50 protein-coding genes (2 of these 50 only partly in view) are annotated in these 56343 nt (G+C 63.0%); 29 read left to right on the top strand and 21 right to left on the bottom strand.

Annotated features, from left to right (window positions below):
* Positions 1-1708, top strand: partial view of a bifunctional isocitrate dehydrogenase kinase/phosphatase gene (gene aceK, locus AC0ZZU_RS14725; protein ID WP_476341652.1) — the 3' portion only. The gene continues 8 nt to the left of window position 1, outside the view; the window shows 1708 of its 1716 coding nt (coding positions 9-1716); its start codon lies off the left edge, out of view; the stop codon is at positions 1706-1708.
* Positions 1709-1725: 17 nt separating this feature from the next.
* On the opposite strand, the gene AC0ZZU_RS14720 is transcribed toward aceK, so the two are convergent.
* Positions 1726-2592 carry a DUF6279 family lipoprotein gene (locus AC0ZZU_RS14720; RefSeq protein ID WP_476341651.1) on the bottom strand — a complete coding sequence of 289 codons (867 nt, stop codon included), beginning with the start codon at positions 2590-2592 and terminating at the stop codon, positions 1726-1728.
* A gap of 129 nt (positions 2593-2721) precedes the next feature.
* On the opposite strand from AC0ZZU_RS14720, the gene AC0ZZU_RS14715 reads away from it, so the two are divergent.
* Positions 2722-3558, top strand: a complete 837-nt coding sequence (locus tag AC0ZZU_RS14715; protein ID WP_476341649.1) for a CvfB family protein — start codon at positions 2722-2724, stop codon at positions 3556-3558.
* Here AC0ZZU_RS14715 and AC0ZZU_RS14710 read toward each other — a convergent pair whose 3' ends face one another.
* Both AC0ZZU_RS14710 and AC0ZZU_RS14705 read right to left on the bottom strand, forming a co-directional pair.
* Positions 3559-3939: a hypothetical protein gene (locus AC0ZZU_RS14710; RefSeq protein WP_476341648.1), complete on the bottom strand. Its 381-nt coding sequence runs from the start codon at positions 3937-3939 to the stop codon at positions 3559-3561.
* A 92-nt stretch (positions 3940-4031) separates the two neighbouring features.
* Entirely contained in the window at positions 4032-5498 is a 1467-nt protein-coding gene (locus AC0ZZU_RS14705; RefSeq protein ID WP_476341647.1) for a right-handed parallel beta-helix repeat-containing protein, read from the bottom strand.
* 226 nt (positions 5499-5724) lie between these two features.
* On the opposite strand from AC0ZZU_RS14705, the gene AC0ZZU_RS14700 reads away from it, so the two are divergent.
* The 3 genes from AC0ZZU_RS14700 (at position 5725) to def (ending at position 7566) form a co-directional block, all read left to right on the top strand.
* The gene (locus AC0ZZU_RS14700; RefSeq protein ID WP_476341646.1) at positions 5725-5904 is read left to right on the top strand and encodes a CsbD family protein; all 180 of its coding nucleotides are present in this window, start codon (positions 5725-5727) and stop codon (positions 5902-5904) included.
* 169 nt (positions 5905-6073) lie between these two features.
* Positions 6074-7033 (top strand): YihY/virulence factor BrkB family protein, encoded by a 960-nt coding sequence (locus AC0ZZU_RS14695; protein WP_476341644.1) that lies wholly within the window; start codon positions 6074-6076, stop codon positions 7031-7033.
* Positions 7030-7566, top strand: coding sequence for a peptide deformylase (gene def / locus AC0ZZU_RS14690; protein ID WP_476341643.1), 537 nt, complete (start codon positions 7030-7032; stop codon positions 7564-7566). Before AC0ZZU_RS14695 ends, def begins: the two co-directional genes overlap by 4 nt.
* Here def and AC0ZZU_RS14685 read toward each other — a convergent pair.
* Entirely contained in the window at positions 7521-7889 is a 369-nt protein-coding gene (locus tag AC0ZZU_RS14685) for a GNAT family N-acetyltransferase (protein WP_476341789.1), read from the bottom strand. The genes def and AC0ZZU_RS14685 overlap by 46 nt on opposite strands.
* A gap of 357 nt (positions 7890-8246) precedes the next feature.
* On the opposite strand from AC0ZZU_RS14685, the gene AC0ZZU_RS14680 reads away from it, so the two are divergent.
* The 5 genes from AC0ZZU_RS14680 to AC0ZZU_RS14660 all read left to right on the top strand — a co-directional run bounded on the left by AC0ZZU_RS14680 (position 8247) and on the right by AC0ZZU_RS14660 (position 11188).
* Positions 8247-8501 carry a DUF2790 domain-containing protein gene (locus AC0ZZU_RS14680; RefSeq protein ID WP_476341642.1) on the top strand — a complete coding sequence of 85 codons (255 nt, stop codon included), beginning with the start codon at positions 8247-8249 and terminating at the stop codon, positions 8499-8501.
* A gap of 110 nt (positions 8502-8611) precedes the next feature.
* Positions 8612-9037: a YybH family protein gene (locus AC0ZZU_RS14675; protein WP_476341640.1), complete on the top strand. Its 426-nt coding sequence runs from the start codon at positions 8612-8614 to the stop codon at positions 9035-9037.
* A gap of 57 nt (positions 9038-9094) precedes the next feature.
* Entirely contained in the window at positions 9095-9439 is a 345-nt protein-coding gene (locus AC0ZZU_RS14670; protein WP_476341638.1) for a YciI family protein, read from the top strand.
* Positions 9440-9458: 19 nt separating this feature from the next.
* Positions 9459-9950, top strand: a complete 492-nt coding sequence (locus AC0ZZU_RS14665; RefSeq protein ID WP_476341637.1) for an SRPBCC family protein — start codon at positions 9459-9461, stop codon at positions 9948-9950.
* On the top strand, positions 9950-11188 hold the full coding sequence (locus tag AC0ZZU_RS14660) for an RNA polymerase sigma factor (protein WP_476341635.1): 1239 nt from the start codon (positions 9950-9952) through the stop codon (positions 11186-11188). The genes AC0ZZU_RS14665 and AC0ZZU_RS14660 overlap by 1 nt, the downstream gene beginning before the upstream one ends.
* Here the strand turns inward: AC0ZZU_RS14660 and AC0ZZU_RS14655 are convergent, their stop codons facing one another.
* Positions 11189-11659 (bottom strand): MaoC family dehydratase, encoded by a 471-nt coding sequence (locus AC0ZZU_RS14655; protein WP_158460190.1) that lies wholly within the window; start codon positions 11657-11659, stop codon positions 11189-11191.
* A 247-nt stretch (positions 11660-11906) separates the two neighbouring features.
* On the opposite strand from AC0ZZU_RS14655, the gene fadD2 reads away from it, so the two are divergent.
* The 4 genes from fadD2 (at position 11907) to AC0ZZU_RS14635 (ending at position 20839) form a co-directional block, all read left to right on the top strand.
* Entirely contained in the window at positions 11907-13595 is a 1689-nt protein-coding gene (gene fadD2, locus AC0ZZU_RS14650) for a long-chain-fatty-acid--CoA ligase FadD2 (RefSeq protein ID WP_476341633.1), read from the top strand.
* Positions 13596-13806: 211 nt separating this feature from the next.
* The gene (fadD1, locus tag AC0ZZU_RS14645) at positions 13807-15504 is read left to right on the top strand and encodes a long-chain-fatty-acid--CoA ligase FadD1 (RefSeq protein WP_476341631.1); all 1698 of its coding nucleotides are present in this window, start codon (positions 13807-13809) and stop codon (positions 15502-15504) included.
* Between the two features lie 171 nt (positions 15505-15675).
* Positions 15676-19581 (top strand): ATP-dependent RNA helicase HrpA, encoded by a 3906-nt coding sequence (hrpA, locus tag AC0ZZU_RS14640; protein ID WP_476341629.1) that lies wholly within the window; start codon positions 15676-15678, stop codon positions 19579-19581.
* Positions 19582-19717: 136 nt separating this feature from the next.
* Positions 19718-20839 (top strand): beta-ketoacyl-ACP synthase III, encoded by a 1122-nt coding sequence (locus tag AC0ZZU_RS14635; RefSeq protein WP_476341628.1) that lies wholly within the window; start codon positions 19718-19720, stop codon positions 20837-20839.
* Between the two features lie 80 nt (positions 20840-20919).
* Here the strand turns inward: AC0ZZU_RS14635 and AC0ZZU_RS14630 are convergent, their stop codons facing one another.
* Positions 20920-22170, bottom strand: a complete 1251-nt coding sequence (locus tag AC0ZZU_RS14630; RefSeq protein WP_476341627.1) for a putative porin — start codon at positions 22168-22170, stop codon at positions 20920-20922.
* Positions 22171-22410: 240 nt separating this feature from the next.
* Here AC0ZZU_RS14630 and AC0ZZU_RS14625 point away from each other — a divergent pair, with 240 nt between their 5' ends.
* A complete protein-coding gene (locus tag AC0ZZU_RS14625; RefSeq protein WP_476341626.1) occupies positions 22411-23538 on the top strand; it encodes a GNAT family N-acetyltransferase in 1128 nt (375 codons plus the stop codon).
* A 12-nt stretch (positions 23539-23550) separates the two neighbouring features.
* Here the strand turns inward: AC0ZZU_RS14625 and AC0ZZU_RS14620 are convergent, their stop codons facing one another.
* From AC0ZZU_RS14620 to AC0ZZU_RS14605, 4 genes are read right to left on the bottom strand one after another with little or no spacing between them, the layout of a single operon-like run.
* The gene (locus tag AC0ZZU_RS14620) at positions 23551-25383 is read right to left on the bottom strand and encodes an ABC transporter ATP-binding protein (protein ID WP_476341625.1); all 1833 of its coding nucleotides are present in this window, start codon (positions 25381-25383) and stop codon (positions 23551-23553) included.
* A 57-nt stretch (positions 25384-25440) separates the two neighbouring features.
* On the bottom strand, positions 25441-25995 hold the full coding sequence (locus AC0ZZU_RS14615; protein ID WP_476341623.1) for a peptidylprolyl isomerase: 555 nt from the start codon (positions 25993-25995) through the stop codon (positions 25441-25443).
* A complete protein-coding gene (locus AC0ZZU_RS14610) occupies positions 25989-26801 on the bottom strand; it encodes an alpha/beta fold hydrolase (RefSeq protein ID WP_476341622.1) in 813 nt (270 codons plus the stop codon). Before AC0ZZU_RS14610 ends, AC0ZZU_RS14615 begins: the two co-directional genes overlap by 7 nt.
* 13 nt (positions 26802-26814) lie before the next feature.
* On the bottom strand, positions 26815-27738 hold the full coding sequence (locus AC0ZZU_RS14605; protein ID WP_476341621.1) for a PA3225 family LysR-type transcriptional regulator: 924 nt from the start codon (positions 27736-27738) through the stop codon (positions 26815-26817).
* A 48-nt stretch (positions 27739-27786) separates the two neighbouring features.
* Between AC0ZZU_RS14605 and AC0ZZU_RS14600 the strand changes: the two genes are divergently transcribed.
* From AC0ZZU_RS14600 to AC0ZZU_RS14590, 3 genes are all read left to right on the top strand, one after another.
* On the top strand, positions 27787-28101 hold the full coding sequence (locus tag AC0ZZU_RS14600) for a 3-phosphoglycerate kinase (RefSeq protein WP_476341619.1): 315 nt from the start codon (positions 27787-27789) through the stop codon (positions 28099-28101).
* A 109-nt stretch (positions 28102-28210) separates the two neighbouring features.
* Positions 28211-28810, top strand: a complete 600-nt coding sequence (locus tag AC0ZZU_RS14595; RefSeq protein ID WP_476341618.1) for an FMN-dependent NADH-azoreductase — start codon at positions 28211-28213, stop codon at positions 28808-28810.
* Between the two features lie 111 nt (positions 28811-28921).
* A complete protein-coding gene (locus tag AC0ZZU_RS14590; protein ID WP_476341616.1) occupies positions 28922-29794 on the top strand; it encodes a carboxylate/amino acid/amine transporter in 873 nt (290 codons plus the stop codon).
* On the opposite strand, the gene AC0ZZU_RS14585 is transcribed toward AC0ZZU_RS14590, so the two are convergent.
* Positions 29775-30518, bottom strand: coding sequence for a YkgJ family cysteine cluster protein (locus tag AC0ZZU_RS14585; RefSeq protein ID WP_476341787.1), 744 nt, complete (start codon positions 30516-30518; stop codon positions 29775-29777). The genes AC0ZZU_RS14590 and AC0ZZU_RS14585 overlap by 20 nt on opposite strands.
* A 104-nt stretch (positions 30519-30622) precedes the next feature.
* Positions 30623-31927, bottom strand: a complete 1305-nt coding sequence (locus AC0ZZU_RS14580) for a mechanosensitive ion channel family protein (protein ID WP_476341615.1) — start codon at positions 31925-31927, stop codon at positions 30623-30625.
* A 143-nt stretch (positions 31928-32070) separates the two neighbouring features.
* Between AC0ZZU_RS14580 and AC0ZZU_RS14575 the strand changes: the two genes are divergently transcribed.
* Positions 32071-33387 (top strand): DEAD/DEAH box helicase, encoded by a 1317-nt coding sequence (locus AC0ZZU_RS14575; RefSeq protein WP_476341614.1) that lies wholly within the window; start codon positions 32071-32073, stop codon positions 33385-33387.
* Between the two features lie 33 nt (positions 33388-33420).
* On the opposite strand, the gene AC0ZZU_RS14570 is transcribed toward AC0ZZU_RS14575, so the two are convergent.
* Positions 33421-33696: a hypothetical protein gene (locus AC0ZZU_RS14570; RefSeq protein WP_476341612.1), complete on the bottom strand. Its 276-nt coding sequence runs from the start codon at positions 33694-33696 to the stop codon at positions 33421-33423.
* Positions 33697-34262: 566 nt separating this feature from the next.
* Between AC0ZZU_RS14570 and AC0ZZU_RS14565 the strand changes: the two genes are divergently transcribed.
* From AC0ZZU_RS14565 to AC0ZZU_RS14545, 5 genes are all read left to right on the top strand, one after another.
* Positions 34263-34682, top strand: a complete 420-nt coding sequence (locus tag AC0ZZU_RS14565) for a hypothetical protein (protein ID WP_476341610.1) — start codon at positions 34263-34265, stop codon at positions 34680-34682.
* Complete coding sequence (locus AC0ZZU_RS14560) at positions 34679-34963, top strand: DUF3077 domain-containing protein (protein WP_476341609.1); 285 nt, start codon at positions 34679-34681, stop codon at positions 34961-34963. The genes AC0ZZU_RS14565 and AC0ZZU_RS14560 overlap by 4 nt, the downstream gene beginning before the upstream one ends.
* A gap of 314 nt (positions 34964-35277) precedes the next feature.
* Positions 35278-35682 carry a transcriptional regulator gene (locus AC0ZZU_RS14555; RefSeq protein ID WP_158462076.1) on the top strand — a complete coding sequence of 135 codons (405 nt, stop codon included), beginning with the start codon at positions 35278-35280 and terminating at the stop codon, positions 35680-35682.
* Between the two features lie 97 nt (positions 35683-35779).
* Positions 35780-36706 carry a DMT family transporter gene (locus AC0ZZU_RS14550; RefSeq protein ID WP_476341608.1) on the top strand — a complete coding sequence of 309 codons (927 nt, stop codon included), beginning with the start codon at positions 35780-35782 and terminating at the stop codon, positions 36704-36706.
* A gap of 191 nt (positions 36707-36897) precedes the next feature.
* On the top strand, positions 36898-37023 hold the full coding sequence (locus AC0ZZU_RS14545; RefSeq protein ID WP_257604619.1) for a PA1414 family protein: 126 nt from the start codon (positions 36898-36900) through the stop codon (positions 37021-37023).
* 53 nt (positions 37024-37076) lie between these two features.
* Here the strand turns inward: AC0ZZU_RS14545 and AC0ZZU_RS14540 are convergent, their stop codons facing one another.
* Positions 37077-38456: a sodium:solute symporter family protein gene (locus AC0ZZU_RS14540; RefSeq protein WP_476341606.1), complete on the bottom strand. Its 1380-nt coding sequence runs from the start codon at positions 38454-38456 to the stop codon at positions 37077-37079.
* A 143-nt stretch (positions 38457-38599) separates the two neighbouring features.
* Entirely contained in the window at positions 38600-39550 is a 951-nt protein-coding gene (gene speB, locus AC0ZZU_RS14535) for an agmatinase (protein WP_476341604.1), read from the bottom strand.
* Between the two features lie 218 nt (positions 39551-39768).
* Here speB and AC0ZZU_RS14530 point away from each other — a divergent pair, with 218 nt between their 5' ends.
* Both AC0ZZU_RS14530 and AC0ZZU_RS14525 read left to right on the top strand, forming a co-directional pair.
* Positions 39769-40662, top strand: a complete 894-nt coding sequence (locus tag AC0ZZU_RS14530; RefSeq protein ID WP_158464976.1) for a LysR family transcriptional regulator — start codon at positions 39769-39771, stop codon at positions 40660-40662.
* A 23-nt stretch (positions 40663-40685) separates the two neighbouring features.
* The gene (locus tag AC0ZZU_RS14525; protein WP_476341603.1) at positions 40686-41291 is read left to right on the top strand and encodes a tRNA-uridine aminocarboxypropyltransferase; all 606 of its coding nucleotides are present in this window, start codon (positions 40686-40688) and stop codon (positions 41289-41291) included.
* Position 41292: 1 nt separating this feature from the next.
* Here AC0ZZU_RS14525 and AC0ZZU_RS14520 read toward each other — a convergent pair whose 3' ends face one another.
* Genes AC0ZZU_RS14520 through AC0ZZU_RS14510 form a run of 3 tightly spaced genes read right to left on the bottom strand, consistent with a single transcriptional unit; the run spans position 41293 to position 46216 of the window.
* Positions 41293-42648: an HlyD family type I secretion periplasmic adaptor subunit gene (locus AC0ZZU_RS14520; RefSeq protein WP_476341602.1), complete on the bottom strand. Its 1356-nt coding sequence runs from the start codon at positions 42646-42648 to the stop codon at positions 41293-41295.
* Positions 42649-42657: 9 nt separating this feature from the next.
* Complete coding sequence (locus tag AC0ZZU_RS14515; protein ID WP_476341786.1) at positions 42658-44805, bottom strand: type I secretion system permease/ATPase; 2148 nt, start codon at positions 44803-44805, stop codon at positions 42658-42660.
* 37 nt (positions 44806-44842) lie between these two features.
* Positions 44843-46216 (bottom strand): TolC family outer membrane protein, encoded by a 1374-nt coding sequence (locus AC0ZZU_RS14510; protein WP_476341600.1) that lies wholly within the window; start codon positions 46214-46216, stop codon positions 44843-44845.
* A gap of 423 nt (positions 46217-46639) precedes the next feature.
* Here AC0ZZU_RS14510 and AC0ZZU_RS14505 point away from each other — a divergent pair, with 423 nt between their 5' ends.
* Positions 46640-51586: a retention module-containing protein gene (locus tag AC0ZZU_RS14505; protein WP_476341598.1), complete on the top strand. Its 4947-nt coding sequence runs from the start codon at positions 46640-46642 to the stop codon at positions 51584-51586.
* Between the two features lie 28 nt (positions 51587-51614).
* On the opposite strand, the gene AC0ZZU_RS14500 is transcribed toward AC0ZZU_RS14505, so the two are convergent.
* Both AC0ZZU_RS14500 and AC0ZZU_RS14495 read right to left on the bottom strand, forming a co-directional pair.
* Complete coding sequence (locus AC0ZZU_RS14500; protein WP_158462145.1) at positions 51615-51980, bottom strand: YbaN family protein; 366 nt, start codon at positions 51978-51980, stop codon at positions 51615-51617.
* Between the two features lie 9 nt (positions 51981-51989).
* A complete protein-coding gene (locus AC0ZZU_RS14495) occupies positions 51990-52577 on the bottom strand; it encodes a UPF0149 family protein (RefSeq protein WP_476341596.1) in 588 nt (195 codons plus the stop codon).
* 245 nt (positions 52578-52822) lie between these two features.
* Here AC0ZZU_RS14495 and recQ point away from each other — a divergent pair, with 245 nt between their 5' ends.
* Positions 52823-54958, top strand: coding sequence for a DNA helicase RecQ (gene recQ / locus AC0ZZU_RS14490; RefSeq protein WP_476341595.1), 2136 nt, complete (start codon positions 52823-52825; stop codon positions 54956-54958).
* Between the two features lie 71 nt (positions 54959-55029).
* Entirely contained in the window at positions 55030-55467 is a 438-nt protein-coding gene (locus AC0ZZU_RS14485; RefSeq protein ID WP_476341594.1) for a MarR family transcriptional regulator, read from the top strand.
* Positions 55468-55470: 3 nt separating this feature from the next.
* On the opposite strand, the gene AC0ZZU_RS14480 is transcribed toward AC0ZZU_RS14485, so the two are convergent.
* Positions 55471-56343: the 3' portion of a patatin-like phospholipase family protein gene (locus AC0ZZU_RS14480; RefSeq protein ID WP_476341592.1), read on the bottom strand. Its footprint extends 1314 nt past the window's final position; only the last 873 of its 2187 coding nucleotides appear in the window; the start codon falls outside the window, past its right edge; its stop codon occupies positions 55471-55473.

Here is a 56343-nt window from a genome sequence, read left to right as displayed (position 1 = left end):
GTCATGGCCGGCGGCCGAGATCGCCCGGATGATCCTCGACGGATTCGATAGCTACCGTGAGCACTTCCGGCAGATCACCATTGGTGCCCGTGAGCGCTTCGAGCAGGCTCGCTGGCAGGACATCCAGCACGCGGCCGCAGCGCGCATCAATCTCTATGAGGAGAAGGTCAGCGAGGTCGGCGGTTGGCTGCGTGGGGGATTCGCCGAACCGGTGCTGCTGGACGTCAGCCAGTGGCCGCTGGTAAAGAACGCGTATATCAACCTGATCGACCCGCGGCTGGACGATGAGCTCTCCGAAACCTGGTACAACTCGATCTTCTGCAGCCTGTTCAGCCACGACCTGATCAGCGATGGCTGCATGTTCATCCATACGACAAGGCCTTCTCCACGCGCCCATCACCGCGCGGCCCAGACGCGTACCTACCGTCCGCAGGGCAAGCTGTCCTGGCTGTTGCAGCAGATATTCAGTGACTATGACTTCAGCATTCCTTATGGCGATCTGGAGGGGGACCTGGCCCGCCTCGAGGCCCAGTTGCGCGAGAGCCTGCCCGACTGGGTATGCAAGGACCCCGACCTGAGCGTCGAGCTGTTCCTGCCGGTGCTCTACCGTAACAAAGGCGCCTATCTGGTCGGTCGGCTGTATACGCTGGACGAGCAGTGGCCGCTGGTGATCCCGCTGCTGCATCGGGAGGGCCATGGGATCGAAATCGATGCATTGATCACCGATGAGGCACAGGTATCGATCATCTTTTCGTTCACACGCTCCTACTTCATGGTCGATGTGCCGGCACCGGCCGAGTTCGTCGGCTTTCTCAAGCGCATCCTGCCCGCCAAGCATATCGCCGAGCTGTACACCTCGATCGGCTTCTACAAGCAGGGCAAGTCGGAGTTCTACCGCGCGCTGATCAATCACCTGGCGGGCACCGACGACCGTTTCGTCATGGCGCCCGGGGTGAGGGGCATGGTCATGACCGTGTTCACGCTGCCGGGCTTCAACACGGTATTCAAGATCATCAAGGACCGTTTCTCACCTTCCAAGACGGTTGATCGGGCGACGGTGATCTTGAAGTACCGGCTGGTGAAGAGTGTCGACCGGGTGGGGAGGATGGCCGATACACAGGAGTTCGCCGATTTCCGCTTTCCGCTCGACAAGTTCGAGCCCGAGTGCCTGGACGAGCTGCTCGAGGTCGCGCCCTCCACCGTCAGTCTCGAGGGCGACACGGTGCTGGTGCGCCACTGCTGGACCGAGCGACGCATGACCCCGCTCAACCTGTACCTGGAGCAGGCAAGCGAAGGCCAGGTGCTCGAGGCGCTGGAGGATTACGGGCTGGCAATCAAGCAGCTGGCGGCGGCGAACATCTTTCCGGGCGACATGCTGCTCAAGAACTTTGGTGTCACCCGTCATGGCCGGGTGGTGTTCTACGACTATGACGAGATCAGTTTCCTGACCGAGGTCAACTTCCGTCATATTCCGCCTGCGCGGTATCCCGAGGATGAGCTTTCGGGCGAGCCCTGGTATTCGATCGGGCCGCACGACGTGTTCCCCGAGGAATTTCCTCCCTTCCTGTTTGCCGATATGGGCCAGCGGCGGCTGTTCAGCCGCTTGCATGGGGAGCTGTATGACGCGGATTACTGGAAGAGCCTCCAGGCAGCGATCCGCGAGGGGAAAGTGATCGATGTGTTCCCGTACCGGCGCAAGCAGCGGTAAGGGCGCAATCCGTCAAATCAGTCCTTGAGGCATTTCATCCCACTGAAATCAGCCCGCACCTTGGTCAGCCGGTCCTGCAGGAACTGACGCTGCGCCGGGCTGCTCTGGCGCATCAGGTCGACCAGCAGGCTACGTGCCTGGGCCTCGGTGTTCTGGAAGGCGGCGCGATATTCGGGGGTCCACAAGCGTTCCTTCTGCTGCAGCAATTGCGCCAGGCGTGGCTCGAAGCTGGCGTCCTGGCGCTGGTCCATGGCCAGGCTCAACTGCTGTTGCCAATGGGCACGGTTGGCGATCCATTGGCGATTCTGCTCGCCCAACGCCTGGGACCAGGCCATGACGCGCACGCGCTGCTCGGCGCTGAGCTCGCCCAGCCAGGGCTTGAGGCGTTTTTCCATGCGCTCGGCGCGTCTCTCGATCTGGCGCACGAGTGGGGTGTCCACGTACTTGGCCTGGCGTTCACGAATATCTTCGCTGAAGGCTTCGCGCATCTCGCGCACTTGCTGGTCATCCATCCCGCGCAGCAGTTCCGCCGCCGAAGGGGTGATCTCTTCGGTGACCCGGCCAATGGCCTCGCGAGCCTCTGCGGTGCGTCGCTGCAACTGCTCGTCGGTGACGTCGTCTTCGGCGACCATCTGGCGGATCTGGTCGAGCCAGGCGAGATAGCCCGGTAGCTGTGTCTGGCAATGCCAGGCCAGGTGCTGCTTGAGGCGCTGGTCGAGCCAGCTCTTCTGCTCGCGGTTCATGTCAAGGTAGTCGGCGAGCGACCAGGGAACCAGCACATCGAGGTTGCGGTAGGCCAGGTCGATGCGGCTGCAGGCCACCATCAGCAGGCTCGCGGCTATCAGCAGCAGGGGACGCAGGGCTTTGGACAGGCTGGGCGACATGTGCGAATCCTTGCAAGGGCTGGCCTGGTTGTAGACGCAGGATGGCAGCGGCGGTTCCGCAAACCTGCAGTCGGGCGATCGAGCCGGTTCGGGTGTAGAATGGCCGCCTTGTGATGAGGATTTCTGGATATGGCTCTAGTCGGGCGTTACAACAGTTTGCAAATCGTGAAACACACGGACTTCGGTCTGTACCTGGACGGTGGGGCCGATGGCGAGATCCTCCTGCCCAATCGCTATATCCCCAAGGACCAGCCGACCGAGGACGAGGACTGGCTGAATGTCTTCGTCTATCTCGACAGTGAAGACAAGCTGATCGCCACTACCGAGAAGTCCAAACTGCAGGTAGGCGAGTTCGCCAGTCTCAAGGTCAAGGACATCAACAGTATCGGTATCTTCCTGGACTGGGGCCTGCCCAAGGACCTGCTGATGCCGTACTCCGAGGAGAAGCATCCGCTCAAGGTCGGTGACTACTGCGTGGTGCACGCCTACCTCGACAAGCGTACCCGGCGCATCACCGCGACGTCCAAGCTCGACCGCTACCTGGACAAGGCGCCGGTGGACTACAAGCCCGGGCAGCCAGTGCAGTTGCTGGTGGCGGGCCAGTCGCCCATGGGTTTCAAGGCGATCATCAACAACCGTCACTGGGGCCTGATCCACAAGAACGAAGTGTTCGGCTTCTTGCGCTCGGGCATGCACGAGACCGGCTACATCAAGGAAGTGCGCAGCGACGGCAAGATCGCCCTGAGCCTGCAGCCGCCGGGTGAAACCCTGGCCACCAGCCTGCCGGAGCAGATCATGGCACGGCTGCTGGCCAACGACGGCGTGCTCCAGGTCAGCGACAAGAGCGACCCGCAGCTGATCAGTGACATGTTCAGCGTCAGCAAGGGCAACTTCAAGAAGGCCATTGGTGCGCTGTACAAGGAAGGCCGGATCGTCATCCTTGACGATCGCATCGAGCGAAAGTGATCAGACCTGCACAAAGGTCTTGAAGTCGAGGTTCTCGCCGCCTGGGCGGATGTCGCGCAGCAGCGAGTCACGGTCGGCGCTCAGGGCCAGGCTGATGGTGGAGCGTCGCTTGCCCGGGTGACGCACTTCCAGCTGCTCCAGATGCGCACTGAGGAAATTGATCGGCACCTTCAGGTGTTGCAGATCATCGGACTCCGGGGTGTGCAGCAAGAGGTTGACCCAGTCGGGCTGGCCCTTGCGCAGCAGCCCTACGGGAACCTCGAACCACCACAGGTTGCGCTTGCGGTCGAGAATGGCGAACAGGGTGTTGTCGCTGGTGAGCACCGGCCTGGCCAGCGAGGCGTTGCGCCGGGCGATGGCGGTGGGTTTGTCGAGTTTCATGCAGATTCCTGCGGTTGACGCGTTAGAGACCCGACATTGTGCGGGGTGTGCATGATGCCGGGCAAGTCGGTTGCTTCCCACAGAGGATGATGTCACCGCCTGATGGGCAGGCTCAGCGCCGAAGTCGCGCCCTCGGCAGTGGTCACTGTGGTGGTGAAGCTGCCCAACCCCATGGCGTCCCCGATCTCGTATCCGAACCGGCCCAGTCCATGGGCATCACTGGTCACCAGCACGGCGCCAAGATACTGCTCCGCCTCATTGCCATCACCCACGTTGCCAAACACCTCGACCCGCAGGCGACTCGAGGGCGGGCCCTGGACCTCACCCATCAGCCGTCCTGCCTCGATGCCGGTCAGCCTGGGCGGCTGCTGGTTCTGATTGGGCAGCGGCTGGCAGCCGCTCGGCGCGCCTTGGGCGTCGCAGATGGCCGCTTGATCCTTGCTGGGCAAATCGGCACCGATCCCCCGTGATCCCACGTACAACGCATGAGCCTGCGCCGGCACGCCCAGGACGATGGCGCCGGTATGCTGGCCAGGCACGCAGGAGCCGCCGGCTTCGCAACGGCGGATATCCAGGCCATTGCCCCAGATGCGATTGGCCGACAGGCGTGTGCGTGTGGTGTTCGGCTCAGGGCGCAGCGCCACGCCGATGCGGTTGCCGTGGATCAGGTTGCCGTCGAGCATGTTGCCGTCGCCCGTGATGCTGACGCCGTTGGAGTTGCCGCTGAAGGTGTTGGCTCCCAGGTAGTTGCGGTGGCCCCAGTTGATCTGCAAGCCGTCCGAGTAGTTCTCGAAGCGATTGCGCACCACGGTATTGTCATTGCCCAGCAGAATCTCGATGCCTTGGGAGGGCTCGGGATTGGCGGGGGTCGAGCGGAACAGGTTGTCGGCGATCAGGTTGAATGCCGCGCCGCGGGTCAGCTCCAGGCCGTCGCCATTGTCGATCAGCTGGTTGCGCAGCACCTTGTTGTTCACGGTGCTGGTGGCGGTCGGATTGCCTTGGCCATCGTCGCCGGTGAGCATGATCCCGGCGCCGCCCTTGTTGGCGATGATGCGGTTGTCCTGGATGACGTTGTGGCTGGCGCGGTTGACCAGGATGCCGATGCAGAAGTTGCGCACCTCGAGGCCGGTCAGCTCCACGCCCTGTGTGTCGCGCAGCACCAGGCCCGGGCCCGTGGTGGTACGTACGTTGGTGCCGTACTGGCCGGGCAGGGCGCCTGGGCAGGCGTGGGCACCTTCGCCCTTGATGTAGGAGGAACCGTCAATGGCTACATACTGGCCATCACGTGCCCAGGGGCTCCCGATGATCTGCACCGGGCCCTTGATGGCGGGCAGCGCGCGGGTAGGGCGGATGACATACGGCGCCTGTCCCACCGCCTGGATCTCGATGCGATAGTGGCCGGGATCGAGGTTGTTGGTATCGATGGCCCAGCGCAGGCTGCCGGGTTGCTCGTCGTCGGCATAGCGATCGACGCTCAACACTTTGATCTCGGTGGATTGAGCGAAGGCGGACAGGGGAAGCAACGGCAGCAGGGCTGCGAGTACGGATGCAAGGCGCATTTTGGGTTTCCGATAGCTGTTGTTCTTATGTGGCAGCACTGCTGCGCTTGGCCGGATTCTAGGGAAACGCCGAGGCTTTGCGCAGGCGTCCTCGAGGATATGGTGCGGTATTCGCACGCTGTTTACCGTTCGACCAGCGCTGAAAAATAAATGAAACTCTGCGCAGCGCACGCAGGTCGATTCTACGTCGGCACGGATCAGTGCCTTACCTTTCAGGAGCATTCCCATGAGTGGTACCAAAGACAAAGCCAAGGGCCTGGCCAATGAAACGGTCGGCAACGTCAAGCAAGGCGTTGGTGAGGTTACCGGTAGTGAGAAACTGAAAACCGAAGGCAAGGCTCAGGAAATCAAGGGCGAAGCCCAGCAAACCGTCGGCAAGGTCAAGGATGCGGTCAAGAAGCCTTGATGCATTGCAAGTGCCCCCTGACGGCTGCCTGCGGGTGGCCGTTTTTATTGCGCGGCTGATGAGTCGTCACGGCAGGATCGTGGTCTATTGGACTGACGCGCGTGCATGCACGCATCACCTGGTATGAAATCCGTACTGACGACAGACAAGCGGCGAAAGGAGACGCTCTATGTTACCCGTTCTGCAAGGCCTGCCCCTGCACCGTGTGCTGATCCGCACGGTCAATGAGTTTCTCGACGACGAGATGTCGACCTACGCCTCGGCGCTGGCCTATCAGATGTTGTTCTCGCTGTTTCCCTTCCTGCTGTTCCTCATCGCCCTGATCGGTTTCCTGCATCTGCCGGACTTCTTCTCCTGGCTGCGCCTGCAATCGGAGCTGGTGCTTCCGCCCCAGGCGCTGGATCTGGTCAACCCCGTCATTGACCAGTTGCAACAGTCCAAGGGCGGTCTGATCTCGGTCGGTATCTTCCTGGCGCTCTGGACTGCCTCGGCAGCGGTGCGCCTGATGATGAGCGCGATGAACGCTGCTTACGATGTGCCCGAGGGCCGCCCGGCCTGGAAGCGGATCCCGCTGTCGGTTCTCTATACTGTCGGTATCGCCGGCATGATGCTGGCGGCGGCGGCGCTGATGGTGCTTGGCCCGCAGGTCATGGAGTGGATCGCCGCGCAGATCGGGGTCCAGGAGTTCATCGTCACCTTGTGGACCATTCTGCGCTGGCCGGTGATCGTCCTGCTGCTGATGGTTGCCGTGGCGCTTATCTACTACGTCATGCCTGATGTGAAGCAGAGTTTCCGTTTCATCACTCCCGGCTCGGTGCTGGCCGTGGTGGTCTGGATCATCGCCTCGTTGGGCTTTGGCTACTACGTGAAGACCTTCGCCGACTACAACGCCATGTATGGCAGTATCGGGGCGATCATCGTGCTACTCCTGTACTTCTATATTTCTGCGGCGGTGCTGTTGCTGGGCGCCGAGATGAATGCGGTGATCGAGCACATGTCTGCCGAGGGCAAGGACAAGGGTGAGAAGGCGCCGGACCAGGGTGCGCCGCCCGAGAAGCACAAGACCGTGCTGGGGCATGACCAGTCGCAGACGGCCAGCCCGCAGCCTCACGAGACCAGTCCGCGATGATCCGCGAAATTCTCAGGATGGGCGATGAGCGCTTGCTGCGCATCGCCCCGCCGGTGCCCGAGCGCCTGGTGGGCAGTCCCGAACTGCAGCAGCTGATCGATGACATGTTCGAGACCATGCGCCATGTCGGGGGTGTCGGCCTCGCCGCGCCGCAGATCGGAGTCGACCTGCAACTGGTGATCTTCGGCTTCGAGCGCAGTGAACGCTACCCGGATGCAGAGGCGGTGCCCCAGACAATCCTGCTCAACCCGCTGATCACGCCTGTGACCAGCGAAATCGAGGACGGCTGGGAAGGCTGCCTGTCCGTGCCTGGCCTGCGAGGTGTGGTGCCGCGCTACCGGAATATCCGCTATGAGGGAATCGACCCACAGGGACAGGCCATCAACCGTCTCGCCGACGGCTTTCATGCACGGGTGGTCCAGCATGAATGCGACCATCTGATCGGGCGGTTGTACCCTTCCCGTATCCGGGATTTCGCCAGGTTCGGCTACACCGAGGTGCTGTTTCCAGGGCTGGAAGTCGCCGATGACTGAGTTCGCACCAGCGCCACCAGACTCTTGGTGCGCTGGTAGCGGGCCAGCCGATCGGCCAGCACGGACGGCAGGGAATTGGTTGGGCTGAAGCACAGACGCTCATAGAACGCCGACAGATCAGGGTGGCAGAACAACCAGACGTCGTCGTTGGTGCTTGCCAGCGCGGTGCTCACCAACTTCGACGCGATCCGTCGGCCACGTTGTTGCGGCTCGACGAACAGCCCGGTCAGCCAGAGTCCGCCGGGTACTTCGCTCAAGCACAGCCCACCGACGATGCCACTGGAGCGGGCAACCCAAAACTTTCCTTCGGCACTGGCCCGCATGCGTGAACGGTGCTGGCGGTAGAAGCGATCGAGCAGTCCGCGCTCGGGTCCGACCAACGGACCGATGTGCAAGTGAGACACGTCGAGATTCCTGCTAGCGCTCTGGATTGCGGCTTTTACAGGGCTCAGGAGGTGTTGTCGAGCGGCAGTCGTCATATTGTTGCAGGCACGGTAAAAGTGAATGGCGGCTTGCGGACTTCCCGTCTGCGGGGCCGGGAGTAGACTGTACCCATCCCCGGCAGTACCCAGCGGGATCGGTACTTCGTGTCATTTCCAGCAGTTGATATGACAACTTCTCCGCGCCACTGTGGCACATGAAGTCAATCGCTCGCTTGATTGCTTTCAAGGCCTCTACCCATGAAACCATTCCTGATGCTTGCACTGCTTGGCGTGTCCTCGTTCGCCCTCGCAGACGAGCCCGCCGTCGCCAGCCAGCCCGTCGTCCAGCAGTACGACTACTCCGTCAACCTCGATATAAAGCGCGTCATCAGCCTCTCGACCATCCCCGATGTCTGCGAAGTGGTCCCGGCCACCATGACCTATGAGGACCATCAGGGCCAGATCCATGTCCTGGAGTACCGTGCGATGGGGCAGGGGTGTGAAGAGGGATGAATAAAGCGGATTCGTCCTGGCCAGTCTGTCGAAATTCGCGCCCGCCATTCGACCACCCATGAATGCGCCGCACCCGCGGCGCACACCATGACAGGTCGGAGGTAGAACCGATGAACACCGCAGCCGAAAGCGAAATCCGTCAACTCATCGAGCACTGGGTACAGGCGGTGCGCGACCGTGACCTGGATGCAATCGCCGCGCCCTACGCCGATGACATCGTTGCGTTCGACGCGATCCAGACACTGCAATTCACGGACAAGGCGTCGTACCGGGCGCACTGGGAAATGTGCATGGGCCATTGCTCCGGCCCGATGGTCTTCGAGGTCGCGCAGCTGTCGGTACAGGCCGAGGGCGACCTGGCGTTTGCACATTGGCTGAACCGCTGCGGGCCGGCTGATGACGAAAGCCAGTGCGGCTTCATGCGCGCCACCGTCGGCTACCGGCGCAGGGGCGGAAAGTGGCAGGTGATCCACGAGCACTGGTCAGCGCCGTTCGATATGGAAACCCAGAAGGCGTTGTTCAACCTCAAGCCTTGAAGTTAAAACTTCTCGGCTTATCGCCAAACGCACTTTCCGCTCGCGCTGGAGACGACCATGAAATACCTGTGCCTGGTCTATTGTGACGAAGAGCTGCTGCACAGCCTGCCCGAGAGCCCCGCCGATGCGGAGTGCAGTGCCTACGCCGAATCGTTGCATGGCGCTGGCCGCATGCTGGCGGCCGAGGCGCTGAAATCCGTGCGCACGGCCACGACGGTGCGCGTGCGGGGTGGGCAGATGAGCTTGACCGACGGCCCCTTCGCCGAAACCAAGGAGCAACTTGCCGGCTTCTACCTGGTCGACGCCCGAGACCTCAATGAAGCCTTGATCATCGCCAAGGGCATCCCGGCAGCGCGTGTCGGCAGTGTGGAGGTGCGTCCAGTGCGCGAGCTGCAACCCTGACAGACGGAGAATCACAACAATGACCTTTGAACAACCAGGCCAGGGAGAGCCTCGACACGAATTATCCATTACCCGCTTGATCGACGCGCCACGCAGCAAGGTGTTCCGCGCCTGGACCGAGCCCAGGTGGCTTCAGCAATGGTGGGGCCCCCACGGCATGACAACCCCAGAATGCGAGATGCAGCTGTGGGTCGGCGGTTTGCTGCGTACGCTGATGCGCGCTCCGGATGGCACCGAATACCCCAACCAGGGTGTGTTCCTGGAAATCATCGCCCCGCGCCGGCTGGTCTTCACCGATGCATTCACCCCTGGCTGGGTACCGTCTGCCCAGGCATTCATGACGGCGGTGATCACCTTCGATGAAGAACTGGGCCGCACCCGCTATACCGCCAGCGCCTGGCACTGGAACGCTACGGACTGCCGGGCCCATGAGGAAATGGGTTTCTATCGGGGCTGGGGCGAGAGCCTGGATCGCCTGGTCGAGGTGGTGACCAACCGGATGCCGGACTGATGGCCTCCGATGCTGCACTGCGAGGCCAGGTCGAGGCGATCTACAAGCGCGAGTCGCGGCGGATCCTGGCCACGCTGATCGGCTTGCTGGGCGATTTCGACCTGGCCGAAGAGGCCATGCACGACGCTTTCTTCATCGCCGTGGAGCGGTGGCAGCGTGACGGCATGCCGGAAAATCCGCGTGCCTGGCTGGTATCCACTGGCCGCTTCAAGGCTATCGATGCACTGCGGCGGCGTGCGCGCTTCGACCGGTCTCAAGCGCAACTGATCTTGATGCTTGATCGGCAGGCCGAAGACCCGAGCGAGGACGAGATGCTGGCCGATGACCGTTTGCGGCTGATCTTCACCTGCTGTCACCCGGCGCTGGCTCCCGATGCCCAGGTGCCGCTCACCCTGCGCGAGGTCTGCGGCCTGACCACCGAGCAGATCGCTCGTGCATTTCTGCAAAGCCCCGCGACCATCGCCCAGCGTATCGTGCGCGCCAAGGCAAAGATCCGTGATGCGGGCATACCTTATCAGGTGCCGGAACTGGCGGCGCTGCCCGAACGTCTGGACAGCGTGCTGCGCGTGATCTACCTGGTGTTCAACGAGGGCTACTCGGCATCTTCCGGCGAAGCCCTCATGCAGCAAGCGCTGAGCGACGAAGCCATTCGCCTGGGTCGGCTGCTGGCGCAACTGCTGCCGGATCCCGAAGTGCTCGGCCTGCTTGCGTTGATGCTGCTGCAGGCCTCGCGGCAAAAAGCGCGCACCGACGCGCTGGGTGAGCTGATCGTGCTGGACGACCAGGACCGCGGCCTTTGGGACCGCGCGCTGATCGATGAAGGCAGCCTGCTGGTCGAGCAGGCACTGCGCAGCCGGAATTTCGGCGCCTATACGCTACAGGCGGCGATTGCCGCGGTGCATGGCGAAGCCGCCAGCGCAGAACAGACGGACTGGGCGCAGATCGTCGGACTTTATGATGTGCTGCAGCGCGGCTGGCCTTCGCCCGTGGTCGAGCTCAATCGGGCGGCGGCGCTGGCGCGAAGGGATGGACCAGAGATGGGGCTCGAGGCCGTCGAAGCGATCCTGGCGCGTGGGCAATTGCCCGATTACCATCTGGTCCATGCCGCGCGTGCCGAGCTGCATCGCCAGCTCGGGCACGTCGAACAGGCCAGGGCCGCCTGGCGGGATGCGCTGACCCTCGCGAGACAGGGGCCGGAGCGGCGATACATCGAACGCCGCCTGCGCGAGCTGGGTTGATCAGCCGGCGACGAAGTTCGGCGGGCTGACCAGTTCGACGGTCTGCTGCTTGCGCGGTGCGAGGATCTCGGCCTCGCCTTCGACCACCAGTTCGTCGTTCTGGTTGTACACATTGGTGGCGATGCGCACCTTGAACTTGGGCAGCTTCTCGAGGATTTCGAGGCGCACGGTGAGCTCGTCGCCGATCTTCACCGGTTTCTGGAAACTCATTTTCTGGCCCAGGTAGATAGTGCCGGGCCCAGGCAGGGTGCAGGCCACGGCTGCGCTGATCAGGGCGCCGCTGAACATGCCATGGGCGATGCGCTCGCGGAACATGCTCTTGGCGGCGAACTCGGCGTCCAGGTGCACGGGATTGTGGTCACCGGACATCGCCGCGAACAGCTGGATGTCACGTTCTTCGACGGACTTGCTGTAGGTGGCGGTCTGGCCGACTTCGAGGGCTTCGTAAGGCGTGTTGGTGACCTGGGTCATCGGGGGGTTCCTTCAGGTTCGGACTGGGTGGCAATCATCCTGTGACGCTTGCCGGTACGGACCGGATCACATCCGCTGTGGATCGCCAGGATTCTCAGGGGCCCCGCACGCTGTGCGCAAGCCTCTGGATCCTGGCATCGGCAGCAATACCATTCAGGATGTTAATGGCGCGCCGAGTCCGGTTGCCACCTCTGGCAGACCTGCTAGTGTCCGGCTACGGACAGCTCAGGCAAGAGGACAACAATAAATGCACGCTGACTTCTGGAATGACAAGCGCCCCGAAGGCGTTCCCTCGCATATCGACATCAAGGCGTACCGCTCTGTAGTGGAGGTCTTCGAGCGCTCCTGCTCGCGCTTCGCCGACCGCCCGGCCTTCAGCAACCTAGGGGTAACCCTGACCTACGCCGACCTTGAGCGTCATTCCGCAGCCTTTGCTGCCTACCTTCAACAACACACGGGCCTGGAGCCGGGCGACCGCATCGCCGTGCAGATGCCCAATGTGCTCCAGTATCCCATCGCCGTGTTCGGCGCCCTGCGCGCCGGTCTTGTCGTGGTGAACACCAACCCCCTCTACACCGAGCGCGAGATGCGCCATCAGTTCAAGGACTCCGGGGCCCGCGCGCTGGTCTACCTGAACCTGTTCGGCCAGCGGGTGCAGCAGGTCCTGCCCGACACCGGCATCGAATACCTCATCGAGGCGAAGATGGGTGATTTCCTGCCAGCGGCCAAGGGGTGGCTGGTCAATACCCTGGTCGACAAGGTAAAGAAAATGGTACCGGCCTTCCACTTGCCGCAGGCCGTGCCGTTCAAGCAGGCGCTGCGCCAGGGACGCGGCCTGGCGCCGGTTCCCGTCAGCCTGGAGCTGGACGATATCGCCGTGCTGCAGTACACCGGCGGCACCACGGGCCTGGCCAAGGGCGCCATGCTGACCCACGGCAACCTGGTGGCCAACATGTTGCAGGTGCTGGCGTGTTTTTCCCAGCACGGCCCGGATGGGCAAAAACTGATCGAGGACGGCCAGGAGGTGATGATCGCCCCGCTGCCGCTGTACCACATCTACGCCTTCACCGCGAATTGCATGTGCATGATGGCCACCGGCAACCACAACGTGCTGATCACCAATCCGCGGGACATTCCCGGTTTCATCAAGGAGCTGAAGAAATGGCGCTTCTCCGCGCTGCTGGGTCTCAACACCCTGTTTGTCGCGCTGATGGATAATCCGCAATTCAGGACGCTCGACTTCTCGGCGCTCAAGGTCACCAACTCTGGCGGCACGGCGCTGGTCACGGCAACCGCCGAGCGATGGGAAGCGCTCACTGGCTGCCGGATCGTCGAAGGCTACGGTCTGACCGAAACGTCACCGGTCGCCAGCACCAATCCCTATGGCGACCAGGCCCGCCTGGGCACCGTGGGTATTCCCGTGGTCGGCACGGCGTTCAAGGTCATCGACGACCATGGCATCGAGCAACCGCTGGGCGAACGTGGCGAGCTCTGCATCAAGGGCCCGCAGGTGATGAAAGGCTACTGGCAGCAGCCAGAGGCGACCGCCGAGGCGCTCGACAGCGAGGGATGGCTGAAGACCGGGGACATCGCGGTAATCGACCCCGACGGCTTTACCCGCATTGTCGACCGCAAGAAAGACATGATCATCGTGTCGGGCTTCAATGTGTATCCCAACGAAATCGAGGAAGTCGTCATGGGTCACCCCCAGGTGGCCAATTGCGCCGCCATCGGCGTGCCGGACGAGCGCTCGGGCGAGGCGGTCAAGCTGTTCGTGGTGCCGCGCGATGGCGGGGTGAGCATCGACGACCTCAAGGCCTACTGCAAGGCCAACTTCACCGGCTACAAGGTGCCCAAGCACATCGTCCTGCGGGACTCGCTGCCAATGACCCCCGTTGGAAAGATCCTGCGGCGGGAACTTCGCGACACCGCCTGAGGCTGTCCGCCATGCTTCAGGTGGTGACCGGATCTGCTGATCTGGTCGTTTTTGTGACTGGATGGCCCGGCCTGGCCCTAGGCGACCCCAGGCAAAGCTGGTACTCTCGGCGCGCTTTTGATGAACGGAATGTTTAAGATCCGTCCTCGCATATCAATAATAATCGCATCGATGCGATGAAGAATTCGCAGTGCGGAAGGAGTGGGCTTCCATGATCGAACATTTTTGGAAGGATAAGTACCCAGCGGGGATTGCGGCACATATCAATCCGGATGAATTTCCGAATATCCTGGCGGTACTGAAAGAATCCTGCCAACGCTTTGCCGACAAACCGGCCTTTAGCAACCTGGGCAAGACCATCACCTATGGCGAGCTGTATGCCCTGTCCGGGGCGTTCGCCGCGTACCTGCAGCAGCATACCGACCTCAGGCCGGGTGATCGTATCGCCGTGCAACTGCCCAACGTCCTGCAGTATCCCGTGGCCGTGTTCGGCGCCATGCGGGCCGGGCTGATCGTGGTCAACACCAACCCGCTGTACACCGCGCGCGAACTGGAGCATCAGTTCAACGATTCCGGAGCCAAGGCCCTGGTGTGCCTGGCGAACATGGCGCACCTGGCCGAGAAGGTGGCGCCCCGGACTCAAGTCAGGCATGTGATCGTCACCGAGGTTGCCGACCTGCTGCCGCCGCTCAAGCGGCTGCTGATCAACAGCGTCATCAAGTATGTGAAGAAGATGGTGCCGGCCTACCACCTGCCCAAGGCCGTGCGTTTCAATGACGCGCTGAGCAAGGGCAAGCACGCGGCCTTGGCCGAAGCCAACCCGCAGGGCGACGACGTGGCCGTGCTGCAGTACACCGGCGGTACCACGGGCGTTGCCAAGGGTGCGATGCTGACCCATCGCAACCTGGTGGCCAACATGCTGCAATGCCGCTCCCTGATGGGCGCGAACCTCCAGGAAGGCTGCGAGATTCTCATCACCCCGCTGCCGCTGTACCACATCTACGCGTTCACCTTCCATTGCATGGCCATGATGCTCATCGGCAACCACAACGTGCTGATCAGCAACCCCCGCGACCTGCCGGCGATGGTCAAGGAACTGTCCAGATGGAAGTTCAGCGGTTTTGTCGGCCTGAACACCCTGTTCGTGGCCCTGTGCAACAACGAAGCCTTCCGCAACCTCGACTTCTCGTCGCTGAAGATCACCCTGTCCGGTGGCATGGCGCTGCAGATGAGCGTGGCCGAGCGTTGGAAGGCCGTGACCGGCTGTGCCATCTGCGAAGGCTACGGCATGACCGAGACAAGCCCGGTGGCGGCGGTCAATCCGGCCGAGCAGAACCAGATCGGCACGATCGGCATCCCGGTGCCGTCGACCTTGTGCAAGATCATCGATGACAGCGGCAACGAGCTCGCCCTGGGCGAAGTCGGCGAGCTGTGCGTCAAGGGCCCGCAGGTGATGAAGGGCTATTGGCAGCGCGCAGACGCCACCGCCGAAATCCTCGACAGCGAGGGCTGGTTGAAGACCGGCGACATTGCCCTGATCCAGCCCGATGGCTACATGCGCATCGTCGATCGCAAGAAGGACATGATCCTGGTGTCGGGTTTCAACGTTTACCCCAACGAGCTGGAGGACGTGCTGGCCGGCCTGCCCGGGGTGGTCCAGTGTGCCGCGATCGGCGTGCCTGACGAGAAGTCGGGCGAGGTGATCAAGTTGTTCATCGTGGTCAAGCCGGGCATGACCCTGACCAAGGAGCAGGTGATGGAGCACATGCGCGCCAATGTCACCGGCTACAAGGTCCCGCGCCATATCGAATTCCGCGATGCGCTGCCGACCACCAACGTGGGCAAGATCCTGCGCCGCGAGTTGCGCGATGAAGAAATGAAGAAGCTTGGCTTGAAGAAAATCGCCTGACAGATCCCTGGGGCCGCCTCGCGGTCCCATCGCGGCGCAAGGCCGCCGCCCCAGCCCTGATCCGCTCTGGCAATGCCGTTGTGTGCCGTACCCCATCAAATCTGCGACAATTGCCCCCCTGTTGATACCGATCATGAAAAAGCAGGCTCACCTGCGCAACCAGAAAGCCCGATGACAGATCACGCGATAGACCAGCTGCTGAAAAACCTCGACCACGCCATGATTGCCGACCGCCATCGCCTGCGCCGGCAACTGCATGAGTTGCGCAAGCGCCCGGACGAGGCGCGCCTGGCCCAGTGGGCCGAAAAGGTCCAGGCCTCCTGCGCCCAGGTTGCCGCGCGCGCCGCCAGCGTGCCGCGCATCCGTTACGACGACAGCCTGCCGATCGCGGCCAAGCGTGAAGAGATCAAGAAGGCCCTGCAGGCGAACCAGGTGCTGGTCATCGCTGGCGAGACCGGCTCGGGCAAGACTACCCAGTTGCCCAAGATCTGCCTGGAACTTGGGCGCGGCCAGCATGGCCTGATTGCCCATACGCAACCTCGGCGGATCGCCGCGCGCAGTGTCGCCAGCCGCGTTGCCGAAGAAGTGGGCACACCCCTGGGGGGGCTGGTCGGTTACCAGGTCCGCTTCGAGGACCAGAGCGACGCCAATACCCTGGTCAAATTGATGACCGACGGCATCCTGCTGGCCGAGACCCAGCATGACCGCCTGCTCGAACGCTACGACACGATCATCGTCGACGAAGCCCACGAGCGCAGTCTCAATATCGATTTCCTGCTGGGCTACCTCAAGACCCTGCTGCACCGCCGGCCTGAGCTCAAGCTGATCATCACTTCGGCCACCATCGACCTGGAGCGTTTCTCCAAGCACTTCGACGACGCGCCGATCATCGAGGTGTCCGGCCGCACCTATCCGGTCGACACCTGGTATCGCCCGCTGGCCAGCGAGCAGGACGAGGAGGGCAACCAGGTCGAGGATGACCTCACCGTCGACCAGGCGATCCTCGCGACGCTGGACGAGATTGCCCACTTCGAGCGCCACGAGGGCAAGGGCCCGGGCGATGTACTGGTGTTCCTGCCGGGTGAGCGGGAGATTCGTGATGCCGCGGAGATCCTGCGCAAGGCCCAGCTGCGCCACACCGAGATCCTGCCCCTGTACGCGCGCTTGTCGCCAGCCGAACAGCAGCGGATCTTCCAGACCCACGCCGGTCGCCGTGTAGTGCTGGCGACCAACGTCGCCGAGACCTCGCTGACCGTGCCAGGCATCCGCTATGTGATCGACAGCGGTACAGCGCGCATCAGCCGCTACAGCTACCGCGCCAAGGTTCAGCGCCTGCCCATCGAGGCTGTTTCCCAGGCCAGCGCCAACCAGCGCAAGGGCCGTTGCGGCCGGGTCGAGCCGGGTATCTGCGTGCGCCTGTACAGCGAGGAAGACTTCAACGCCCGCCCGGCCTTCACCGATCCCGAGATCCTGCGTACCAACCTGGCCGCGGTGATCCTGCAGATGCTGCACCTGCGCCTGGGTGCCATCGATGCGTTCCCGTTCATCGAACCGCCGGATGGCAAGGCCATCAGCGATGGCTTCAACCTGTTGCAGGAGCTCTCGGCGGTCAACCGCGAGAACCAGCTCACCCCGCTGGGCCGCCAGTTGGCGCGCCTGCCGGTCGACCCTCGCCTGGGCCGCATGCTGCTCGAAGGCGCGCGCCTGGGCAGCCTGCAGGAAGTGCTGATCGTCGCCAGTGCATTGTCCGTGCAGGACCCGCGCGAGCGTCCGCCGGAGCGCCAGCAGGCCGCCGACCAGGCTCACGCCCAGTGGAAAGATCCCGACTCGGACTTCGCCGCCCTGGTCAGCCTGTGGCGCGGTTTCGAAGAGCAGCGCCAGGCGCTGACTGCCAGTCCGCTGCGCAACTGGTGCCGCAAGCAGTTTCTCAACTACCTGCGACTGCGCGAATGGCGTGATGCCCACAGGCAGCTCAGCCTGATCTGCCGCGACCTGCAGTTGACGGTCAACAAGGACCCGGCGGACTTTCCACGTCTGCACAAGGCGATTCTCAGCGGTCTGCTCAGCCAGATCGGCCAGAAGACCGAAGAAGGCGATTACCAGGGCGCGCGGCAGCGGCGTTTCTGGGTGCATCCCTCGTCGGGGATCGGGCGCAAGCGTCCGCAATGGGTGATGGCCGCCGAGCTGGTCGAGACCACCAAGCTGTATGCACGCATGGTCGCCAAGATCGAACCTGACTGGATCGAGCCCCTGGCTGGCCACCTGATCAAGAAGAACCACTTCGAGCCGCATTGGGAAAAGAAGCGCGGGCAGGTCGTCGCCTTCGAGCAGATCACGCTGTATGGCCTCATCCTCGTCGGCCGCCGGCCCGTGCACTACGGTCCGATCGATCCGGTGGTGTCCCGCGAGCTGTTTATCCGCGAAGGGCTGGTGGGCGGTGAGATCCAGTCGCGCGCCAAGTGCCTGGCGGCCAACAAGCGCTTGCTCGAACAGCTCGACGAGCTCGAGGCCAAGGCCCGTCGTCGCGATATCCTGGCCGATGAAGAAACGCTCTATGGCTACTACGAGGAACGCCTGCCCGGCGAGATTCACCAGACGGCGACCTTCGACAGCTGGTACCGCACGACCAGCCAGCAGGATCCGCAACTGCTGATCATGCGCGAAGAAGACGTGCTCGCCCGCGAGGCCAGCGAGGTCACGGCTGCCCAGTACCCGGACAGCCTGCGCGTCGGCGAGTTGAGCCTGCCGCTGAGCTACCACTTCGAACCGGGCCACGCGCGTGATGGCGTGACCGTCCGGGTGCCCGCGCCGCTGTTGCCGAGCTTGCCGGGCGAGCGCCTGGAGTGGCTGGTGCCGGGCCTGCTCGAGGCCAAGTGCATTGCCTTGGTGCGCAACTTGCCCAAGGCCCTGCGCAAGAACTTCGTGCCTGTGCCCGACTTCGTCAAGGCAGCCCTGCAGCGCCTCACCTTCGGCAAGGGCGCGTTGCCCCAGGCCCTGGGCCAGGAACTGTTGCGCATGACCGGCGCACGGGTCAGCGACGAGGCCTGGGAAGAATCCACCAATGCAGTGGAAGGCCATCTGCGGATGAACCTTGAAGTGGTCGACGGTCAAGGCAAGTTCCTGGGCGAAGGCCGCGACCTGGCCGAGCTGACCGCGCGCTTCGCCGCTGCGAGCCAGGCCGCCCTGGCCGTGCCACGCGATCACAAGCGTGACCAGCCGGTACAGGCCAAGGCTTTCTCGGAGGTGGCGCAGACCGCCCAGCAGAAGATCGCCGGGCTTTCGCTGACGGTTTATCCGGCGCTGGTCGAGGACAACGGCACGGTCAAGGAAGGGCGGTTCTCGACTCAGGCGGAAGCCGAGTTCCAGCACCGCCGCGCCCTCCAGCGCCTGCTGCTGCAACAGTTGGCCGAACCGGCGAAGTTCTTGCGCACCAGGCTGCCCGGGCTGACCGAACTAGGCTTGTTGTACCGGGAGCTGGGCCGGGTGGAGGCGCTGGTCGAGGACATCCTTCTGGCCAGCCTGGACAGCTGCATCCTCGAAGGCGAAGGCACCTTGCCGCGTGACGGCGCCGGCCTCGCTTCGTTGGCCGAGCGCAAGCGCGGCGGCTGGACCGAGCATGCCGAACGCCTCGCCCGCCTGACCCTTGAGGTGCTCAAGCTCTGGCATGGCCTGCAGAAGCGCTTCAAAGGGAAGATCGACCTGAACCATGCCGTGGCACTGAACGACATCAAGCAGCAATTGGGCAATCTGGTCTATCCCGGCTTTGTCCGGCAGACGCCCGGCGCCTGGTTCAAGGAGCTGCCGCGCTATCTGAAAGCGATCGAACTGCGCCTTGAGAAGTTGGGTTCGCAGGTGCAGAAGGACCGCGTCTGGAGCGGCGAGCTGGGCAACCTCTGGAACCAGTACAAAGCCCGCGCCGACAAGCATGCCCAAGAGGGCAAGCGCGACGAACAGCTCGTCTTGTACCGATGGTTGCTGGAGGAATACCGGGTTTCGCTGTTCGGCCAGCAACTGGGCACCAAGGTCGCGATTTCCGACAAGCGCCTGAGCAAGCAGTGGAGCCAGGTGGAAGGCTAGCTGCACCGATTTGTGGCAAACTTCAAAGCCAATGGGCCGCTCGCGCGGCCCTTCTCTGAATAACAATTGGCACTAAAGTGCCATTATCTTTCCTGGCCCAGCCCAGTGGTGAAGGCCTTAGAACAGAGGAACGACTGTGCATAACGTCGTGATCAGCGGCACCGGCCTGTATACCCCGGCCATGAGTATCTCCAACGAAGAGCTGGTTGAGTCCTTCAATACCTGGGTGCAGCAGTTCAACATCGATAACGCTGCCGCCATCGAGCGGGGCGAGCTGGAACCGCTTGCAGAATCCAGCGCGGCCTTCATCGAAAAGGCCTCGGGGATCAAGAGCCGCTATGTGATGGACAAGGCCGGCATCCTCGACCCGCAACGCATGAAGCCGCGCCTGCCAGAACGCAGCAACGACGAGCCGTCGATTCTCTGTGAGATGGGCGTGGCTGCCGCTCGCCAGGCGCTGGAGCGCGCCGGCCGCACCGCCGCCGATGTCGACGCGGTGATCGTCGCCTGTTCCAACCTGCAGCGGCCCTATCCGGCGATCGCCATCGAAGTGCAGCAAGCCCTTGGCATCCAGGGTTTTGCCTTCGACATGAACGTCGCCTGTTCGTCGGCCACCTTCGGCATCCAGACTGCCAGCAACTGCGTGCAACTGGGCCAGGCCCGTGCCGTGCTGGTGGTCAGCCCGGAAATCTGCACCGGTCACCTCAACTTCCGCGACCGCGACAGTCACTTCATCTTCGGCGACGGCGCTACCGCCGTGCTGGTCGAGCGGGCGGACCTCGCCACCTCCGCGCACCAGTTCGACATTGTCAGCACCAAGCTGCTGACCCAGTTCTCCAACAACATCCGCAACAACTTCGGTTTTCTCAATCGCGCCGGCGAAGAAGGGGCCGAGGCGTCAGACAAGCTGTTCGTCCAGGAAGGGCGCAAGGTGTTCCGCGAAGTCTGCCCCATGGTCGCCGAGCTTATCGCCCAGCACCTGGCGGAAAACCAGATCGACATCGCCGACGTCAAACGCTTCTGGTTGCACCAGGCGAACCTGAGCATGAACCACCTGATCGTCAGGAAACTGCTGGGGCGTGATGCCCTGGAAGAAGAAGCGCCGGTGATTCTGGACCGCTATGCCAACACCAGTTCGGCCGGTTCGGTGATCGCGCTGCACAGCTACCAGGATGATCTGCCCCAAGGTGCGCTGGGGGTGCTCAGCTCATTCGGCGCGGGGTATTCGATCGGCAGCGTGATCCTGCGCAAGCGGTGACCGAAAACGAAGCGGTGGGCAAGACAAGATGGGGGCGCTGATCCAGTCAGCGCCCCCGTGCTTGCTTTCGCTGCATCAACTCAGAACTTGGCTTCCAGGTCCAGCTGGAAGGTGTCGATGTTGGCATCGCTGGTTGGCGGGTTGGAGGCATCCGACTTCGCCATCAGGTAAGCGGCGCCCACCGAGAAGTTCTTGTCGATCTCGTAGCCGACCTTGACCTTGTGGCCACGCGAGGCGGTGAAACCGTTGGCGAAGTCCGAGTCGGTGAAGGCGCCGACCACTGCGTTGCGCTGCACGTCGCGGTAGTTGTAGTCGAGGCTGAAGGCACCCAGCTTGGTCTTCAGGCCGGCCAGCCAGGCCGTGTCCTGGTTGCTGTCGGTCTCGCCGTTGACGACGTACTGGCCGTAGGCCGACAACGGGACCACCAGGCCGGTCAGGTCGATCTGGCCGAAGCCTTCGTACAGGGTGAATTCGTTGGTGGTGTTGCCGTTGACCGCCAGCGCTTCGCTGTCCTTGTCATTGTCGTAGCTGTAGATGCTGCCGCCCAAGGTGACCTTGAGGTTGTCGGTCGGGGCGAAGCGCGCACCCAGCTGGCCGCTGTACAGGCGCAGGTCGTGGCGGAACTGCACGCCGTCGCCGTCGACGTTGTCCTTGAGCACGAAGTAGCCCGCGCTGCCGAACAGCTCGGCGCCGCCCAGGTCGGTCTTGTAGGTGGTGGCGAAGCCTTCGGGGTTGATGTCGCTGTCCCAGATCACATCACCCATGCTGACCCAGGGCTGGTTCATCTTGCCGCCGATCAGGTGCAGGTTGGGCAGGGCAGTGGGGTGGTAGTCGATGTAGGCAAGGTCGAGCCACAGCTGCTTCTTGTCGAAGTAGTTGTCCATGCTCTGGTTGGTCGAGCGCGCATCGCTGCTGCTGCCGGTGGCGACGCGGATACCGGCGTCGACCTGTGGGTTGATCTCGCTGTACAGGCCAAAGCGGGCGCGGATGCGCTGGCGGTCCTGGTCGCGGCTGCTGGAGTTGGTCGGGCCGTCGGCGTCGACGTCCTCGTGGCGCAGGCGCAGGTCACCCTTCATCTGGGTCTTGGCGGCCCATGCCAGTTTTGATTCAAAGGAGCTCAGGCGTTCGGTCTGTGCCTTCTGGGCGGCCTTTTCCTTGGTCTCGTTAGCCAGGTCGGCTTGCAGTTCGCTGTACTGCGCCTGGTTGATCGAGCCATTGGCGCGGAGCATTTCGAGCAGCTTGGCGTCGACCGCAGCACTGGCCGGAGCACTCAGAGCCAGCATCATGCCGGTGCACAGGCTCGCTCCGGTTAGTGTAGAAACAAGACGCATAAGGTTCTCCCTCTTGAAAAAAAATGGGGAGGCTTGCGCCCGCCCCGTGTTGGCATGTCTTCGGGAAAGGCCTGGCTAGACAGGTTCTGGGGTTCCCGAAAACAGGCGCAAGTATTGCGGGGGAGCATTACAGAATAATGTCTATTTGGTGGCACTGATGTTAAGAGGCGCCACGCTCTGCGGTGGGCGTTTCAAGGTTTTTCTGGGACACTGAAACCCCCTACGCGATGAGTCGACACCGTGACTACCTTGCAGAGCATTGCCCACTTGCGCGACCTGCCAGCAGCTTCATGGGATGCCTTGGTGCCCGCAGGCCAGCCTTTTCTACGGCATGCATTTCTAAGCGCCCTGGAAGACAGCGGCAGCCTCGGCCCCGGCACAGGCTGGGCCAGCGAGCATTTGCTGCTGGAGCGGGACGGGCAGTTGCGCGCGGTATTGCCGGGCTATCGCAAGTGGCATTCGTTTGGCGAATACGTGTTCGATCACGGCTGGGCCGACGCCTGCGAGCGCGCCGGTATTCCCTATTACCCCAAGTTGCTGGGCGCCGTACCGTTCAGCCCGGTGACCGGCCCGCGCTTGCTGGCCGTCGACCCGGCCGATGCATTGCTTTTGTTACAAGCCATTCCCGAGTACCTGGTACAAGGCGAACTCTCGGGTGCTCACTTGAATTTCACCGACAGCGTACTCGATGCACAGATCGGGCAACTGCCCGGCTGGATGGAGCGCCTGGGCTGCCAGTTTCACTGGAGCAACCGTGGGTACCGGGATTTCCAGGACTTTCTCGACACACTGAGCTCACGCAAGCGCAAGCAGATCCGCAAGGAACGCGAGCAGGTAGCGGGACATGGGATGGAATTTCGCTGGTATCAGGGTCACGAGCTGAGCGAGGCGCAGTGGGACTTCGTGTATACCTGTTACGCCAACACCTATGCGGTGCGCCGGCGAGCACCTTATCTGACCCGGGAATTCTTCAGCCTGCTGGCCGAGCGCATGCCCGAGTCATTGAGGGTGGTGATGGCGGTGCAGGGCGGCCGCGAGGTCGCCATGGCCCTCAGCCTGGTCGGTGGCGATAGCCTGTATGGCCGCTATTGGGGTTGCCTGGATGAATTCGACCGTCTGCATTTCGAGACGTGCTTCTACCAGGGCATGGACTACGCCATCGCCCAGGGGCTGCAGCGCTTCGACGCCGGCGCCCAGGGCGAGCACAAGTTGATCAGGGGTTTCGAGCCGGTGCTGACGCGCTCCTGGCATTACCTCCTGCACCCCGGCTTGCGCCGGGCGGTGGAGGATTTCCTGCAGCAGGAGCGGGCGGGGGTCAGGGCCTACGCCGAGGAAGCATGGGCAGCATTGCCATACCGCAAGGCGTAGGAACGAGGCAGGTCAATCCACCCCGACGAACCCGCCAGTCTGGTGATGCCACAACCGCGCATACAGACCTTGCCGGGCCAGCAGCTCGCTGTGGCTGCCGGTTTCGGCGATGTGCCCCTTGTCCAATACGACCAAGCGGTCCATGCGGGCGATGGTCGACAGCCGGTGAGCGATCGCGATCACGGTCTTGCCTTGCATCAAGGTCTCGAGGCTCTCCTGGATCGCCGACTCGACCTCTGAGTCGAGCGCCGAGGTGGCCTCGTCCATGATCAGGATCGGTGCGTTCTTGAGCAGCACACGGGCGATCGCGATTCGCTGGCGCTGGCCTCCCGAGAGCTTGATCCCACGCTCGCCGACCTGCGCATCGAAGCCGGTCCGGCCCTGGGCATCAGTCAGCTGCATGATGAAGTCGTCGGCCCGGGCGCCGCACACTGCGTTCCAGACTTCTTCTTCGGTGGCATCGGGACGGCCGTAGAGCAGGTTCTCGCGGATCGAACGGTGCAGCAGCGAGGTGTCCTGGGTAATCATCCCGATCTGCGCACGCAGGCTGGCCTGAGTGACGTCGGCGATGTCCTGGCCGTCGATCAGGATGCGTCCGCCGTCCAGGTCATACAGGCGCAACAGCAGGTTGACCAGGGTCGACTTGCCAGCACCCGAGGGCCCGATCAGGCCAATCTTCTCGCCGGGGCGGATGTCCAGGTTCAGGCCATCGATGACCTTGCGCGTCTTGCCATAGTGAAAGCTGACCGTGTCGAAGCGCACCGCGCCGCGCTCGACCTTGAGCCTTGGAGCGTTCGGCTTGTCGGTGACGGTGACGGGCTGGGCGATGGTCTGCAATCCATCCTGGACCGTGCCGATGTTCTCGAAGATGCCGTTGACCACCCACATGATCCAGCCCGACATGTTGACGATACGGATCACCAGGCCGGTCGCCAGGGCAATGGCACCCACGGTGATCATCGACTGGGTCCACAACCACAGCGCCAGGCCTGTGGTGCCGACGATCAGAAGACCGTTCAGGGTGGTGATGACCACGTCCATGCTGGTGATGACGCGCGATGCCAGCTGGGTCTTCTCGGTCTGCTCGGTGATCGCTTCACGGGCGTACTGCTGTTCGAAATCGGTATGGGCAAACAGCTTGAGCGTGGCGATGTTGGTGTAGCCGTCGACGATCCGTCCCATGAGTTTGGAGCGGGCATCGGACGACACAACCGAACGTTCCTTGACCCGTGGCACGAAGTAGTAGAGTGAAGCGCTGTAGCAGAAAATCCAGACGATCAGTGGCAGCATCAGCCGCCAGTCGGCTTCGGCAAACAGCACCAGGGCGCTGATGGCGTAGACCAGCACATGCCAGAGCGCGTCCATGGCCTGCACCAGCGAATCACGCAGCGAGTTACCGGTCTGCATGATGCGCTGGGCGATGCGCCCGGCGAAATCGCTCTGGAAGAAGTTGAGGCTCTGCTTGAGCACGTAGGTATGGTTCTGCCAGCGGATCATGCTGGTCATGCCCGGGCTGATGGCCTGGTGCACCAGCAGGTCGTGCAAGCCGACGAACACTGGCCGGATCAGCAAGGCCACCACGGCCATCCAGGCCAGCTCGCCGCCATGCTCGCTGAAGAAGTTTTCACCGGAGCCCGCCTGGGCCAGGTCGATGATCCGGCTCAGGTAGCTGAACAGCGCCACCTCGACCAGCGCCACCACGAGCCCCACGACCAGCAGGGCGACAAAGGTCGGCCAGACCTGGCGCAGGTAGTACAGGTAGAAGCGCAGGACACCGCTGGGCGGCGCCTCGGTCGGCGCTTCGCGGAATATGTCGATGAGTTGCTCGAAACGACGGTACAGCATGGAAACTCCTGTTCGGCTCGACTGCGCATCGAGATCACGTCCCTGTGATGCTCATGTTCAGTCGAGGCGCTTGGCGGATTTGATGTAGACAGGGTCGGCCGGGACATCGCGCATGCCCTTCTTGACGGTCGTCGGCGAATTGACGATCTGGTCAACCACCTCCATGCCCTTGGTCACCTTGGCGAACACGGCGTAGCCGGCATCGCGGCCTGGATCGAGGAACGCGTTGTCGGCAACGTTGATGAAGAACTGGCTGGTGGCGGAGTTCGGGTTGGAGGTACGGGCCATGGAGAGGGTGCCGCGGGCGTTGTGCAGGCCGTTGCTCGCTTCGTTGCGGATCGGGTCGCGGGTGTTCTTCTGCACCATCTGGTCGGTGAAGCCGCCACCCTGGACCATGAAGCCCGGGATCACGCGGTGGAAGATGGTGTTGTTGTAGAAGCCGCTGTCGACGTATTCGAGGAAGTTCTTCGTGCTGATCGGCGCCTTGTCCCCGTCGAGCTCGACCTCGATCTGGCCAAAGCTGGTGTCCAGCAGTACGTGGGTCTTTTCAGCGGCCATCAGGCTGGTGGCGAAGGCGACGGAGCAGGCGGCGAGGAGGATTTTCTTCAGCATGGGCTCAATGATCCTTGAGAGGTGGATGCGGCTGCCAGAAACTGCAGCACGGTCTGGTTGAAGACCTGAGGTTGGTCAAGCGGCGTAGCGTGCCGCGAATCCTCGATGACCGCCAGTCGCGCCTGAGGTATCAGGGCCACATAACGTTCCTTCAGTTGTATCGGGGTGTAATCTCGATCCGCACTGATCACCAGCGTAGGACAGCGGATCTGACTGATGCGTTCCGCCACGCCCCAGTCGACGATGGCATCGAAACTGGCCAGGTAGGCGCGTTTGTCGTTGCGCGCCCAGCGCTCGGCCATCTTGCGCCGCAGGTCAGCCTGCTGGGGTTTGGGAAACAGGCGCTGGGCCAGGCCCTTGCCCACGGTCTCGACGCTGAGGATGCGCGCCATGCTCCAGCGCTTGGCCCACCAGACCCAGTCCTGGCGGGTGCGGCGCTTGACCTCCGGGGCACTGTTGACGATGCAGAGGCTGCGCAGCCAGCCGGGATGGTCGACGGCGAACTGGAAGCCGACCATGCCGCCCATGGACAGCCCGATGAAGTGCACAGGCCCGGTCTGCAGATGTTCCAGCAGGGCCAGCAGGTCTTCGCTGAAGGTGGCGATGGTGTAGCCGTCGCGCGGCTTGTCCGAGCGGCCATGACCCCGGATGTCCATGAGGATCAGCCGGTAATGACGGGCAAGCTCGGGTATCTGGAACTCCCAGTCCTGGCAACTGGAGCCCAGGCCATGGAGCAATACCACGGGCTCGCCCTGGCCGTATTCCTCGTAGTGCAGCGAGCAACCTTCGTGTTCGAAAAAGGCCATGGGCGCGGTCCTGTCAGGCTTGGGCGGGAGCAGCGAAAGGCACGTCCAGTGGCGCAGTATCGAAACTGCGCAGCAGCTCGATGAGAATCTGCGTGGCCGGGCCGAGGGTCTTGTCCTTGTTGGAGTAAAGGTAGAACAGCGGGTGACGGCTGCCACCTTTATCCATGGGCAGGGGCTTGAGCACGCCGTCGCGCAGTTCGCGCTCGATCAGGTGGCGTGGCAGCCAGGCAAAGCCCAGGCCGCTGCCGACGAAGGTGGCGGCGGTGGCCAGGCTGCCCACGGTCCAGCGCTGTTCGGCGCCCAGCCAGCCGACATCGCGGGGTTGAGCCCGGCCCGAGTCCCGGATCACCACCTGCAACTGGCTTTCGAGGTCCTGGAAGTTCAGCTCCCGGCCCAGGCGGTGCAAGGGATGCTCGGGGTGGGCGACGGCGACAAATTCGACGGCGCTCAGCTCATTGCCCAGGTAGCCCGGGATACTCACGGCGCTGATCGCAAGGTCGGCGATGCCATCCTGCAAGACCTCCTCGACCCCCGACAGCACCTCTTCGCGCAGGCGCACGCGGCAGCCCCGGCTCTGTGGCATGAACGCGCTCAAGGCGCGCACCAGCCGGGCGCTGGGGTAAGCGGCATCGACCACCAGGCGCACCTCGGCCTCCCATCCCTGTTCCATGTGGTGAGCCAGGTCCTCGAGCTGGCTGGCCTGCTTGACCAGCTGGCGCGAACGGCGCAGCAGCACATTGCCGGCCTCGGTCAGCACCGCCTTGCGCCCGTCGATGCGCAAAAGCGGCACGCCCAGTTGCTCCTGCATGCGCGCCACGGTGTAGCTCACCGACGATTGCGAGCGGTGCAAGGCCTCGGCTGCCTGGGCAAACCCGCCGTGATCGACCACCGCCTGCAAGGTCCTCCACTGGTCCAGGGTAACGCGCGGCGCTTTCATGTACGGCTCCTGTTGTCCTAAGCTGCGCTCTTTCAAGGAGAGCGCCATATGAAGAAGAGTTGTGCGGTACTGCTGTTGCTCCTGCCCCTGAGCGCCGTCGCCTATCCCATCGACGTCGAGAAACAGATCACTGGCGTGAAGATCGACTACACCTCCTACGACACGGACCGGGACATGGGGTCGATCACCCTCGACAACTATGGGCAAGTGCCTGCCCAGTGCCGGGTGACCTTCCGCAACGGGCCCGAGGCGCCGCGCGTGCGCCGGGTCCAGGTGCCTGCCGGCAACAGCGTGGATGTAAATGCCAAGTTCAACCGGCAGATCATCAAGCTGCGGATCGCGCTGGACTGCAAACCGCAATAGAACTGATTGATCGATATGTTCGCCCCACTTTTTACGCTTTTTTATCGATAGGTCAATCGCTAATCTCACCTTCATCGAATCGCAGCCCTTTAAGCCGATGGAGGCAACCATGTCCCGCGTACTGATCATCGAAAGCAGCGCCCGCCAGCAGGATTCCGTTTCTCGCCAACTGACCCGCGATTTCATCCAGCAGTGGCAAGCGGCGCATCCGGCGGACGCGGTCACGGTGCGTGACCTGGCCGTCAACCCGGTGCCGCACCTGGACGCCAACCTGCTTGGCGGCTGGATGAAACCTGAAGACCAGCGTAGCAGCGACGAGCTGCAAGCCTTGGCGCGCTCCAACGAACTCACTGACGAAGTGCTGGAAGCGGATGTACTGGTGCTCGCAGCGCCGATGTACAACTTCGCCATCCCCAGCACCCTCAAGGCCTGGCTGGACCACGTCTTGCGCGCCGGTATCACCTTCAAGTACACCCCGACCGGTCCGCAGGGCCTGCTCACTGGCAAGCGCGCCTATGTGTTGACGGCCCGCGGCGGTATCCACGCCGGCGCCGTCACCGACCACCAGGAACCATACCTGCGCCAGGTCATGGCTTTCATCGGGATTCACGACGTAACCTTCATTCACGCCGAAGGCCTGAACATGAGCGGCGACTTCCACGAGAAAGGCCTGAACCAGGCCAAGGCCCAGCTCGCCGCAGTGGCCTGAGCCGTACCGGCCCTTTCGCTGGCAACCCAGCGAAAGGGCACCGTCGATGCAGCTGTTGCCCAAGCCCACCCAACCCGCTAAGGTCCCCGCCTTGTTTTCCGAGGGCCACCCATGGGCTACCTGATTATCGTCGCGCTGATCCAGGCGTTTTCCTTCAGCCTGATTGGCGAATACCTGGCCGGCCACGTCGACAGCTACTTCGCCGTGCTCGCCCGCGTGGTGCTGGCCGGCCTGGTCTTCCTTCCGCTGACCCGCTGGCGCCAGGTCGAGCCGCGCTTCATGCGCTCCATGCTGCTGATCGGCGCGCTGCAATATGGCATCACCTACGTCTGCCTCTACCTCAGCTTCCGCGTACTGACCGTGCCCGAGGTACTGCTGTTCACCATTCTCACCCCTCTGCACGTGACCCTGATCGAAGACGCCCTCAACCGTCGCTTCAACCCCTGGGCCCTGGTCGCCGCCCTGGTTGCCGTCGCGGGCGCCGCGGTGATCCGCTTCGACAGCATCACCGGCGACTTCTTCATCGGTTTCCTGCTGCTGCAGCTGGCCAACTTCACCTACGCCGCCGGGCAAGTCCTGTACCGCCACCTTATCGCCCGCAACCCCAGCGACCTGCCGCATTACCGGCGTTTTGGCTACTTCTACCTGGGTGCCTTGCTGGTGGTGCTGCCGGCCTTCCTGCTGTTCGGCAACAGCCAGCACCTGCCCAGCACCGACGTGCAATGGCTGGTGCTGCTGTTCCTCGGCCTGTGCCCGACTGCCCTTGGACTCTACTGGTGGAACAAGGGCGCCTGCATGGTCCCCGGTGCGACGCTGGCGGTGATGAACAACCTGCATGTGCCGGTGGGGCTGTTGATCAATCTGTTGATCTGGAACCAGGATGAGCCGCTGGGACGGCTGCTGGTGGGGGGCGGGGTGATTCTGGGGTCGGTGTGGATGAGTCGGCTTGGGCAGCGGCGTTCATCTATAACTGATGGAAGATGAAATCATTCCTGGCCATTTTTTCCAATGCAAACGAACGAAGCTCAAGCGTGTCTTTGAGCGCCGAATCCTCTGCTTTGATCCGCCATGCCTGCTTCGCCTGGCCCTGGGAGCCCAGACCCTCAATGGCGGCCACCATGTTCTCAACCGTAGGCATGTAAATAGTGAAGCCGTTCCCTTTCCACGCCGCTACTGTCATTCCCAAGGCCTCGCACAAGTCAACTTTAAGCTGCGCGTCGTCTCGATCCGCTTGGCGTGATTGCAGAATCTGATTCGTCAGCTCACGGTCTGATCCAAGCAAATTACCCTGATCCCAGCTCTCCGGAGGACAGTCCTTTGAAGTAGGAGAGAGCGCAATGAACGGGTTGATCTCCATGGGGTAGATACGGCAAACCAACGGTCTTTCGGAATAGATGGTGCATAGATCATCCTCCCCCAGATTAGGGCATTGAGGAATCACGTTTCCCGCTAAAATCACCGTCACTCGCAATGAGGCTTCCCCGCATTGCACAGCAGCTGATCGACGTTTGTGATAGTCATATTCGGGTGCGTCCAACGGCCATGCCGACTCATCGAAGGCCTCTACCAGCACAGCCACGGAGTGACCGCGACCAAGCCACTGAATGGCTTCGGCCACGGTAAGTGGGACGAATCTTCCTCTGCAGCAGGCGCCACATCCTACGCAGCCGAAGCGAGTGTCGTTGTCAGGATTGCTAAGTGGAGTCAATGCTTGCTCGCGATAGAAATGGATCTGAATTCTAAACTCAGGTGCGCGCTGATTCAAAAGCTGCTTTAGACGATTGATGTCTGGATTCGCCGAGTGAAATCAGTTCAGTACGACCCAGCCGTCTCGACAACAGCTGAGTCCCGCACCTTGGGCAAGCTCCCAGGCAGCAGCCCCGCCCGCAGATCATTACCACTCGGCTGCTGGTACACACTCAACCCAAACTCCGGCATCACCGCCAGCAGGTAATCGAACACATCTCCCTGGATTCGCTCGTACTCGGCCCACACCGTGGTGCGGGTGAAGCAGTAGATCTCCAGCGGGATGCCCTGGGCGGTGGTCTGCATCTGGCGGACCATGCAGGTCATGTGCGGCTGGATGTCCGGGTGGTTTTTCAGGTACGCCAGGGCGTAGGCGCGGAAGGTGCCGAGGTTGGTGAGGCGGCGGCGGTTGGCCGAGAGCTCTGCCACCTGGCCCTGGGCTTCGTTCCACTTGAGCAGTTCGCTGCGCTTGGTGGTCAGGTAGTCGCCCAGCAGGTGTACCTGGCTCAGGCGCTGCTCTTCGTCCGGGGTGAGGAAGCGTACGCCGGCGGCGTCGATGAACAGGCTGCGCTTGATGCGTCGACCACCCGATTGCTGCATGCCGCGCCAGTTGCGGAACGACTCGCTCATCAGGCGCCAAGTGGGGATGGAAACGATGGTCTTGTCGAAGTTCTGCACCTTGACGGTGTGCAGGGTGATGTCCACCACATCGCCATCGGCGCCTACCTGGGGCATCTCGATCCAGTCGCCGACGCGCAGCATGTCGTTGCTGGTCAGCTGCACGCTGGCCACGAACGAGAGCAAGGTGTCCTTGTAGACCAGAATGATCACCGCGGACATGGCACCCAGGCCGGAGAGCAGCAGCAGCGGCGATCGGTCGATCAAGGTGGCGACGATGACGATGGCGCTGAACACGAACAGGACCATCTTGGCCAGTTGCACATAGCCTTTGATCGAGCGGGTACGGGCGTGTTCGGTGCGGGCGTAGATGTCGAGCAGGGCGTCGAGCAGGCAGGACAGCGCCAGGGTCAGGAAGAGCAGCGTGAACGCGAAGGCGATGTTGCCCAGGAAGTGCTGGCTGTCGGCACTGAGCTCCGGGACCAGCTTGAGCCCGAACTGCACCACCAGTGACGGGGTGGTCTGGGCCAGGCGATGGAAGACCTTGTTGTGGCGCAGGTCGTCGAGCCAGGCGAGGGCCTGCTGGCGGGCCAGCAAGCGGGTTGCATGCAGTACCAGGAAGCGTGCGAGGCGGCCCATGACCAGGGCGACGGCCAGCAGCACCGCCAGGCCGATGCCGGCATGCAGCACCGGATGTTGGTCGAGGGAGCCCCAGAGGTCGAGGGTGTCGTGCCAGAGTCTTTGAATATCCATGCGTCGTCGAGAAGGTCTGTATAGCGAAAAGAAGGGGTATTAGAGCCCAGACGGGCAAGACGTTACCAAAAGAAATTCGGCGCCAGCGTTGGAAAACGTTACCCTATGCAACTGAATTTCTGCACTTGCCCGAGGTACGCCCCTTGTTTTCCCAATTCGCCCTGCACGAACGCCTGCTTAAAGCCGTGGCCGAGCTGAACTTTGTCGAGCCGACCCCGGTGCAGGCGGCGGCCATTCCCCTGGCCTTGCAAGGGCGTGACCTGCGCGTGACCGCGCAGACCGGTAGCGGCAAGACCGCGGCGTTCGTGCTGCCGATGCTCAACCGTCTAGTCGACCTGAAGGGCGGTCGCGTGGAGATCCGTGCCGTGGTTTTGCTGCCGACCCGCGAACTGGCCCAGCAGACCCTCAAGGAAGTCCAGCGTTTCGCCCAGTTCACCTACATCAAGGCTGGCCTGGTGACCGGCGGTGAAGACTTCAAGGAACAGGCCGCCATGCTGCGCAAGGTGCCGGACGTGCTGATCGGCACCCCGGGCCGCCTGCTGGAGCAGCTCAACGCGGGCAACCTGAAGCTCGAGCACGTGCAGGTGATGGTGCTGGACGAAGCCGACCGCATGCTCGACATGGGCTTTGCCGAAGACGTCGAGCGCCTGTGCGGCGAGTGCGGCAACCGTGAGCAGACCATGCTGTTCTCCGCCACCACCGGCGGTGTTGGCCTGCGCGAGATGATCACCAAGGTGCTGAAGGATCCTGAGCACCTGATGCTCAACAGCGTCAGCCAGCTGGCCGAGGGTACTCGCCAGCAGATCATCACGGCCGACCATGACCAGCACAAGGAGAAGATCATCCAGTGGCTGCTGGCCAACGAGACCTTCGACAAGGCGATCATCTTCACCAATACCCGCGTTGCGGCCGATCGTATCTACGGTCACCTGGTGGCGCAGGACGTGAAGGCGTTCGTGCTGCACGGCGAGAAGGACCAGAAGGACCGCAAGCTGGCCATCGAGCGCTTCAAGCAGGGTAGCTCGAAGGTGCTGGTTGCAACCGACGTGGCGGCCCGTGGCCTGGACATCGACGGCCTGGACCTGGTGATCAACTTCGACATGCCGCGCAGCGGCGACGAGTATGTGCACCGCATCGGGCGTACTGGCCGTGCCGGTGGTGAAGGCCTGGCGATCTCACTGATCTGCCACAACGACTGGAACCTGATGTCGAGCATCGAGCGCTACCTCAAGCAGCAGTTCGATCGCCGTGTCATCAAGGAAGTCAAAGGCACCTACGGTGGACCGAAGAAGGTCAAGGCGTCTGGCAAGGCTGTAGGCACCAAGAAGAAAAAGGGCGAGAAGAAGGGCGAGAAGAAGCCGCTGACCAAGCGCAAGACCGGTCCCCGCGCCAACAAGGCTCCATTGGCCAGCGCCGATGGCATGGCCCCGCTGAAGAAACGTACTCCAGCGGCTGAGTAAGCCCTGGGCGGCCAGCTCCCCCGGGAGCTGGCTTCAGGTTTTCTTCTCTGCTTCCTTCAGCTCCTGCAACCTGCGGTCTATCAGCTGGCATTTGTCCGGCAAGTCCTTGCTCGCGCTGTCGAGCTTCATCCCCTGTAGTTCCTCGTTTATTTCCTTCGCCTTCTGCGGGTTCTGCTCTGTAAGCTGCGTGACCAGCTTGGCCAGCTCTTCGCGTTTCTGCGTGGCCTCTTCAAGCGTGCAGGCCCAGGCGGGCAGGGCGCTGAACAGGCTGGCGGTGAGGGCGAGGGTCAGGGGCAGCAGGGGTTTCATGGGCTAGGCCTCGATGAGATGGTAGACGGTGGATGCCTGCTAACGGTGGTTGGTTCATCTGAAACGACACGGTGTGGACTGCAGGCTTGTCCCGCGAAGCGCCGCGCGGGCGGCGCTCGATCTGTGCGGCGCCACAAGGCCCAAGCGCACGCCCCGCGCGGCGCATCGCGGGCAAGTCGGGACGTCGAACCGCCGCTCAGTGTGGTTGTGCTGAGAAGTAATCATCGGGGTCAGGAAGGCCGTGGCTGATCTGTCCATTCAATAGGAAAACTTCAGACTTTCCCTATTCCTTGTAGTCCATTTCCCAAAGATACTGTTACAGCCCTTAAGTCGTTGCAATGGTCCGTTTCGCGTCCTAGTCTCGACCAGTCGTTGCTCATCAACGACCGGTTTTGACAGACCGATTCCTGATTTTCGGACCATATGTGCGTCGTTTCCTGGCGGCCGTACGTGGGGCACTTCGGTGCGCCGAGTTCCGATATCCTCGGTCTGTCAACCCGCGTATGGCTGCCACCATTTGTTTGACAGCATGACGTGGTAGCTCCCATCGATATCGGAGTCACGCAATGTTAAAGATCGTCCCCGACCCACCGCACCACGAAAACCACTCCCTGGAAGACATCCTCATCCAGACCTCCGAGTACCTGGCCTGCGCCTCGACCGTCGCCCATCAGACGATGGTGGTCAGTCCCCAGCCCCCTGGGCAACTTCTGATCCTGGCAACGATGCACCAGATCGACCGCGCGCATGTGCTGGTTGAAATGGCGTTGAGCAAGTGCAGTCACGGCACTAGCACATCAGTAGTGGCAACAGCACAAACCTTTGTGGGAGCGGCCTTGTGCCGCGATCGGGCGCGGAGCGGCCGTACTTCAAGCGATGCGCTAGAGCTGGCGAACCGAGCCAGTCGTTCTGCGGCCGCTTCGCGCCCGATCGCGGCACAAGGCCGCTCCCACAGGGTCATCCCTACGGGCTGGAGAAATGTATGACTGGAAAAACCAACCACTATAAGACCACCGGCGTAGGCACCTTCGGCGAAGGCATTGGCGGCTGCATCAGCGACCGCCTGTTCAAGGTCGCCCCAGGCCACGACGCCGAATATGCCCTCGAACAGGCCTCGGTCCTGCTGGACTGCGTCTACCGGATGACCCTGCAAGCCGGGGTCGAGCGGGACGATATCCTGGTCTGGGGCGCTCATTACCTGAGCGGCATGGCGAAAGCGCTGGTCGAGGATGTCACGCACGGGATGATGACGGGGCCTGTGCGCTAGACAAGTCCAGAAGATGCGTGGATGCCTGAAACACTCAAAGCGCTCCACGCATTTACTCACCTGCGACATATCCAGGACACCGCGCTATGCCAAACGCTACAAACACTCAGTGGGGCCGCCTCGCCAGTCAGGAAGACCATGACATCGATATGTCCGACATCCCTGAACTGGATGACAACTTCTTTCAACATGCTGAACTCCGTATGCCGGTGTTCAAGGTAACGGAAGTCGAGCATGATCCGCCGGAACGCTTTCCCCCTCCCACCAGTCCCACCTGTGTAGTCCCCATCCGATCACAGCAGGAGCCCATCTCCATGAGCCACTACGACTGGGACCTGATCGAACGCTTGCTGCACGAAGTGCAGAACGGCGCCGGTCACAGCTTCACCCCGCGCCCCTATGCCGAGCAGCACGCCGCCGCGCAAGCGGCGCAGGGCGAGCCGGTTGGCGATCTGGACCACCTGAAGTCCCAAGCCTGCGACTACGAGAAACTGCTGTTCGAGCGCGGCTTCATCGAAACCCGTCCTGAACAGGACGGCGGCAATGGTGAAAACTTCGTGCTGACCCAGCGCGGCTCGCGGCTGTTGAGCCTGATCGACAGCAGCATCCCGGGTGAAGCACATCCACGCCAGGTGCTCGATGACCAGGAAGATGCCCTGGATGAGGCAACCTTCGACCGGGTCTCGGCCAAGCCGCAGATTGCCCACGGGGCAATTTAGGCTGGCAAGGGCAGGGCGCGGAACGGGATAATCGGCGCTGGATCCATTTTCACTGCCGAGCCTTGCCCATGCCTTCGATGACACAAGGGGCACGCCCATGAGCGTGACCCGCAAGAATACCGACGCCTTTGCCTTGCAAGTGATGCTGTTGCTGTGCCTGATCTGGGGCAGTCAGCAGGTAATGATCAAGTGGGCCGCGGTGGACATCGCGCCAGTGATGCAGGCGGCATTGCGCTCCGGCATCGCCGCGGTGCTCGTGGGAGTGCTCATCTGCTGGCGCGGCGGTTGGGATCAGGTGGGTAACACATGGCGGGGCGGATTGCTGGCAGGCGCGTTGTTCGGCCTGGAGTTCCTGTTCATAGCCGAGGGCCTGAAGCTGACCTCGGCGGCGCACATGTCCGTGTTTCTCTATACCGCGCCGGTATTCACTGCGCTCGGCCTGCACTTCATGCTGCCCAGCGAACGGCTGCGGACGTTGCAGTGGCTAGGGATCCTGCTGGCCTTCATCGGCATTGCGCTGGCGTTTGCCGGGGGACTGTCGCTGGACCACCTGGACGGCCGGACCCTCCTCGGCGATGCATTCGGCGTTCTGGCGGGCCTTGCCTGGGGTGCGACGACCGTAGTGGTACGCGGCTCGCGGCTTTCGGAAGCACCGGCAACGCTGACCTTGTTCTACCAGTTGATGGTCGGTTTCGTCGGCCTGCTGCTGATTGCACTGCTCACGGGGCAGATCGGGATGGTCACCCTGACGACATTGTCGATCAGCAGCGTGCTGTTCCAGGGCCTGGTTGTGTCGTTCTTCAGCTACCTCACCTGGTTCTGGCTGCTGCGCCAGTACCTGGCCTCGAACCTGGCAGTCTTCTCCTTCATCACTCCGTTGTTCGGGGTGACCTTTGGCGTGTTGCTGCTCGGTGAACCGTTGAGCTGGAACTTTGTATTCGGCGCGGTCCTTGTGCTGTTGGGGGTGATCATGGTCAGCGCAGAACCATGGGTGCGGCAGCGGCTGCGCAAGGTGCTGGGCTGATTATCGATCAGCCTGGCAACAAGGTGAAACAGTAAACCAACCGTCGGAAGTCCCCTAAACGGATTGAAACGCGGCAAACTCGCACACATCTGTAGGAATAGTGGCATGCGCAATACAGGACATCGGTCTATGATCTGTATGAAGCATCGCCGGATTGATTTGCCGTGAGGCTGACCCGTAAAGGGGGCACTATGAAAAACGACATGTACAACTGGCTCCACGACCTCGCCGTCGCGCTGGGCTTGATCCCGCCACCGTTGCAGCCGGTGCCGATCCCCACCGACGAAGAGCGTAAACGTCAACCACGACGCCGCTGAATGTAACAAAGCCGCCGCACCCTTTCGGATGCAGCGGCCTTTTTGTGCAGGCCTCAGGCCAGGTTCACGGCGCCCACTGGGCGGCGCGAGCACAGGCTTACCAATACAAAGCTCACCAGACCGGCTGACAGGCTGTAGTAGATCGGCGTGTTGGCCTCGAGCCCATCCTTGAGCATGAAGAACAGCACCGTTACAAAGCCCAGGCTCATGCTGGTGATCGCCCCTGCCGTGGTAGCGCGTTTCCAGAAGATGGCCCCGATCAGCGGGACCAGCATGCCGCCGACCAGCAGGTTATAGGCCAGGGTCAGCGCACTGATCACATCATTCACCGCCAGGGCGATGCCCAATACCACCAGGCCCGTCAGCAAGGTGAACAGGCGATTGATGCCCAGGCTCGACTGCTTGCCGCCGCGCAGCTTGGGCAACAGGTCTTCGGTCAGCGTGGTGGACGCCGCAAGCAGCCCGGCACTGGCGGTCGACATCATCGCCGCCAGCGCGGCCGCCATCAGCAGCCCACGGATGCCATCCGGCAAGGTGCTCTTGATCATTTCGGCGAAGGCATTGTTCGGGTTGGCAAGATCAGGCATCAGCACATGCGCAGCCATGCCGATCAAGGCACAGGCCAGGCCGTAGAACACGCAGTAGATGCCCGCGGTGGTGCCGGCGCGCTGGGCGACTTTCTCGTCCCGCGCGGTGAACACCCGCTGCCAGATGTCCTGGCCGATCAGGATGCCGAAGAAGTAGATCAGGAAGTACGTGATGATGGTGTCCCAGCCGATGGTGGTCAGCTGGAAGCTCGACTCGGGCAGCTTGGCGACCAGTTGGTCCCAGCCGCCGACCTTGTAGAGGCACACCGGCAGCAGGATGAACATCAGGCCGACGGTCTTGATCACGAACTGGACAATGTCGGTGAGGGTCAGCGACCACATGCCGCCGATGGTCGAGTAGATCACCACCACGCCGCCGCCAAGCACCAGCGACAGCCAGAAGGGCAGGTCGAGCAGGACCTGCAGCACGGTGCCCATGGCCAGGGTCGAGGTCACCCCGATCATCAACGCGTAGGCCAGCATGATCGCTGCACTAGCTTGGCGCGCCATGGGGTTGTAGCGACGTTCCAGCACCTGGGTCACTGTGAAGATGCGCAGGCGCAGCAGGGGCTTGGCCAGGAACAGGTTGAGCGCGATGATGCCCAGGCCCAGCGCGGCGCACAGCCAGAAACCCGAAATCCCATGGACGTAGCCCAGGCGCACGGTACCGACGGTAGAGGCACCGCCCAGCACGGTGGTGGCCATGGTGCCCATGTACAGGGTCGGGCCGAGGTTGCGGCCGGCCACCAGGTAGTCTTCATGGGTCTTTGCGCGGCGCATGCCGTACCAGCCGAGGCCGAGCATGCCTGCGGCGTAGATCAGTACTACGAATATGTCCAAGGCCATGGGGTGTCTCCGCTTTATCTTTATTATGTGAGATCGACCATCCGGACAGTCACCGCTGCCCGTCGGTCTGGTAGGTCTGGCGGGTCGTCACCGCGACCCTGCCTGAAGGCTCCTGCCTGGATTACCGCTCCTGAACCCTAGGGTCAGCGATGCGCAACGCCCGGCAGCACGCAGAGCATCTCGAACAGCAGGTTGGCGCCCAGCAGCGAAGTGTTGCCGGTGGTGTCGTAGGGGGGCGAGACTTCGACCAGGTCGCAACCGATCAGGTCGAGGCCCTGGCAGCCGCGGATGATCTCCATGGCCTGGATGGTGGTCAAGCCGCCGATTTCCGGAGTGCCGGTGCCCGGTGCCCAGGCCGGGTCGATGCCGTCGATGTCGAACGACAGGTACACCGGGCCACCGCCGACCTTCTCGCGCACTTCGGCCATCAACGGCGTCAGCGATTTGTGCCAGCAATCTTCGGCCTGGACCACGCGGAAGCCCTGGCGGCGGCTCCAGTTGAAGTCGTCCGCGGTGTAGCCCTGGGCGCGCAGGCCGATCTGCACCACCCTGTCGCAGTCCAGCAGGCCTTCTTCCACGGCGCGGCGGAAGGTGGTGCCGTGGGCGATCTTCTCACCGAACATGTGATCGTTGACGTCGGCATGGGCGTCGATGTGGACCAGGCCGATCTTGCCATGCTTCTTGTGCAGCGCGCGCAGGATGGGCAGGGTGATGGTGTGGTCGCCGCCCAGGGTCAGCGGGATGACGTTGTGCTCGACGATCTCGTCGTAGGCCTCCTCGATGATGCGCACGGCGTCCAGCAGGTTGAAGGTGTTGATTGCCACGTCGCCGATATCGGCGATCGACAGCGAGTCGAACGGCGCGGCGCCCGTGGCCATGTTGTAGGGGCGGATCATCACCGACTCGGCGCGGATCTGCCGCGGGCCGAAGCGGGTGCCGGAGCGCAGCGAGGTGCCGATGTCCAGTGGCACGCCGATGAAGGCGGCGTCCAGGCCTTCGGCGCTTTGCAGGTGTGGCAGGCGCAGCATGGTGGCGATGCCGCCGAAACGCGGCATTTCGTTGCCGCCCAGTGGTTGGTGAAGAATCTTGTCCACGGTGGGCCTCATCAGTCGATTGTTCTGGTTGTTCGAACCTGTGCCTGGGTGCGCTTCGCTGGCGCACGCTGGCGGCGGACAGGGTCATTGCGGCCAAGTCTGCAAAAGGTAGTGCCCGGGAGGAATCGCTGCCGGCAAATACTTACTTCAGGTTTTTCTGAACTAATGCCCGGGTGCGGTTAGAATCCGGCCACTTGCATCCACTGGAACCGTTGTCCATGGCCTCTGCCTTGCCCGACCTGAAACTGCTGCGCATCTTCGTCAGCGTGGTGCGCCACCAGGGGTTCGCCAATGCCCAGCGCGAGCTCAACCTGTCGACCTCGGCCATCAGCACCTACATGAGCCAGCTCGAAGCGGCGCTCGGCATCGTGCTGTGCCACCGCGGGCGGGGTGGTTTCAGCCTGACCAGCAAGGGCGAGCTGTTCCATCAGGAAACCCTGCGCCTGCTGGCAGAGATGGATGGCTTCGAGCAATATGCCGCGGCGCTCAAGGGCGAGTTGCGCGGCACGCTGAATCTTGGGGTGATCGATTCCACCGTAGGTGACCGGGCCTTGCCGCTGGCCGAGGCGATCGGTGCCTACAGCCTCGAACACCCGGCGGTGCACCTGCACCTGTCGGTTTCCAGTCCCTACGAGCTGCAGCTGGGTGTGCAGGACAACCGCCTGGACCTGGCCATCGGCGCGTTCTCGACGCGCATGAGCGGGCTGGTCTACCAGCCGTTGTACCGCGAGCAGCACTGGCTGTACTGCAGTTCGCGCCACCCGCTGTTCGCCGAGCGGCGTATCCCGGAGCAGGTCATCACCCAGCAGCGCATGGTCGGCCGGGGATATTGGAGCCAGGCGGAGCTTGCGCGACATGGTTTCAAGCACAGCGCCGCGACGGTCGAGAGCATGGAGGCGCAGTTGATCCTGGTGCTGTCTGGCGCCTACATCGGCTACTTGCCCGAGCATTACGCCCACGCCTGGGTCGACAAGGGCGACTTGAGGGTGCTGTCACCGGCGACGTTTGGCTATCAAGCGCCATTTTCCATGATCATCCGCCGTGGACGCAGCCGCGAGCCGTTGATCCAGACTTTCCGTGACCTGCTCAAGACGCAGCTCAATGGCGCCTGAGCGGCGCCGATCAGGAGACCATCATGTCCAGAGCCCGTTGCGAGCGCTGCCAGCGCCCGCAAGACCATTGCCTTTGCCCGCTGATTCCCCAGCTCGACAGCCGCACGCGCGTGGTGCTGTTGCAGCATCCCAGCGAAACCGGGCATGCCCTCAATACCGCGCGTCTGGCGGCCCTTGGGCTGGTGAATGCCGAGCTGCGGGTTGGCGAGCTGTTTGAAGACTTGCCGGAGCTGCTGGCGACGCCCGGATACCGGCCGGCGCTGTTGTTTCCTGGAGAAGAGGCGCAGGCCTTGGAGCCCTACGGCCCCAGCGAGCCATTGCCGTTGTTGCTGATTGTCCCCGACGGCACCTGGCGCAAGGCGCGCAAGCTGCTCTACCTCAATCCGCCGCTCCAGGCCTTGCCGCGCGTCTCGCTCGGTCAGGTCCGGCCCTCGCGCTACCGACTGCGCAAGGCGCCGGAGGAGGGGGCCCTGTCGACGCTGGAAGCGGTCGTGCAGGCGTTGAATGTGCTCGAAGCCCCGGCCCCGTTCGATGAGCTCCTGAGGCCGTTCGATGCGTTGATCGAAGGGCAGATCAAAGCCATGGGCCGAGAAACGTTCGAGCGTAATCACACGGGCGCTCCGCGTTGAATCACCGCTCGCGCATCGCCTCGGTCCGGGCCTTGAGCACTGGCTTGAGCAGGTAGTCCAGTACGCTCTTCTGCCCGGTGATGATGTCGACTGTCGCTGTCATGCCGGGGATGATCAGCAACGGCTTGTTGTCACCCCCCAGGTGGTTCCTGTCGGTGCGCACCTGGATCAGGTAGAAGGCATTGCCCTTGTCATCCGTGACGGTGTCGGCGCCGATCAGCTCAAGCTTGGCCTTGAGCCCGCCATAGATGGTGTAGTCGTAGGCACTGAACTTGACCATCGCCGTCTGGCCGGGGTGCAGGAATGCCACGTCCTGCGGGCGGACCTTGGCTTCGATCAGCAGGTTGTCCTCGATCGGCACGATCTCCACCAGGTCGCTGCCGGGCTGCACGACGCCGCCAATGGTGTTGACCTTGAGCATCTTGATGATGCCACGTACGGGCGACTGCACCGTGGTGCGGGTCACCCGGTCATCGATGGCAATGCTGGTCGCGGTGAGTTTCGAGAGCTCGGTGCGCTTGTCGTTCAGCTCCGTGGCCGCCTCGGAGCGAAAACCCGCGTCTGACTCTTCGATCTTGCTCCTGATCTCGGCCGCCGCTGCCTCGGCGCGGGGGATGGCAAGGCTGGTGGCATTGAGCTGGCCGCGGGCTTCGACCGTGCGCTGCTTGAGCCGCAGGATCTCCACGGGTGAGATGGCGCCGGTACCCACCAAGGGGGTCGACATGTTCAGCTCCTGCTGCAGCAGCGCCATCGCGGAGCGGTACTGCTCCACCTTGGAGCGGAACTCGGCCAGCTCCTGGCTCTTCTGGCGCAGCTGTTCGTTGAGGGTCTTTTTCTCGCTGTTCAGGCGGCGCAGGCGCGACTGGTACAAGGCGATCTCGTCCTCGGCCACCTGCGGAGCCTTGCTGCGTATTTCGTCGTCCAGCTCGAAGGGCCGGCCCTCGGCCTCCGCCGACAGGCGCGCAACCTGGGCGCTCAAGGCGTAGCGATCGGCCTCGCTCTCGCCCTTGTTGGAGCGAAAACGTGTGTCATCCAGCCGCAGCAGGGTGTCGCCCTTGTTCACCATCTGGCCTTCACGCACGAAGATCTCGGTGACGATACCGCCTTCGAGGTTTTGCACCACCTGCACCTTGCTCGACGGGATGGCCTTGCCTTCGCCCATGGTCACTTCGTCGAGCACGGCGAAGTTCGCCCAGACCAGCGCCACCAGCAGCAGGGCCGCGGCCAGCCACACGGTCACTCGCGAAAGGCGCGGCGAATCCTGCAGGGTGGCGCCCGCGAGCTCCGGCATGTAGTCGCGCTCGGCCCTCTTGCCCGAGCTCTTGATGTCACTGCGTACGCCATGGCTGAAGGACATGCTGAACTCCTAGAGGGCCGCGCCCACGCGGCCCTTGCGCAGGGCGCCGATGACCGCGTCCTTGGGACCGTCGGCGACGATCTTGCCGTTGTCCAGCACCAGCAGGCGGTCGACCAGGCTGAGCATCGAAGTGCGGTGGGTCACCAGCAGCAGGGTCTTGCCCGGCACCCAGGCATGCAGGCGCTGGCGCAGCTGGTCTTCACTGCTGTTGTCCATGTGGCTGGTGGGTTCATCGAGAATCACGATCGGCGGTTCCAGCAGCATCGCCCGGGCCAGCAGCACAGCCTGGCGCTGGCCGCCCGAGAGCAGCTGGCCACGCTCGCCCACCGGACGGTCGAAACCTTGCGGATGTTGCCGGGCGAGTTCGCTCACCCCGGCAAGCTCGGCCACTTCCAGCATGCGGGCATCGCTGACATAACGGGCGCCCAGCGTGAGGTTGTCGCGCAGGCTGCCGGCCAGCAGCGGCAGGTCGTGGGCGACGTAGCCCACCTGGCTGCGCAGGTCGGCGATGTCCAGCTGGCGAAGGTCGAGATTGTCCAGCAACAACTGGCCTTCGTCCGGGTGATAGAAGCCCATCAGAAGCCGCGCCAGGGTGCTCTTGCCCGACCCGCTGCGGCCGATGATGCCGATGCGCTCGCCAGGTTTGACCGCAAAGCTGATGTCATTGAGTGCCGGGGCGTTCTGCCCGGCATAGCGGAAGCTGACATGGCTGACCTCAAGCCCGCCCTTCAGCTGGGTGTGCTCCAGCGCCTGTTGCTCGGCCCGGCGTTCCTGCGGCAGGGCCATCAACGCATCGGTGCTGCGCATGGTCAGTTGTGCTTGCTGGTAGCGGGTGATCAACCCGGCCACCTGGCCAAGCGGCGCCAGCACCCGGCTACCGAGCATGTAGCTGGCGACGAGGGCGCCAACGCTGAGGTTGCCCGCGATGATGCTGTAGACCCCGGCGACGATGATCGCCATGCCGCAGAACTGCTGGATGAACAGCGTGCCATTGGTGGCCATGGCAGATAGGTTGCGGGCGTGGGCATCGAGGCGGGCCAGCGCGCCGTTGGTGTGCTCCCAGTGATACTGGCGCTCGCTTTCGGCGCCACAGGCCTTGAGCGTCTCCAGTCCGCCGAGGGTCTCGATCAGCAGCGCCTGGCGCACCGCGCCGAGGCTCAGGCTTTTCTGCACGGTGTCGCGCAGGCGCATCTGGATGATCAGTGCAAAGCACAGGGTCAGCGGAAAGGCGAGCAGTGGGATCACCACCAGCCAGCCGCCTAGCAGGCCGACGACCACCAGCATGAGTACCACGAAGGGCAGGTCGATGATGCTTGTCAGGGTCACGGCGGTTAGAAATTCGCGAAGGCCTTGGAAGTCGTGGATGCTCTGGGCGAAGCCACCGATGGTGGTAGGACGGGCCGTCATCGACATGCCGGTGATGCGCTCGAACAGCGTCGCGGAAAGAATCAGGTCGGTCTTCTTGCCCGCCTGGTCAAGCAGGTGTGCACGGACCACCCGCAGCACCAGCTCGAAGGTAGTGCCTATGAACAGGCCGATGACCAGTACCCACAGGGTCGAGAGCGCCTGGTTGGGCACCACGCGATCGTAGGTCTGCATGACGAACAGCGGGACCATCAGCCCGAGCAGGTTGATCAGGAGGCTCGCCAGCAGCGCATCGCTGTACAGCCAGCGGGAAAGTTTGAGGGTGTCGCGGAACCAGGCGTTTACCCTGGGCAGCAGGGGGCTGCGCAGCTCCTCGAGCGAATGCCTCGGGCGTGCAAACAGGGCGTGCCCGGCATAGGCCTCGGCAAGCTCCTGGCGGCTGACCCATTGCTCACCGCCTTCGGCCTCACAGGGCAGGATCAGCGCGCGGTCATCATCGCTCCAGCGGCGCAGCACCGCCGATTTCCCGTCCTTGAGCAACAGCAGCACGGGCAGGTTCATTGCCGAGATGGCGCCCAGTTCACGGCGCAAGACGCGTGCCTGCAGCCCGGCACGGGCCGCCGCACGAGGCAGCAGGTCGAGGCCCAGCCGCTGGTTGGCCAGGGGCAGGCCGCTGCCCAGGCTCGCCCGGCTCACCGGGCAGCCGTGCAGCTTGCACAGGATCAACAGGCCATCAAGCAGCGGATCATCGAAGCTCAGGCGCGGTTCCGCGGCCGAGTCTGGCGTTTGCATACTGGTCACGATGGCCTGCTCCTGCCGCGGGAAAGGATCAACGCATGTCGGGCAACCGCGCCTCACTGCGCACTTCGCTCTGGGCAACTGCCTCCGTCGGCAGGGTGATGCGCTGTTTGCTCAGCAGCTCGCCCATGTTGGCCAGCACCCGGTACATGGAGTACTCCTCCAGGTAACGCACCTCGGTGTAGCGGCGGTTTGCGTTGTACAGCTCGTTTTCGCTGTCGAGCACGTCGAGCAGGGTGCGTTGGCCAAGTCCGAACTGGTCCTGGTATGCCGCCCGCACGCGAGTCGTGGTGTCGGCGTACTCGCGGGCGCTCGGAGTCTGCTTGCGGGCGTTGGTCATGGCGTTCCAGGACAGGCTCAGGTTTTCATTGAGCGTGCGCAGGGCGTTGTTGCGGATGTCCATGGCCTGGTTGATCTTGTGTGCGTCCGATTCCAGGCGGGCCTTGTCGCTGCCGCCGCGGAACAGGTTGTAGCTGAGCTCGACGCCGGCCTGCCAGTCGTTGTTGCTGTGCCCACGCTCACCACCGGTGTTGTTGTTGGCGCCAGTGGCCAGCACGGCATCCACGCGCGGGTAGAACGGCGACTTGGCGACCTGGTACTGCTGCTCCGCGGCCTGTACATCCGCTTGGGCGGACTTGAGGTACGGGTTGTTTTCAAGCATGCCCTGGCGTGCATCGACCAGGTTCGCAGGCAGCTCGCCCTGGATGGTCACCGGGGTTTCCAGCTCATCGGGCATGCGGCTCACCACGCTGAAGAAGTTGGCTTCGGCATCGGCCAGGTCGACTTCTGCGGTGTCCAGGTTGTTTTCCGCCAGGGCGCGGCGCGCGCGGGACTGGTCAAGGTCGGCGGTGCTGCCGACGCCGCGCTCGCTGCGCAGGCCGATCTGGTCATTGACACGCAGGTGCGCTTGCAGGTTGTTCCTGGCCAACGTCACCAGTTCACGGCGCTTGAGCACTTCGAGGTAGACCTCGATGGTGCGCAGGGCAACGTCCTGGGCGATTGCCTGGGTGTAGTAGGCACGCGAGTTGACTACCGCTTCGGTGCGGCCGACTTCGTTGGAGGTGTTGAAGCCGTCGAACAGCATCTGCCGCAGGCGCAACTCGGATTGCGTGTAGTTCAGGGTTTCCTTGTTATGGCTGCGGGTGCCATCGGCGTTGAAGCCGCGGGTGTTGACGTTGTCCGAGCGCTGGCGTCCGTAGCCGGCGACCAAGTCGACCGTAGGAAAGTATCCACCACGGGCAAATTTCACATCTTCGTCCGCCGAAAGGCGGCTGTTGCGGTTGGAATGCACTTCCGGGTGCTGGTCCACGGCGTTTTGAATAGCCTCGGTAATGGACATCGCTTGTGCACCGGCGCTCGCCACTGCCAAGAGAATCGCACTGGTGATTGGGGTCAAAACGCGCATGGGGTACTTCTCCCTGGTCTCAAAAGGTTCCTGCGTTCGTCAAGAAAATGACGAAATATAAGAGTCAAACCGTCTCAGGTTTGTAACAACAGAGCTAAGAACATTTAACGGTCAAGCTAAGATGTTTTTGTCATAGATACTATGCGGAAAAAAACTTATGCCGTCTAAGAAATCCGCGACATTGTTCTAATAAGTTGTCTGCAGGAGCCGCGCAACAATGCGATTTTGCGGGCATTTAAGAAAGTTCCCAATTTTTTGCAGCATGGGGCATGGATGTGGCGGAGAGGATGATGGCAATCTGGAAATTGGCGACATTTAATTGGCGGTAATGGGCTGGCCTCTTTCCGATTTTCTATCCACTGGCTCTACCAATCAGCGCACCTGACGTGCAAGGAATCTTCCAGGCAATGGAGACGTGCGCTCATGGCAAAGTTCGTCGGTGTGGTCAGCAAGGTGATTGGCCAGGTGTTCGCGGTAGGCAGCGATGGCGTGCGCCGACTCCTGGTTGAAGGCGATCGGCTGTTTGCCGGGGAGCAGCTTGAAACAGGCGCCGCTGGCGCCGTGGCAGTGCACCTGGACAATGGCGCGGAGCTGACCTTGGGCCGTGGCAGCAGCCTGGAGCTGACTCCCGGCCTGCTTGCCAACCGCGCAGGCCGAGTACTCACGGACGAGGCGCTCACGCCCAGCCAGGAGCAGCTCGCTGATGTCGAGCGTCTGCAGCAGGCCATAACCGCCGGTGCCGATCCGAGTGAGGAGGCCGAAGCCCCGGCGGCAGGGCAAGGGAAGGGCGGAGAGCCTGGAGGCCTGGGGGGTGGCCACTCCTTTGTGCTGCTGACTGAGGTGGGCGGACACGTCGATCCCTTGATCGGCTTCCCAACTTCAGGCTTCAGCAACATTCCGGAGTTGACCAACGACTACATCGGCCTGGTCAATGGCCGCAACGCTGCGCCGTCATTGCCAGTCCTCGAGCCTGAGCCGGGTAGACCAGTTGATCCGGTGGATCCTGGAAATCCTGTAGGTCCGGTAGATCCAGTAAATCCAATTGATCCGATAGACCCGGTGGGTCCGGTGGACCCGGTGGACCCGGTGGACCCGGTGGACCCGGTGGACCCGGTGGACCCGATGGATCCGGTGGATCCGGTGGACCCGGTGGACCCGGTAGACCCGGTAGACCCAGTCGATCCGAACAACCCTGTCACCCTTGTGGGCCTGCAGGTCGATGGCGGTGAACTGACCGTCCACGAGAAGAACCTCGCCGATGGCAGCAGCCCCAATACCGCCGCGCTGACCCAGAGCGGCACCTTCACCGTGGTGGCGCCGGATGGCCTGCAGGCGTTGAGCATCGGCGGGATCAGTGTGGTCAGCGGAGGTGTAGCGGCGGGCCTGCCGCAGTCCATCACCACTGCGCCAGGCAGCACCTTGACGATCAACAGCTATAACGCCGCCACGGGTGTGGTGACCTACAGCTTTACCCTGACCGGCAATGAAGCGCACCCCAACTCCGAAGGCAACAACAGTCTGGGCGAGAGCTTCGAGGTAATCGCCATCGATACGGACGGCAGCGCTGCCACTGGCAGCCTGGACATCAACATCGTCGACGACGTGCCCGAGGCAAGGGCGGACCAGGCGAGTGTGATCGAGGGCGGCACCGTCAGCGGCAATGTCCTGCTCAACGATGTGCTCGGCGCCGACCAGGCCGGAACCGGCAACGTGGTGGTTGGCGTGCGCGCTGGCTCCGACACCTCGACCTCGGCCATTGGCTCGGTGAACACCACCGTTGTCGGCCAGTACGGCACCCTGACGATCGACTCGGCAGGTAACGCGCGCTATCAAGCCAACCCCAATACGGCGGCGCCAGCGGGTGCCACTGATGTGTTCGTCTACACGATCCGGGACACGGACGGTGATGAGAGCACCACCACCATCACCCTCGACGTGACCGGCAGCTCGCTGGTCGCGTCGCCGGACAGCGACGTCACGGTGTACGAGAAGTCGCTGGACCTGATCAAGGACGGCAACGACCTCGCAGCGGGCACGGTCCAGGGCAGCGATCCGGACTCAACCGGTGAAACCGCCTCCGGCACCCTGGCAGGCGCGGTCACTGGCGGTATTGGCGCGTTGACCTACAGCGTCGTCGGCAACGGCGTCGGCCAGTATGGTCAACTGCAACTCAACAGCGATGGGACCTATACCTACACCCTGACTTCCGCACCACGGTCCCAGGACAACGCCAGTGACGGCGCTGATACCCTGAGCGAGCGTTTCACTTATCAGGTGAAGGATTCGCTGGGCAATACCACCACCAGCACTATCGTGATCAACATCGTCGACGACGTGCCACAGGCCTACAGCGACTTCGCCAACGTCTACGAAGGTGGCACCGTCAGCGGCAACGTGCTGGTCAATGATGTGATCGGCGCCGATGTGCCGGGCAACGGCAACTTTGTGGTGGGCGTGCGCGCCGGGTCCGACACCTCGACCTCGGCCAATGGCTTGCTCGGAACCAGCGTCGTTGGCCAGTATGGCTCCCTCACGCTCGATGCCCAGGGCAATGCGGTCTACATCGCCAACCCCGACAGCGTGGCGCCCGCTGGCGCTACCGATGTGTTCGTCTACACGATCCGCGACGCGGACGGGGACGAGAGCACCACCACGATCAGGATCAACGTCGTCGATGACGTTCCCCGGGCTCACTGCGACGTGGCGGCCGTTGCCGAAGGGGGTACGGTCAGGGGCAATGTGCTTGAGAATGACGTGGTCGGCGCCGATATTCTTGCTAGCGGCAACCATGTCGTCGGGATACGGGCGGGTTCCGACACCTCGACCTCCGCCATCGGCTCGCTCGGTACTCAGGTGGCCGGCCAGTACGGCTCACTGATCCTGGATGCCAAGGGCAATGCGGTCTATAAGGCCCGTCCGGACAGCGTTGCAGGCCCAGGCGCCACCGACGTGTTCGTCTACACGATCCGGGATGCGGACGGCGACGAGAGCACTACCACCATCCGCATCAACGTCCATGACTGCTCGCCCATTGCAAGCCCGGACAATGAGGTCATCGTCTACGAGAAAGCGCTTGGCCTGGGCAGCGATCCAGGCTCGACGGGGGAGGCTGCTTCCGGCTCGCTGGTGGGATCAGTCGCAGGCGGCGTGGGCGCGCTGACCTACAGCCTGGTCGGCGGCGCCACCGGCAGCCATGGACAGCTTCAGCTCGATGCCAACGGCGGCTATACCTATATACTCACCTCGGCACCCAAGACGCCAGGTGGCGCAGACGATGGCGCTAACATCGTCACTGAATTCTTCACGTACAAGGCCACCGACTCGCTCGGCAACACCAGTACCAGCACACTTGCCATCCGCATCGTCGATGACGTGCCCGAGGCCGTCTGCGCCGAGCGCTCGGTCAGCGCGGGCCAGGTGGATTCCAACCTGTTGCTGGTAATCGACGTCTCAGGGAGCATGAACCTCAAGTCCGGGGTGGGTAACCTGAGCCGGCTGGAGCTGGCGAAACAGGCGGTCAATGCGCTGCTCGACAAGTACGACGAGCTGGGTGACGTCAAGGTCCAGATCGTCACCTTCGCCACGGGCGCGGCAGAGCAATCGCCGGTCTGGGTGTCCGTGGCGCAGGCCAAGTCCATCGTCGGCGGCCTGTGCGCCGACGGCTCGACCTACTACGATGCGGCGATTACCAAGGCCGCAAGCGCCTTCGACACGTCCGGCAAGCTGGCAGGCGCGCAGAACCTTGCCTACTTCTTCTCGGACGGTGAGCCGACCCAAGGGCATGCGCTCAACGCGCTTCGCGAGGACGCCTGGGAAGCTTTCCTCGACAAGTCCATGATCAAGTCCTACGCCATCGGGCTGGGTACGGATGCCAAGGCCGAAAACCTCGATCCGCTGGCCTTCGACGGCAGCACCCACACCGATACCGGTTCGATCGTTGTCACCGACCTCAACCAGCTCAGTGCAGTGCTCAGTGAGACGGTCCAGGGCGCGCCAATCACCGGCAGCCTGATGAGTGGCGGGCATTTCGGCGCCGATGGAGGCTTCATCAAGGCGCTGCAGGTCGACGGCACCACCTATTCCTACGATCCGAATGCCGGCGGTGGAGAACATCACTTCAACATCAAGACCAGCCTGGGTAGCAGCCTGGTGGTGGACATGGATACCGGCGAGTTCACCTACTCGCCGCCGAGGGAAAATGGCACGACCCGCTCGGAAAACATCCTGTTCACTGTCAGCGACAATGATGGGGATACCAGCACCGCTGGGCTGTCGATCAAAATCATCGCAAAAGGCGCAGGATTCAGCGTCGGCGACAAGACGCCAGTGCTCGACTTTGGCGATTACAGCAACACCAGTTACAACCAGTCCAGGGACCTGCCTCGCAGCGCATTCGTCGACGCTTCCGGGTCGATGACGGCGGCGTTGGTGGTGGCCGGCTATCTGAGGGCCGTGACCCACGCCAATGCCCATGACGAAGACCTGCTGACGGTCCCTCTGAGCAAGGGCGAGACCCTGACGCTGCAGCACGGGAATGCCGACGGTAACCTGTCGATGGAGTGGAAGGATGCTGCGGGGAGTTACCATGAGATCGACAACAAGGGCAGCTTTACTGCTGACCATGATGGGCTCTACAGCCTCCATCTGGCCAACGAGATGAATACAAGCGGTCCCAACGCCAATGCGGCCGAAGACTACCACTTGACCTTGACGATCAACTACGCCAGCGCCGAGAACGAGGTCTTGCACAGCAGCTATATCGCCGATGATGGCCTCAGCGGCGCGGGTACCGGCAGCGCCGACATCACCTTCCAGGCCGGCAGCCTGCTCGCCGGCACCGCTGAAGACGACGTGCTGTTGGCCGGTGCTGGACATGACACGCTCGATGGGGGAGACAGCCATGACGTGCTGGTGGGTGGGGAGGGCAACGACCGCTTGTACGGCGGCAATGGCGACGATCTGCTGATCGGCGGCCCGGGCAATGACTTGCTTGCCGGTGGCAGCGGCAACGACACGTTTGTCTGGCAGCAGGGCGATAGCGGACACGACCTCGTGACCGACTTCACCCCGGGGCTTGATCACCTTGATCTCTCGCAGTTGCTGCAGGGCGAGAACGCTACCGCTACCTCGCTGGATGACTACCTGCACTTCAAGGTCAGCACTGGGGACAGTGGCGTGGTGTCGACCATCGAAGTCAGCGCAGTGGCCGGCGCGGCGCCGACGCAGACCATCGACCTGGCTGGTATCGACCTGGCGCAGCACTACGGAGTCACGGCGGGTGCAGGAGGGGTTATCGCCGCCGGTCAGGATACGGCGACCCTGATCAACGGAATGCTGGGGGATCAATCGTTGAAGGTGGATGTGGTCTAGGAAAAGCCACCCGAAGCGAGACCAGTGATCAGTCCGAACGGCGCAGGGTCTTCTGCTTGAGGATATACGCCGTGACCAGCACCGCGCTGGTCAGCATGAAGGCTCGTGCCCAGGGAAGGGGCACGAGGTAGCAGGACAGGCCGATACTCATCCACATCAACCCGATGGCGTAGACCTTGCCCTTCAGGGGAATGCCTTCACCGCTCAGGTAGTCACGAATCCACGGCCCCAAGCGCGGATGAGTGACCAGCCAGTGGTGAAAGCGGGGCGAGCTGCGGGCGAAGCAGGCAGCCGCCAGCAGCAGGAAGGGGGTGGTCGGCAGCACCGGGAGGAAGATCCCGATCACCCCCAGCGCCACGCTGAGCCAGCCGACGGCCAGCAGCAGGTAACGCACCGGCCGCACTCAGTGATGGCGGGGCTTGAGCAGTGCTGGTTTCTCGTCCGGCGCGTGCAGCAGCAGGTACAAGGCAGTCAGTGCTTCAGGGATCTGCACGATCATGTCGTCCTGCAGGTTGGCGTTGCTGGCGATATCGGCAAACTCGGGTTGTTCGTCGAACAGGCCCGAGCCGACCATGATCGGCAGCAGCATCTCGCTGACTTCCTCTTCGGCGTTCTCGAACCAGGCTTCTTCACGCAGGAACACGCCTTCCATGAAGCCGATGCACCAGCCGCGCAGCTCGGAGTCGTCCGGCTCGTCGGTGAGGTCGAGGTCGCATGGCAGCTCGAATTCCTCATCGCTGGCCAGCTGGCGGGCGATGTGCGCCTGCAGGGCGATCAGGGTCGACTCGATCTCCTGGCGCTGGGCATCGTCGTTGTAATGTGGCTCTTCGGCGAAGAGGGCGTCGATCCATTCGCGTTCCGGAACGTCTTCGGAACAGATCGACAGCGCGGTCAGGTAGCCGTGGGCGGCAACGTAGTCCAGCGCTTCTTCGTGCAGCTCATCGGCGTCGAGGAAGGCTTGCAGGCGGGTCAATTGCTCGGCGAAGGACATTACAGGGCTACCTTGGGGAATAAACGATAGTGAATTCTAGCACCTTGCAGCCGGTTCGATGCAAAGGAAGACGCCTATCGCCAAGCGTCCTGTGCAGGGGCAGGGTGGGGTATACTTCGCGGTTTTCGGCCAGGGGCAGCGGTGCCCGGGGCCTGGAAAAAACCGCTTACGCATTTGTCAGGGCGGCAGACGGGTTTTTCGTCCAGCCTGTGTTCAGGATGGCACGGCGATTTTTTGGAGTTTCTATGCTCGAACAGGCTCAGCGCGTTCTCAAGGATGTCTTCGGTTACGACAGTTTCCGTGGCCGCCAGGGGGCAATCATCGAATGCGTGGCCAATGGCGGCGACGCCCTGGTGCTGATGCCCACCGGCGGCGGCAAGTCGCTGTGCTTCCAGGTGCCGGGCCTGCTGCGCCCTGGCCTGACCGTCGTGGTGTCGCCGCTGATCGCGCTGATGGACGACCAGGTAGCGACCCTCGATGAACTGGGCGTGGCCGCCGCCGCGCTCAACTCGACGCTCAACAACGACCAGCAGCGCGAGCTGGCCGACCGCTTGCGCCGTGGCGAGATCAAGATGCTCTACCTGGCCCCCGAGCGCCTGGTGCAGCCGCGCATGCTGGATTTCCTGCGCAATCTGGACATCGCGCTGTTCGCCATCGACGAGGCGCATTGCGTTTCGCAGTGGGGGCATGATTTCCGCCCCGAGTACCTGCAACTGGGCCAGCTGGCCGAGCTGTTCCCGCATGTTCCACGCATCGCCCTGACCGCCACGGCCGACATGCGTACCCGCGAGGAAATCGTCAACCGCCTGCACCTGCAGGGCGCCGAGCGGTTCCTGTCGAGCTTCGACCGGCCCAATATCTTCTACCGCATCGTGCCCAAGGAGCAGCCCCGCAAGCAATTGCTGGCGTTTCTCGGCGAGCGCCGCGGCAACGCGGGCATCGTCTACTGCCTGTCGCGCAAGAAAGTCGACGAGACCGCCAGCTTTCTCTGCGATCAGGGCTTCCCCGCACTGCCCTATCACGCGGGCCTGCCAGCCGAGACGCGCGCGGCGAACCAGCGGCGCTTCCTTAACGAGGAAGGGTTGATCATGGTTGCCACGATCGCCTTCGGCATGGGCATCGACAAGCCAAACGTGCGCTTCGTCGCCCACCTCGACCTGCCCAAGTCGCTGGAGGCCTACTACCAGGAAACCGGCCGCGCCGGCCGTGACGGCCTGCCCGCCGACGCCTGGATGGCCTACGGCCTGCAGGACATGGTGATGCTCAAGCAGATGCTGCAGAACTCCGAGGGGGACGAGCGGCACAAGCGGATCGAGCAGCACAAGCTCGACGCCATGCTGGCCCTCTGCGAGGAAACCCGCTGCCGCCGCCAGGCGCTGCTGGCCTATTTCGACGAGATCCTCGAGCAACCCTGCGGGCATTGTGACAACTGCGTCGACCAGGTACAGACCTGGGACGCCACCGAGCCCGCCCGTCAGGGCCTTTCCGCGGTGTTCCGCACCGGCCAGCGTTACGGTGTCGGCCATCTGGTCGACGTGCTGCTGGGCCGCGATACCGAGAAAGTGCGCAATTTCGGCCACGACAAGCTGGCGGTATTCGGCGTCGGCAAGGCCATGGCTGAAAGCGAGTGGCGGTCGCTGTTCCGCCAGTTGGTGGCCCGCGGGCTGGTGGACATCGACCTTGAAGGCTACGGAGGCCTGAGGCTGTCCGACAGCTGTCGGCCGCTGCTGCGCGGCGAGGTCAACCTGCAACTGCGGCGCGACCTCAAGCCGCAGACCTCGTCCAGGTCCGGCTCGTCCGGCGGCAGCCCGGCCAGCCAGCTGGTGCGGGGCGAGGAGCGCGAGCAGTGGGAAGCGCTGCGCGCCTTGCGGCGCAAGCTGGCCGAAGAGCACAGCGTACCGCCGTATGTCATCTTCCCCGACTCGACCTTGCTCGAGATGTTGCGCAGCCAGCCGACCAGTCTCAGCGAGATGGGCCGTGTCAGTGGCGTCGGCGCACGCAAGCTGGAGCGCTACGGCCAGGCCTTCCTCGAAGTGCTGGGCGGTGGCGGCGACACGCCAAAGGTGGTGGTCGATCTGCGCCACGAACTGATCAGCCTGGCCCGCGCCGGGATGACCCCGGCGCAGATCGCCGGCCAGCTCGATTGCAGCGAGAAGAACGTCTACAGCCTGCTGGCGGAGTCACTTGGCCGCCAGGAACTGAGCCTGGACCAGGCGCTGGACCTGCCCGAAGACCTGCTGTCCGAGATCCAGGACGCTTTCCTCGATGGTGAGGGCGAGCTGCCGCCTGTTTCGGCGATTGCCGAGCAGTTCAGCAAGCGGGTTCCAGAAGGCGTGCTGTATTGCGTGCGCGCTGCGCTGGCCGCGGAGTTCGAACTTTGAGCGCAAGCCTTGCCTGATGGCCCGGGGCATGATTAGCTGGCTAATAATTAGTTTCGTTGATTGAGTTGCTTATGCCCCTGACCGACAACCAACACCGCTTCGGCATGCAGCTGGCGCAAATGTCCCGCGGCTGGCGTGCCGAGCTGGACCGCCGCCTGGCCGGGCTGAACCTGTCCCAGGCGCGCTGGCTGGTGTTGCTGCATCTGGCCCGCTTTGAAGAGGCCCCGACCCAGCGCGAGCTGGCCCAGAGTGTTGGCGTCGAAGGCCCCACGTTGGCGCGCTTGCTCGACAGCCTGGAGAGCCAGGGGCTGGTCCGGCGCCAGGCGGTGGTTGAAGATCGGCGCGCGAAGAAAATCCTGCTGTGTCCGCCTGCCAAACCGCTGATCGACCAGATCGAGACCATTGCCAACGAGCTGCGCGTGGAGCTGTTCATGGGCGTCGACGAAGCCGATCTCGATGTGTGCATGCGGGTGCATGCCAAGATTCTCGGCAACCTCGAAAAGACCTGACGCCTAGAACGTGTGCCCCAGGTTCAGGTAAATCGCCTTCTGGTTCTCACTGTTGGCTCCATAGCTGAGGTTGAGCGGCCCCAGCGGTGTCTCGATGCCGAGGAAGATACTCGCCGCGTTGATGTAGCCACTGTCAAACTCGTTGTCGTTGTTCCAGGCGCGCCCGCGTTCCAGCGAGCCGCCCAGGTACAGCGGGAAGTCCAGAGGCAGGTAGGCCTGCGGGGTCAGCCGGCGGTAATACACAATCCGCATCAGGCTGATGTTCTGCCCGGACACCGAGTCCTGGCGAAAGCCTGACAACTGCCGGGCGCCACCCAGGACGAAGCTCGAAGTCACCACCGGTGCGTCGTCCAGCGTGCGGCCATAGCGTCCGCCCAGTACCCAGGTATTGGCACCGTGGCTGATGGCCTTGTCCAGGTTGAATTCCCATTGCCGGTAACGGAAGTCCGAGTCCAGCGCCTTGTCGTATTGGCGCACGGCCAGGCTGATGTCTTCCCCGCTGTGTGGGAAGTAGACGTTATCCAGCGTGTCGAACGAATACTTGAGGTCGTAGAAACCTTCGTTGAAGCTCACCTTGGGCAGGTCCTGGGCGCCAATGCGCACGTTGGCTTCGCCCCATGCCTTGCCAACCCCCAGGCGCACTTCACCGTAGGTGCCGATCTGCCGCCCCACGTTGAGACCAAAGCCATAGCGCTCGAGCCGGTACTCGGCAACCGGATCATTGTCCAGGGTGGCTTCGATGTTCTGCGATCCCAGGTCCAGGTAGGGCGCGATGAAGTAGCGCGAGCCGGTGTCCAGCGGCTGGTAGAACTCGCTGTAGAGTTCCTGCTGGTCACCGATCTGCGCACGGGTCAGCCACTCGGCCCCGAGCTTGTT

This window comes from Pseudomonas sp. JE3303, from assembly GCF_056312565.1.
The sequence above is the reverse complement of the archived record's forward strand: the minus strand, read 5'-3'. Positions and strand labels throughout refer to the sequence as shown.

What these genes read in the sequence shown, in the direction of transcription:
- AC0ZZU_RS14720 (WP_476341651.1), bottom strand. Translation starts at nt 2,592, where the DNA reads ATGTCGCCCAGCCTGTCCAAAGCCCTGCGTCCCCTGCTGCTGATAGCC.
- AC0ZZU_RS14715 (WP_476341649.1), top strand. Translation starts at nt 2,722, where the DNA reads ATGGCTCTAGTCGGGCGTTACAACAGTTTGCAAATCGTGAAACACACG.
- AC0ZZU_RS14710 (WP_476341648.1), bottom strand. Translation starts at nt 3,939, where the DNA reads ATGAAACTCGACAAACCCACCGCCATCGCCCGGCGCAACGCCTCGCTG.
- AC0ZZU_RS14705 (WP_476341647.1), bottom strand. Translation starts at nt 5,498, where the DNA reads ATGCGCCTTGCATCCGTACTCGCAGCCCTGCTGCCGTTGCTTCCCCTG.
- AC0ZZU_RS14700 (WP_476341646.1), top strand. Translation starts at nt 5,725, where the DNA reads ATGAGTGGTACCAAAGACAAAGCCAAGGGCCTGGCCAATGAAACGGTC.
- AC0ZZU_RS14695 (WP_476341644.1), top strand. Translation starts at nt 6,074, where the DNA reads ATGTTACCCGTTCTGCAAGGCCTGCCCCTGCACCGTGTGCTGATCCGC.
- def (WP_476341643.1), top strand. Translation starts at nt 7,030, where the DNA reads ATGATCCGCGAAATTCTCAGGATGGGCGATGAGCGCTTGCTGCGCATC.
- AC0ZZU_RS14685 (WP_476341789.1), bottom strand. Translation starts at nt 7,889, where the DNA reads ATGCGGGCCAGTGCCGAAGGAAAGTTTTGGGTTGCCCGCTCCAGTGGC.
- AC0ZZU_RS14680 (WP_476341642.1), top strand. Translation starts at nt 8,247, where the DNA reads ATGAAACCATTCCTGATGCTTGCACTGCTTGGCGTGTCCTCGTTCGCC.
- AC0ZZU_RS14675 (WP_476341640.1), top strand. Translation starts at nt 8,612, where the DNA reads ATGAACACCGCAGCCGAAAGCGAAATCCGTCAACTCATCGAGCACTGG.
- AC0ZZU_RS14670 (WP_476341638.1), top strand. Translation starts at nt 9,095, where the DNA reads ATGAAATACCTGTGCCTGGTCTATTGTGACGAAGAGCTGCTGCACAGC.
- AC0ZZU_RS14665 (WP_476341637.1), top strand. Translation starts at nt 9,459, where the DNA reads ATGACCTTTGAACAACCAGGCCAGGGAGAGCCTCGACACGAATTATCC.
- AC0ZZU_RS14660 (WP_476341635.1), top strand. Translation starts at nt 9,950, where the DNA reads ATGGCCTCCGATGCTGCACTGCGAGGCCAGGTCGAGGCGATCTACAAG.
- AC0ZZU_RS14655 (WP_158460190.1), bottom strand. Translation starts at nt 11,659, where the DNA reads ATGACCCAGGTCACCAACACGCCTTACGAAGCCCTCGAAGTCGGCCAG.
- fadD2 (WP_476341633.1), top strand. Translation starts at nt 11,907, where the DNA reads ATGCACGCTGACTTCTGGAATGACAAGCGCCCCGAAGGCGTTCCCTCG.
- fadD1 (WP_476341631.1), top strand. Translation starts at nt 13,807, where the DNA reads ATGATCGAACATTTTTGGAAGGATAAGTACCCAGCGGGGATTGCGGCA.
- hrpA (WP_476341629.1), top strand. Translation starts at nt 15,676, where the DNA reads ATGACAGATCACGCGATAGACCAGCTGCTGAAAAACCTCGACCACGCC.
- AC0ZZU_RS14630 (WP_476341627.1), bottom strand. Translation starts at nt 22,170, where the DNA reads ATGCGTCTTGTTTCTACACTAACCGGAGCGAGCCTGTGCACCGGCATG.
- AC0ZZU_RS14620 (WP_476341625.1), bottom strand. Translation starts at nt 25,383, where the DNA reads ATGCTGTACCGTCGTTTCGAGCAACTCATCGACATATTCCGCGAAGCG.
- AC0ZZU_RS14615 (WP_476341623.1), bottom strand. Translation starts at nt 25,995, where the DNA reads ATGCTGAAGAAAATCCTCCTCGCCGCCTGCTCCGTCGCCTTCGCCACC.
- AC0ZZU_RS14610 (WP_476341622.1), bottom strand. Translation starts at nt 26,801, where the DNA reads ATGGCCTTTTTCGAACACGAAGGTTGCTCGCTGCACTACGAGGAATAC.
- AC0ZZU_RS14605 (WP_476341621.1), bottom strand. Translation starts at nt 27,738, where the DNA reads ATGAAAGCGCCGCGCGTTACCCTGGACCAGTGGAGGACCTTGCAGGCG.
- AC0ZZU_RS14600 (WP_476341619.1), top strand. Translation starts at nt 27,787, where the DNA reads ATGAAGAAGAGTTGTGCGGTACTGCTGTTGCTCCTGCCCCTGAGCGCC.
- AC0ZZU_RS14595 (WP_476341618.1), top strand. Translation starts at nt 28,211, where the DNA reads ATGTCCCGCGTACTGATCATCGAAAGCAGCGCCCGCCAGCAGGATTCC.
- AC0ZZU_RS14590 (WP_476341616.1), top strand. Translation starts at nt 28,922, where the DNA reads ATGGGCTACCTGATTATCGTCGCGCTGATCCAGGCGTTTTCCTTCAGC.
- AC0ZZU_RS14580 (WP_476341615.1), bottom strand. Translation starts at nt 31,927, where the DNA reads ATGGATATTCAAAGACTCTGGCACGACACCCTCGACCTCTGGGGCTCC.
- AC0ZZU_RS14570 (WP_476341612.1), bottom strand. Translation starts at nt 33,696, where the DNA reads ATGAAACCCCTGCTGCCCCTGACCCTCGCCCTCACCGCCAGCCTGTTC.
- AC0ZZU_RS14565 (WP_476341610.1), top strand. Translation starts at nt 34,263, where the DNA reads ATGTTAAAGATCGTCCCCGACCCACCGCACCACGAAAACCACTCCCTG.
- AC0ZZU_RS14560 (WP_476341609.1), top strand. Translation starts at nt 34,679, where the DNA reads ATGACTGGAAAAACCAACCACTATAAGACCACCGGCGTAGGCACCTTC.
- AC0ZZU_RS14555 (WP_158462076.1), top strand. Translation starts at nt 35,278, where the DNA reads ATGAGCCACTACGACTGGGACCTGATCGAACGCTTGCTGCACGAAGTG.
- AC0ZZU_RS14550 (WP_476341608.1), top strand. Translation starts at nt 35,780, where the DNA reads ATGAGCGTGACCCGCAAGAATACCGACGCCTTTGCCTTGCAAGTGATG.
- AC0ZZU_RS14545 (WP_257604619.1), top strand. Translation starts at nt 36,898, where the DNA reads ATGAAAAACGACATGTACAACTGGCTCCACGACCTCGCCGTCGCGCTG.
- AC0ZZU_RS14540 (WP_476341606.1), bottom strand. Translation starts at nt 38,456, where the DNA reads ATGGCCTTGGACATATTCGTAGTACTGATCTACGCCGCAGGCATGCTC.
- AC0ZZU_RS14530 (WP_158464976.1), top strand. Translation starts at nt 39,769, where the DNA reads ATGGCCTCTGCCTTGCCCGACCTGAAACTGCTGCGCATCTTCGTCAGC.
- AC0ZZU_RS14525 (WP_476341603.1), top strand. Translation starts at nt 40,686, where the DNA reads ATGTCCAGAGCCCGTTGCGAGCGCTGCCAGCGCCCGCAAGACCATTGC.
- AC0ZZU_RS14520 (WP_476341602.1), bottom strand. Translation starts at nt 42,648, where the DNA reads ATGTCCTTCAGCCATGGCGTACGCAGTGACATCAAGAGCTCGGGCAAG.
- AC0ZZU_RS14515 (WP_476341786.1), bottom strand. Translation starts at nt 44,805, where the DNA reads ATGCAAACGCCAGACTCGGCCGCGGAACCGCGCCTGAGCTTCGATGAT.
- AC0ZZU_RS14510 (WP_476341600.1), bottom strand. Translation starts at nt 46,216, where the DNA reads ATGCGCGTTTTGACCCCAATCACCAGTGCGATTCTCTTGGCAGTGGCG.
- AC0ZZU_RS14505 (WP_476341598.1), top strand. Translation starts at nt 46,640, where the DNA reads ATGGCAAAGTTCGTCGGTGTGGTCAGCAAGGTGATTGGCCAGGTGTTC.
- AC0ZZU_RS14495 (WP_476341596.1), bottom strand. Translation starts at nt 52,577, where the DNA reads ATGTCCTTCGCCGAGCAATTGACCCGCCTGCAAGCCTTCCTCGACGCC.
- recQ (WP_476341595.1), top strand. Translation starts at nt 52,823, where the DNA reads ATGCTCGAACAGGCTCAGCGCGTTCTCAAGGATGTCTTCGGTTACGAC.
- AC0ZZU_RS14485 (WP_476341594.1), top strand. Translation starts at nt 55,030, where the DNA reads ATGCCCCTGACCGACAACCAACACCGCTTCGGCATGCAGCTGGCGCAA.